49 protein-coding genes (2 of these 49 only partly in view) are annotated in these 57,671 nt (G+C 70.9%); 27 read left to right on the top strand and 22 right to left on the bottom strand.

Annotated features, from left to right (window positions below):
* Positions 1–483, top strand: the 3' portion of a protein-coding gene (locus tag AB0G28_RS08445) for an acyl-CoA desaturase (protein WP_361084730.1). The gene continues 450 nt to the left of window position 1, outside the view; 483 of the gene's 933 nt are visible here — the last part of the coding sequence; its start codon lies off the left edge, out of view; its stop codon occupies positions 481–483.
* Positions 484–549: 66 nt separating this feature from the next.
* Here the strand turns inward: AB0G28_RS08445 and AB0G28_RS08440 are convergent, their stop codons facing one another.
* A complete protein-coding gene (locus AB0G28_RS08440) occupies positions 550–1,533 on the bottom strand; it encodes an endo-1,4-beta-xylanase (protein ID WP_361084727.1) in 984 nt (327 codons plus the stop codon).
* A 112-nt stretch (positions 1,534–1,645) separates the two neighbouring features.
* Between AB0G28_RS08440 and AB0G28_RS08435 the strand changes: the two genes are divergently transcribed.
* Entirely contained in the window at positions 1,646–2,707 is a 1,062-nt protein-coding gene (locus AB0G28_RS08435; protein ID WP_361084724.1) for a LacI family DNA-binding transcriptional regulator, read from the top strand.
* 149 nt (positions 2,708–2,856) lie between these two features.
* Here AB0G28_RS08435 and AB0G28_RS08430 read toward each other — a convergent pair whose 3' ends face one another.
* From AB0G28_RS08430 to AB0G28_RS08415, 4 genes are read right to left on the bottom strand one after another with little or no spacing between them, the layout of a single operon-like run.
* Positions 2,857–5,853: a glycosyl hydrolase 115 family protein gene (locus AB0G28_RS08430; protein ID WP_361084721.1), complete on the bottom strand. Its 2,997-nt coding sequence runs from the start codon at positions 5,851–5,853 to the stop codon at positions 2,857–2,859.
* 51 nt (positions 5,854–5,904) lie between these two features.
* Positions 5,905–6,729, bottom strand: a complete 825-nt coding sequence (locus AB0G28_RS08425; protein WP_361084717.1) for a carbohydrate ABC transporter permease — start codon at positions 6,727–6,729, stop codon at positions 5,905–5,907.
* A complete protein-coding gene (locus AB0G28_RS08420) occupies positions 6,729–7,700 on the bottom strand; it encodes a sugar ABC transporter permease (RefSeq protein ID WP_361084714.1) in 972 nt (323 codons plus the stop codon). The genes AB0G28_RS08425 and AB0G28_RS08420 overlap by 1 nt, the downstream gene beginning before the upstream one ends.
* Positions 7,697–8,992 (bottom strand): extracellular solute-binding protein, encoded by a 1,296-nt coding sequence (locus tag AB0G28_RS08415; protein WP_361084711.1) that lies wholly within the window; start codon positions 8,990–8,992, stop codon positions 7,697–7,699. The genes AB0G28_RS08420 and AB0G28_RS08415 overlap by 4 nt, the downstream gene beginning before the upstream one ends.
* 134 nt (positions 8,993–9,126) lie before the next feature.
* On the opposite strand from AB0G28_RS08415, the gene AB0G28_RS08410 reads away from it, so the two are divergent.
* Genes AB0G28_RS08410 through AB0G28_RS08400 form a run of 3 tightly spaced genes read left to right on the top strand, consistent with a single transcriptional unit; the run spans position 9,127 to position 13,709 of the window.
* Positions 9,127–10,137, top strand: coding sequence for a LacI family DNA-binding transcriptional regulator (locus tag AB0G28_RS08410; protein WP_361084709.1), 1,011 nt, complete (start codon positions 9,127–9,129; stop codon positions 10,135–10,137).
* 36 nt (positions 10,138–10,173) lie between these two features.
* Positions 10,174–12,471, top strand: a complete 2,298-nt coding sequence (locus AB0G28_RS08405; protein ID WP_361084707.1) for a glycoside hydrolase family 3 N-terminal domain-containing protein — start codon at positions 10,174–10,176, stop codon at positions 12,469–12,471.
* Entirely contained in the window at positions 12,468–13,709 is a 1,242-nt protein-coding gene (locus AB0G28_RS08400) for an SGNH/GDSL hydrolase family protein (protein ID WP_361084704.1), read from the top strand. Before AB0G28_RS08405 ends, AB0G28_RS08400 begins: the two co-directional genes overlap by 4 nt.
* A gap of 56 nt (positions 13,710–13,765) precedes the next feature.
* On the opposite strand, the gene AB0G28_RS08395 is transcribed toward AB0G28_RS08400, so the two are convergent.
* Positions 13,766–16,321, bottom strand: a complete 2,556-nt coding sequence (locus tag AB0G28_RS08395; RefSeq protein ID WP_361084701.1) for a pentapeptide repeat-containing protein — start codon at positions 16,319–16,321, stop codon at positions 13,766–13,768.
* A 333-nt stretch (positions 16,322–16,654) separates the two neighbouring features.
* Between AB0G28_RS08395 and AB0G28_RS08390 the strand changes: the two genes are divergently transcribed.
* Positions 16,655–17,446, top strand: a complete 792-nt coding sequence (locus tag AB0G28_RS08390; RefSeq protein ID WP_361084699.1) for an Asp23/Gls24 family envelope stress response protein — start codon at positions 16,655–16,657, stop codon at positions 17,444–17,446.
* 639 nt (positions 17,447–18,085) lie between these two features.
* Here AB0G28_RS08390 and AB0G28_RS08385 read toward each other — a convergent pair.
* From AB0G28_RS08385 to AB0G28_RS08370, 4 genes are read right to left on the bottom strand one after another with little or no spacing between them, the layout of a single operon-like run.
* Complete coding sequence (locus AB0G28_RS08385; protein WP_361084696.1) at positions 18,086–21,154, bottom strand: DUF87 domain-containing protein; 3,069 nt, start codon at positions 21,152–21,154, stop codon at positions 18,086–18,088.
* Positions 21,154–21,819: a hypothetical protein gene (locus AB0G28_RS08380; protein WP_361084693.1), complete on the bottom strand. Its 666-nt coding sequence runs from the start codon at positions 21,817–21,819 to the stop codon at positions 21,154–21,156. Before AB0G28_RS08380 ends, AB0G28_RS08385 begins: the two co-directional genes overlap by 1 nt.
* Positions 21,816–23,447: a CATRA system-associated protein gene (locus tag AB0G28_RS08375; RefSeq protein ID WP_361084690.1), complete on the bottom strand. Its 1,632-nt coding sequence runs from the start codon at positions 23,445–23,447 to the stop codon at positions 21,816–21,818. Before AB0G28_RS08375 ends, AB0G28_RS08380 begins: the two co-directional genes overlap by 4 nt.
* The gene (locus AB0G28_RS08370) at positions 23,447–24,031 is read right to left on the bottom strand and encodes a toll/interleukin-1 receptor domain-containing protein (protein WP_361084688.1); all 585 of its coding nucleotides are present in this window, start codon (positions 24,029–24,031) and stop codon (positions 23,447–23,449) included. Before AB0G28_RS08370 ends, AB0G28_RS08375 begins: the two co-directional genes overlap by 1 nt.
* Positions 24,032–24,225: 194 nt before the next feature.
* Between AB0G28_RS08370 and AB0G28_RS08365 the strand changes: the two genes are divergently transcribed.
* Positions 24,226–25,197, top strand: a complete 972-nt coding sequence (locus tag AB0G28_RS08365) for an SEFIR domain-containing protein (protein WP_361084685.1) — start codon at positions 24,226–24,228, stop codon at positions 25,195–25,197.
* On the opposite strand, the gene ptsP is transcribed toward AB0G28_RS08365, so the two are convergent.
* Positions 25,194–26,762: a phosphoenolpyruvate--protein phosphotransferase gene (gene ptsP / locus AB0G28_RS08360; protein ID WP_361084682.1), complete on the bottom strand. Its 1,569-nt coding sequence runs from the start codon at positions 26,760–26,762 to the stop codon at positions 25,194–25,196. The genes AB0G28_RS08365 and ptsP overlap by 4 nt on opposite strands.
* Positions 26,763–26,865: 103 nt before the next feature.
* Between ptsP and AB0G28_RS08355 the strand changes: the two genes are divergently transcribed.
* The 5 genes from AB0G28_RS08355 to AB0G28_RS08335 are packed head-to-tail and all read left to right on the top strand — an operon-like array spanning position 26,866 to position 30,761.
* Complete coding sequence (locus tag AB0G28_RS08355; RefSeq protein ID WP_361084679.1) at positions 26,866–27,627, top strand: DeoR/GlpR family DNA-binding transcription regulator; 762 nt, start codon at positions 26,866–26,868, stop codon at positions 27,625–27,627.
* Positions 27,624–28,568 carry a 1-phosphofructokinase gene (gene pfkB / locus AB0G28_RS08350; RefSeq protein WP_361084676.1) on the top strand — a complete coding sequence of 315 codons (945 nt, stop codon included), beginning with the start codon at positions 27,624–27,626 and terminating at the stop codon, positions 28,566–28,568. Before AB0G28_RS08355 ends, pfkB begins: the two co-directional genes overlap by 4 nt.
* Complete coding sequence (locus tag AB0G28_RS08345; RefSeq protein WP_361084673.1) at positions 28,565–29,017, top strand: fructose PTS transporter subunit IIA; 453 nt, start codon at positions 28,565–28,567, stop codon at positions 29,015–29,017. The genes pfkB and AB0G28_RS08345 overlap by 4 nt, the downstream gene beginning before the upstream one ends.
* 2 nt (positions 29,018–29,019) lie before the next feature.
* Complete coding sequence (locus AB0G28_RS08340) at positions 29,020–30,471, top strand: fructose-specific PTS transporter subunit EIIC (RefSeq protein ID WP_361084671.1); 1,452 nt, start codon at positions 29,020–29,022, stop codon at positions 30,469–30,471.
* Between the two features lie 11 nt (positions 30,472–30,482).
* On the top strand, positions 30,483–30,761 hold the full coding sequence (locus AB0G28_RS08335) for an HPr family phosphocarrier protein (RefSeq protein ID WP_361084668.1): 279 nt from the start codon (positions 30,483–30,485) through the stop codon (positions 30,759–30,761).
* Positions 30,762–30,815: 54 nt separating this feature from the next.
* Here the strand turns inward: AB0G28_RS08335 and AB0G28_RS08330 are convergent, their stop codons facing one another.
* Together AB0G28_RS08330 and AB0G28_RS08325 are read right to left on the bottom strand one after the other, a co-directional pair.
* Entirely contained in the window at positions 30,816–33,614 is a 2,799-nt protein-coding gene (locus tag AB0G28_RS08330) for a tetratricopeptide repeat protein (protein WP_361084665.1), read from the bottom strand.
* 72 nt (positions 33,615–33,686) lie between these two features.
* Positions 33,687–34,274: a helix-turn-helix domain-containing protein gene (locus tag AB0G28_RS08325; RefSeq protein ID WP_361084662.1), complete on the bottom strand. Its 588-nt coding sequence runs from the start codon at positions 34,272–34,274 to the stop codon at positions 33,687–33,689.
* 83 nt (positions 34,275–34,357) lie between these two features.
* On the opposite strand from AB0G28_RS08325, the gene AB0G28_RS08320 reads away from it, so the two are divergent.
* From AB0G28_RS08320 to AB0G28_RS08295, 6 genes are all read left to right on the top strand, one after another.
* Entirely contained in the window at positions 34,358–35,650 is a 1,293-nt protein-coding gene (locus tag AB0G28_RS08320) for a cytochrome P450 (RefSeq protein WP_361084659.1), read from the top strand.
* On the top strand, positions 35,647–36,537 hold the full coding sequence (locus tag AB0G28_RS08315) for an alpha/beta hydrolase (RefSeq protein WP_361084656.1): 891 nt from the start codon (positions 35,647–35,649) through the stop codon (positions 36,535–36,537). Before AB0G28_RS08320 ends, AB0G28_RS08315 begins: the two co-directional genes overlap by 4 nt.
* Positions 36,538–36,604: 67 nt before the next feature.
* Positions 36,605–37,462, top strand: coding sequence for an SDR family oxidoreductase (locus AB0G28_RS08310; protein WP_361084654.1), 858 nt, complete (start codon positions 36,605–36,607; stop codon positions 37,460–37,462).
* 1 nt (position 37,463) lies between these two features.
* Positions 37,464–38,939, top strand: a complete 1,476-nt coding sequence (locus tag AB0G28_RS08305; RefSeq protein WP_361084651.1) for an NAD(P)/FAD-dependent oxidoreductase — start codon at positions 37,464–37,466, stop codon at positions 38,937–38,939.
* A gap of 33 nt (positions 38,940–38,972) precedes the next feature.
* Positions 38,973–39,839, top strand: coding sequence for an NAD(+)/NADH kinase (locus tag AB0G28_RS08300; RefSeq protein ID WP_361084648.1), 867 nt, complete (start codon positions 38,973–38,975; stop codon positions 39,837–39,839).
* Positions 39,840–39,963: 124 nt separating this feature from the next.
* A complete protein-coding gene (locus AB0G28_RS08295; RefSeq protein ID WP_361084645.1) occupies positions 39,964–40,644 on the top strand; it encodes a DUF998 domain-containing protein in 681 nt (226 codons plus the stop codon).
* 9 nt (positions 40,645–40,653) lie between these two features.
* Here the strand turns inward: AB0G28_RS08295 and AB0G28_RS08290 are convergent, their stop codons facing one another.
* A complete protein-coding gene (locus tag AB0G28_RS08290) occupies positions 40,654–41,004 on the bottom strand; it encodes a DNA polymerase ligase N-terminal domain-containing protein (protein WP_361084642.1) in 351 nt (116 codons plus the stop codon).
* Between the two features lies 1 nt (position 41,005).
* Positions 41,006–41,434: a MerR family transcriptional regulator gene (locus AB0G28_RS08285; RefSeq protein WP_361084640.1), complete on the bottom strand. Its 429-nt coding sequence runs from the start codon at positions 41,432–41,434 to the stop codon at positions 41,006–41,008.
* Positions 41,435–41,470: 36 nt separating this feature from the next.
* Here AB0G28_RS08285 and AB0G28_RS08280 point away from each other — a divergent pair, with 36 nt between their 5' ends.
* Both AB0G28_RS08280 and AB0G28_RS08275 read left to right on the top strand, forming a co-directional pair.
* Positions 41,471–42,115 carry a methyltransferase domain-containing protein gene (locus AB0G28_RS08280; RefSeq protein WP_361084637.1) on the top strand — a complete coding sequence of 215 codons (645 nt, stop codon included), beginning with the start codon at positions 41,471–41,473 and terminating at the stop codon, positions 42,113–42,115.
* Positions 42,116–42,136: 21 nt separating this feature from the next.
* The gene (locus AB0G28_RS08275; protein ID WP_361084635.1) at positions 42,137–43,126 is read left to right on the top strand and encodes a YdcF family protein; all 990 of its coding nucleotides are present in this window, start codon (positions 42,137–42,139) and stop codon (positions 43,124–43,126) included.
* Between the two features lie 28 nt (positions 43,127–43,154).
* Here AB0G28_RS08275 and AB0G28_RS08270 read toward each other — a convergent pair whose 3' ends face one another.
* The gene (locus AB0G28_RS08270; protein WP_361084632.1) at positions 43,155–43,553 is read right to left on the bottom strand and encodes an SRPBCC family protein; all 399 of its coding nucleotides are present in this window, start codon (positions 43,551–43,553) and stop codon (positions 43,155–43,157) included.
* Positions 43,554–43,658: 105 nt separating this feature from the next.
* Here AB0G28_RS08270 and AB0G28_RS08265 point away from each other — a divergent pair, with 105 nt between their 5' ends.
* Positions 43,659–44,096: a DUF4383 domain-containing protein gene (locus AB0G28_RS08265; protein WP_361084629.1), complete on the top strand. Its 438-nt coding sequence runs from the start codon at positions 43,659–43,661 to the stop codon at positions 44,094–44,096.
* On the opposite strand, the gene AB0G28_RS08260 is transcribed toward AB0G28_RS08265, so the two are convergent.
* Positions 44,047–45,297, bottom strand: coding sequence for a glycosyltransferase 87 family protein (locus AB0G28_RS08260; RefSeq protein WP_361084626.1), 1,251 nt, complete (start codon positions 45,295–45,297; stop codon positions 44,047–44,049). The two genes, AB0G28_RS08265 and AB0G28_RS08260, sit on opposite strands and share 50 nt — an antisense overlap.
* A 97-nt stretch (positions 45,298–45,394) precedes the next feature.
* Here AB0G28_RS08260 and AB0G28_RS08255 point away from each other — a divergent pair, with 97 nt between their 5' ends.
* From AB0G28_RS08255 to AB0G28_RS08245, 3 genes are read left to right on the top strand one after another with little or no spacing between them, the layout of a single operon-like run.
* The gene (locus tag AB0G28_RS08255) at positions 45,395–45,622 is read left to right on the top strand and encodes a hypothetical protein (RefSeq protein ID WP_361084623.1); all 228 of its coding nucleotides are present in this window, start codon (positions 45,395–45,397) and stop codon (positions 45,620–45,622) included.
* 55 nt (positions 45,623–45,677) lie between these two features.
* Complete coding sequence (locus AB0G28_RS08250; protein ID WP_361084620.1) at positions 45,678–46,811, top strand: acyltransferase; 1,134 nt, start codon at positions 45,678–45,680, stop codon at positions 46,809–46,811.
* Positions 46,812–46,825: 14 nt separating this feature from the next.
* Positions 46,826–48,013 (top strand): cysteine desulfurase-like protein, encoded by a 1,188-nt coding sequence (locus tag AB0G28_RS08245; RefSeq protein ID WP_361084618.1) that lies wholly within the window; start codon positions 46,826–46,828, stop codon positions 48,011–48,013.
* Positions 48,014–48,128: 115 nt separating this feature from the next.
* Here AB0G28_RS08245 and fusA read toward each other — a convergent pair whose 3' ends face one another.
* Positions 48,129–50,066, bottom strand: a complete 1,938-nt coding sequence (fusA, locus tag AB0G28_RS08240) for an elongation factor G (protein WP_361084615.1) — start codon at positions 50,064–50,066, stop codon at positions 48,129–48,131.
* A 421-nt stretch (positions 50,067–50,487) separates the two neighbouring features.
* Positions 50,488–51,360: a MerR family transcriptional regulator gene (locus AB0G28_RS08235; RefSeq protein WP_361084612.1), complete on the bottom strand. Its 873-nt coding sequence runs from the start codon at positions 51,358–51,360 to the stop codon at positions 50,488–50,490.
* Between the two features lie 411 nt (positions 51,361–51,771).
* Here AB0G28_RS08235 and glgA point away from each other — a divergent pair, with 411 nt between their 5' ends.
* Positions 51,772–52,926 (top strand): glycogen synthase, encoded by a 1,155-nt coding sequence (gene glgA / locus AB0G28_RS08230; RefSeq protein WP_361084609.1) that lies wholly within the window; start codon positions 51,772–51,774, stop codon positions 52,924–52,926.
* Complete coding sequence (gene glgC / locus AB0G28_RS08225) at positions 52,923–54,140, top strand: glucose-1-phosphate adenylyltransferase (RefSeq protein ID WP_361084606.1); 1,218 nt, start codon at positions 52,923–52,925, stop codon at positions 54,138–54,140. The genes glgA and glgC overlap by 4 nt, the downstream gene beginning before the upstream one ends.
* A gap of 7 nt (positions 54,141–54,147) precedes the next feature.
* Here the strand turns inward: glgC and AB0G28_RS08220 are convergent, their stop codons facing one another.
* Positions 54,148–54,276, bottom strand: coding sequence for a hypothetical protein (locus tag AB0G28_RS08220; RefSeq protein ID WP_361084603.1), 129 nt, complete (start codon positions 54,274–54,276; stop codon positions 54,148–54,150).
* 161 nt (positions 54,277–54,437) lie between these two features.
* Positions 54,438–54,581 (bottom strand): hypothetical protein, encoded by a 144-nt coding sequence (locus AB0G28_RS08215; RefSeq protein WP_361084600.1) that lies wholly within the window; start codon positions 54,579–54,581, stop codon positions 54,438–54,440.
* 180 nt (positions 54,582–54,761) lie between these two features.
* Between AB0G28_RS08215 and AB0G28_RS08210 the strand changes: the two genes are divergently transcribed.
* A complete protein-coding gene (locus AB0G28_RS08210) occupies positions 54,762–55,799 on the top strand; it encodes an NADPH:quinone reductase (protein WP_361084597.1) in 1,038 nt (345 codons plus the stop codon).
* 49 nt (positions 55,800–55,848) lie between these two features.
* Here AB0G28_RS08210 and AB0G28_RS08205 read toward each other — a convergent pair whose 3' ends face one another.
* On the bottom strand, positions 55,849–57,671 hold the 3' portion of the coding sequence (locus tag AB0G28_RS08205; protein ID WP_361084594.1) for a BTAD domain-containing putative transcriptional regulator. The gene runs 916 nt beyond the window's last position; the window shows 1,823 of its 2,739 coding nt (coding positions 917–2,739); its start codon lies beyond the right edge, outside the window; its stop codon occupies positions 55,849–55,851.

Genomic DNA, 57,671 nt, shown 5'->3' with positions numbered 1-57,671 from the left:
TTCGGCCGCGACAAGACCAACGTCGACCGGTTCGCCCCCGACCTGGCCGCCGACCGCGACCTGCGCGTCGTCGACCGGCTCTTCCCGCTGTGGGTGGTCGTGAGCCTGCTGCTCCCGCCGCTGCTCGGCGGGCTGATCACCCTTTCGTGGTGGGGCGCGCTGACCGCGTTCCTGTGGGCCGGTCTGGCCCGGATCTCCTTCCAGCACCACGTGACGTGGTCGGTGAACTCGATCTGCCACATGATCGGCGAGCGCCCGTTCACCAGCCGGGACCGCTCGGCGAACTTCTGGCCGCTGGCCATCCTGTCGATGGGCGAGTCCTGGCACAACACCCACCACGCGGACCCGACGTCGGCCCGCCACGGCGTGCTGCGCGGCCAGCTCGACGTCTCCGCCCGGGTCATCTGGGTCTTCGAGAAGCTGGGCTGGGCGTGGAACGTGCGCTGGCCGACGGCGAAGCGGCTGGCCGCGCTCGCCCGCTGATGTCCGTGAAGGCCTCCTTCCCGGCTCTTATGGCCGGGAAGGAGGCCTTCACGGACATCGCGCAGGTCAGGGGTTGAGCCGGTAGTAGGCCGGCTTGGGGTGCAGGTTCTCGTCGAAGAGGCAGGCCGCGCCTTCGCCGGGGAACACGTCCGGCACCCACGAATGCCGGTCCGTGAAGCCCCACGTCGTGAACTCGACGCAGCGGGACACCGCGTGGCAGCCGTCCCAGAGCTGGCCGAAGTAGCTCGCCTGGGTGGCGAGCTTCGCCGCGTCGGGCGGCAGCGGAATCCGGACGTCCGCCTCCGTGACCGCCGTTTCCACGCCGATCCTGGCGAAGCGCGCCAGGTTCTCGCGGTACTGCCCCGGGAAGCCGTACTGGATCGACAGGTGTCCCTGGATGCCGACGCCGTCGATCGGCACGCCCTGCCGCCGCAGCGTCTTCACCAGGTCGTACACCGCGTCGCTCTTCGGGTTGATCCCTTCGATGTTGTAGTCGTTGATGTACAGCTTCGCCCGCGGGTCGGCCGCGTGCGCCCAGCGGAAGACGTCGGCGACGAAGCCGTCGCCGAGCTTCTGCCGGAACACCGTGTCACGCCGGGTGCCGTCCTCGTTGAAGATCTCGTTGACGACGTCCCAGGCCCGGATCTTCCCCTTGTACCGCTTCACTTCGGTGGTGATGTGGTCGCGCAGGACGCTCCGCAGCTCGTCGGCGGGCAGCGCGGCCACCCAGTCCGGCAGCTGGGAGTGCCAGACGAGCGTGTGGCCGCGGACCGTCTTGTGGGTCCGCTGGGCGTACTGGACGATCGCGTCCGCACCCGACCAGTCGTACTGGCCCCGGACGGCTTCGACCGTGCCCCACTTCATCTCGTTCTCGGGGGTCACGTTGTCGAATTCCCGGGTGAGCACGGCCCGGTAATCGCTTTCCGAAGCCAGGTAGGTCGCGGCCACCGCACTGCCGACGTAACGGTTGGTAGTGTATTTCAGCGGCACCGACGCCGAAGCCGCCGGTGCCTGCCACACGGCAATACCCAAAGTGACGGCAACCGCCATCAGAGCACGTTTCTTCGGAATTCTTCCGAGCATCTTCACCCTCCGCAGGACAATGGGGAATCGAAAGTTTCGAGCGTTTCAAATCAGGTTTCGATGTTCTAGAATCTCCTTCATGACAACGAGGTCTGACAATCTCGAACCGACCGCGTCCCGGGTGACCATCGCCCGGATCGCCGCCGAGACCGGCGTTTCCGTGCCGACCGTGTCGAAAGTGTTGAACGGCCGCCCCGACGTCGCCGAAACCACCCGCGCCCGCGTCGAGGCGGTCATCGGGAAATACGGCTACCGGCGCCGGGCCGACGAACGTTCCCGCCGTTCTCGCCTGCTGGAACTGATGTTCCACGAACTCGAAAGCACGTGGGCGCTGGAAATCATCCGCGGGGTCGAGTGCGTCGCCCGGGAAAACGGAATGGCGGTCGTCCTCGCGGAATCGTCGGGGCGGCACACGCCCGGCCAGACCTGGCTGGAAAGCGTCCTCGCCCGGCGTCCGGTCGGCATCGTTTCGGTGTGTTCGGACTTCACCGGCGGGCAGCTGGCGAAGCTGCGGGCCCGGGACATCCCCCTGGTCGTCGTCGACCCGGCGGGCGCGCCCGGGCCGGAGACGCCCTCGATCGGGGCGACGAACTGGCAGGGCGGCCTGACCGCCACCCGGCACCTCGTGGAGCTGGGCCACCGGCGGATCGCGATGATCGGCGGGCCGGAAGGGGTGTTGTGCAGCCGGGCCCGGATCGACGGCTACCGCACGGCGCTGGAGACGGCCGGGCTGGCGTTCGACCCGGCACTGGTGCGCCGGGGCGACTTCCACGTCCGGTCCGGCTACCGGGAGCTGGCCTCACTGCTCACCCTCCCCGACCGCCCGACGGCGGTGTTCGCCGGCAGCGACCTGCAGGCACTCGGCGTGTACGAGGCCGCGCGCGACGCGGGTCTGCGCATCCCGGACGACCTTTCGGTGGTGGGTTTCGACGACCTGCCGATAGCCCGCTGGCTGACCCCGGAGCTGACCACGATCCGCCAGCCCCTGCAGGAGATGGCGGCCGCCGGCGCGCGGCTGGCGATCTCGCTGGCCCGCGGCGTGGACCCGGAGAGCCACCGGCTGGAGCTGGCGACCAGCCTGGTGATCAGGCACAGCACCGCGGCCCCGGCCCACCTGGGTTACCGGGCGCTGACGGGCTGAGCGAGGTGGTCCGGCGGCTCTATCCTGGCCGGACGCAAAGCGCCCCAATGTGGCGTTGGGTGCATCCAACGCACCGAACGCCACATTGGGTGCGTCCAACGCAACCAACGCCACATTGGGGCGTTCGGGCCCGGCCGCAAGCCCGTCGCTCACCACGGCCATCGCAGGCTCTCCGGCGGTCCCAGGTAACTCGGCCTCAGCCCACCCGTGTCGACCACCAGCTTCTGCACGATCACCGCCGGGTCGACCATCCAGAACTTCAGCACGTGCGGGCCCGCCGCGGTGATCACGTGCCGCGTCGAGGTCAGGTTGACGTTGTCCGATGTGGTCCGCTCCCACTGGCGGTTCATCGAAGTGTCGTCCGCGCCCGTCGCCTTCGTGATGTTCACGACCTGCGGCTCCGCGTCGTCGAACGAGACCGCGTACCGCAGCCCGTCGCCCTGGAGCACGTTGCTGCGCGGGGACAAGTACGCCCACACCGTCACCGGCCCGGTCGTGAACAGCGTCATCCGGTACTCCAGGCGCGGCCCCGTTCCCGGTGTGCGGCTCGCCGCCGTCACCGGGAACGGGGTCATCCCCGCGCCGGTTCGTCCGATGTCCGGGATACGCCGCCAGCCGACGTCCGCCGTGCCGACGTCGGCGCTGCAGTGCTCGGCCTCCACCGACACGTACCCGCCCGCCTCGACGAACCCGCGAGCCGGCAGCGCCGGATTGCGCACGACGGCGTCCACCACGACCGAGCTCCCCGCGCCCGACACCGTGATCGGCACGGTCGTGGTGCCCTTCGGAGCCCGGGTCCAGTCGATCCGGACGGTCATCCGCAGCTCCTCGGTCACCCGGCCGCCGCGCGGCTCGACCAGCACCCACGGTGCCCCGGTGGAAACCGTGCAGCGGAACGGTTCCCGGCCGCGGTTGAAGACGTCGATGTACTGCGGCGGCGCGCTCTGGTACGGGCTGAACTCCGGCAGCGCCGGCCGTCCCGCGGCGCCGGGCCACGCGTCCGAGGAGCCGTCGACCGCGACCCCCAGCGACGCCGCCGCGGGCAGGTCGAGGCGCCGGACCGCCGGGAAGATCACGTCCGGCAGCGCGACGTTGTCCTTCTCCGGCTGCTGCCACGGCGCGTTCGGGCCGTAGCGGGCGACGTCGCCGTAGTCGATGTGCGGCTGGGTCTGGAACCCCTTCCACTTGCCGCCCGCGATGCCGGTGTTGTACTTCTCCGCCAAGGCCAGGTCGTCGGCGAAACGGGCTTCCGTGACGGCGGCCAGTGCGTTCGCCGACGCCCGGCCCTGGGCCGCGTAGAGCAGGTTCGTGAACTCGGCCCGCCGCAGCGCGTACAGGTTCGCCGTCGCCTGGACCTCGTAGCCCACCAGCTCGTAGAAGGCGTCTTGGAACGCCTTCGGCAGGCGCGCGCCGATCTTCGACGCCCGCGCCGCGAGGTCGTGCCACTCGTCGGTGACCCGGTCCAGCTCGCGGTAGTTGACCAGGCTGAACGGCGTCATCTGGTCGTCGTAGACGATGGTGCCGTCCGCCTGCAGGGTGATCCGCCGGTTGAGCAGCTCCGGCTTGCGCCGGGACTGCAGCCGGCCGTAGTCGTGCAGCACTCCGGCGATGTCGGAAGCCAGGGTCGCGCCGAAGTTCTCCGAGGCGAACTGACGCTCCCAGGTGGACAGTCGCTCGACCGGCAGGCCCGCCGGATCCCAGGCGTAGTCCAGGAAGAACTGCAGTGGCAGCTCGTTGCCCTTCATGTCGCCGACGTTGGCCACCCACAGCCGGTCGTTGCCGTAGGCGAACGCCTGGTGCAGCTGCTCCCACGTGTTCGCCAGCAGCGCGGTGTCGACCCACTTGTAGTTGCGGCCGCCGCCGACGTAGTCGAAGTGGTAGTAGAGCCCGTACCCGCCCGGGTGCGGCGGCAGCGACAGGTCGGGCATCTTGCGGATGTTGCCCCAGTTGTCGTCGGTGAACACCACGATGACGTCGTCCGGCGGGCGCAGGCCCTTCGCCCAGTACCGCTGGACCTCCTTGTACAGCGTCCAGACCTGTGGCACCGTCGCGAGGTCGCGGCCGGTCTCGCGGGCGAGGATGTCCCGTTCGGTGGCGATGATCTCGCGCATCAGCTCGATGCCGTCGCCGTCGGGCAGGCCGACGTCGCCGTTGCCGCGCATGCCGAGCGTGACGACGCCTTCGAAGTCCTCGCGGACCATCCGGCGGATCCCGTCGGCCCAGTAGGCCTTGATCGCCTCGCCGTTGCGGCGGAAGCTCCACTCCCCCGTGCCCCCGTACGGGTCGTGGCCCGGCGTCGTGATGTTGCCGGCCGCGTCGCGGACCGCGGGCACCGCGTGCCGGTTCCACTCCTCGATGCCGCGCATCATCGGCGCCTCGTGCGAGGTGCCCATGACGATGCCGTACTCCTTGGCCGTGGCGTGGTTGAGCGGGTCGTCCTCGGCGAACGCGCGCCCCCACACCGCCGGCCACAGGTAGTTGGCCCGCAGCCGCAGCATGGTCTCGAAGACCTTCGCGAAGAACAGGTGGTTGAAGCCGTTGGGGAAGCCCGGTGCCTTGCCGGGCCCGAAGTAGGCCGGGGCCCAGGTGCCGAGCGCCGGGTTCTCGTCGTTGATGAAGAAGCCGCGGTACTTCACGTGCGGGGTGCCGAGGCTGAACCGCTCGCGTGGCAGGTGCAGTTCCGCCTGCCGCCGCGGCGGGACGTCCGCCCACCAGTACCACGGCGAAACGCCGATCCGCCGCGAAACCTCGTAGACGCCGTAGATCACGCCGCGCTGGTCACTGCCGGTGAGCACGAGCCGCCCGTCGACGACCTGGCTCAGCGACGTCTCCCATTTTCCGGCGATCCCGGTGACGTCCAGGCGCCCGGCGCGGACCAGGTCGTCGACCAGCGGGCTGCGGCCCAGGGTGCCGACCAGCACCACCGGGCCTTCGGCCGGGACGACGTCGAACGACACCGCGGGCCGCACCCCGGTGACGCGTTCGACGTCGGCGGCCAGGTCGCCCACCACTCGCCGCACGCCGGGGAAGTCACCCGAACCGACGACGATCGTCGCGGCCTTTCCCCGCGACACCAACGGGAATCCGGAGCCGGCTTCGGCGAGGCCCGGAAGGGCCACGGACCCCGCGCCGGCCAGCGCGAGCAACTGAAGGAAGGTACGGCGGTGTACCTCGGACGGCACGGCAGACCTCCTGAGTCAGCCCTTCACGGATCCGGTCAGCCCGCCGACGATGCGCCGTTCGGCGAGCACGAAGAAACCGAGCGCCGGGATCATCGACAGCGCGGTGAACGCGAGCACCCGGGCGGTGTCCTGGGAGTACGCGGACTGGAACAGCGCGACGCCGAGCGGGAGCGTGAAGTGCCCGGAGTCGTTGAACACCAGCAGCGGCAGCAGGTAGGCGTTCCAGCTGGTGACGAAGGCGAGCACCGCGACCGTGGTCAGCGCCGGCGTCGACAGCGGCAGCAGGATCCGCCAGAAGAAGCCGAGCCTGCTCGCGCCGTCGAGCACGGCGGCGTCCTCGATCTCGCCCGGGATCGCGTGCATGAACGGGCGGAGGATCACGATCGTCACCGGCAGCGAGAACGCCGCCTCGGGGATCGCGACACCCCAGAAGCTCTCCAGCATGCCGAGCTGACGCAGCCACAGGTACAGCGGAAGCGTCGCCACGCCGAGCGGGAACAGCAGGCCGAGGGTGAACAGCGTGTAGAACGCCTCCCGCCCCTTGAACTGATACCGCGAGAGGGCGTACCCGGCCATCGAGCCGAGCCCGACGGCGAGCGCCGTGGCGATCACCGCGATCAGCGCGCTGTTGCCGAGGAACGTCCAGAACGCGCTCGAGCCGAGGACCGACGCGTAGTTGTCCGTCACCCACGGGCCGGGCAGCCCGGCCGGGTCGGAGTTGATCTGCGCGTTGGTGCGGAACCCGCCGAGCACGACGAAAAGCAACGGCACCACCGTCACGCCGATCACGACGATCGCCGCGAGGTAGCCCATCGACAGGCCGAACTTGCGCGAGCGCATCAGCCCACCATCCTCGTCAGGGCGCCCTGGGTGTCACGGCGGAGCGCGAACCGCTGGTACAGCAGGGCGAACACGAAGCAGATGACGAAGAGGATCACCGCCACCGCGGAGCCGAACCCGAACTCGTAGCGCTTGAAGCCGTGGTCGATCAGGTAGGTCGCCATCGTCGTCGACGCGTTCGCCGGGCCGCCTTGGGTCATGATCCAGACGACGTCGAACAGCTGGAGCGAGCCGATCACCGACAGGAAGATCCAGATCCGGATGGTCGGCCCGAGCAGCGGCAACACCACGTGCCGGGTGGTCTGCCACGCCGAAGCACCGTCGAGCGCCGCGGCTTCGCGCAGTTCGGCCGGCACGCCCTGCAGGCCGGCGAGCAGCAGGATGATGCCGAAGCCGATGTACTTCCAGGTGATCACCGCGAACACGGTGTAGAGCACGATGCCCGGGTCGGCCAGCCAGTTGTGGACCAGCCCGCCGAGCCCGGCGCCTTTCAGCACCCGGTCGGCGAAGCCGCCCGGCTGCAGCATGAGCGACCAGATGACCGCGGTGATCGCCTCGGACAGCACGTACGGGGCGAACACCATGGCCCGCAGCACCGCGCGCCCCCGCAGCTTCCGGTTGAGCAGCATCGCCAGGCCGATCGACAGCGGGAGCTGCACAACGATCGACAGCCCGGCGATGATCAGGTTGTGCACGATGGCGCTCTGGAACACCTTGCCGCTGAAGGCGTCGGAGTAGTTCTTGAACCCGACGAAGTCGTCGATCGGGCCGAACCCGTTCCAGTTGAAGACGCTGTAGAACGCCGCGATCCCGATCGGCACCAGGACGAACCCGCAGAACAGCAGCAGCGCCGGCCCGAGCAGCAGCGTCAGCTCGAGCCGGGTCCGCAGCCGGGACCGCTTCGCCCGGGGCTTGACCGCCGGTGCGGGCGGCTGTGCCGCCGCCCGCACCGGGGTCGTCGCCGTGGTCACTTGTTGCCCGCCGCGGCCTGGTTGACGGCCGTCACGATGCCTTCGGGGGTGCCCTGGCCGGCGAACATGTTGGCCACCGCGTCGTTCAGCGCGGCGCCGACCGCCGTCGGGAACGCCCGGTCGAAGTACATCTGCAGGTAGGTCGCCTTCGTGCCGTAGTCGAAGACCTGCCGGAGCGTGTCGGTCTTGAGCGACTTCGCCGCCACGTTGTTCACGGGCAGGCCGGCCCCCTGCGCGGCGAGCTGCGTCTGCACCGGCTCGCTGCCGAGGTACTGCAGGAAGTCCGCGCACGCCTTCGACGCGCGGGTGGTGCAGGCGAAGCCGTCACCGCCGCCGAGCACCGCGTTCGGGTCACCCTGGCCACCCGCGACGGAGGGGAACGGGAACCAGCCGACCTTCGAGTCGAGCTGCTTGTCGTCGGTCAGCGACGACATCGTGCCGGGTTCCCAGTCGCCCTGCAGTTCCATCGCGGCCTTGCCGTTGGCGACCAGGCCGGCCGAGCTGCCCGCGCCTTGCTGGGCCGGCGTGCCGGCGAACCCGGTCTGGAACGGCTGGGTGGCGAGGAAGTTCTTGAGGTCCTGCCCGGCCTTCGTCCAGCACGGGTCCTCGAGCTTGACCGCCTTGACCGACTGCTTGAGCACGTCGACGGAGCACTCGCGGATGGCGAAGTAGTTGTAGTAGAAGGCATCCGGCCAGCGGTCCTTGCCGCCGACGGAGATCGGCGCGATGTTCTTGGCCTTCAGCTGCGCGACGGCGGTGTTCAGCTCGTCCATGGTCTTCGGCGGGGTGGTGATCCCCGCCTGCTGGAAGAGGTCCTTGCGGTACCAGAAGCCGACGAAGTGCTGCTCGAACGGCACGCCGTACTGCTTGCCGTCGACCTGCCAGTTCTCGCCGAACTTGCCGGTGGTCTGGGTGATCCACGACTTCGTGAAGTCGGTGATGTCGGCGACCTTCCCCGAGGTGATCTGCGAGGCCAGGTCACCGGCGCCCCAGGACTGGTAGATGTCCGGCGGCTCGGCCGACTGCAGGGCGAGCGGGACCTTGGTGCCGAAGTCCTCGTTCTGCAGCGGCTGGGCCTTGATCGTGACGTCGGGGTGCGCCTGGTGGTAGTCCGCGACGACCTTCTCCCAGATCGTCTTGATCGGGTCGGTTGTGCCGTTGTGCCACCAGGTCAGGGTGACCGGGCCGCTCGGCTGCGCGGGTGTGTCGTTCCCTCCGCTGCACGCGGAAAGGGCGAGCGGGGCGATGGCCGCCAGGGCGGCGAGAACGGTGATCCGGCGTTTCACAAACATCGTGGGTCCACTCCTGACGACTTCGGCCGAGTTGGACGGGACGACACAGCGCCCGGGTTGGCGAAGAGTCTGCTCCGGGGGCAATTGGGATGTCAATCGTTGTCGATAACGTTTTCCATGGTTAGTCTGAGCCGATGCAGCCCCGCTCGAGGGTGACCATCCGTGACGTCGCGGCCCGGGCCGGCGTCTCGGTGGCCACGGTTTCCAAGGTGATCAACGATCGTTACGGCGTCTCCGCCGCGACGCTCGCGCGAGTCCGTGCGGTGATCGACGAACTCGGCTACGAGGCCAGCCTCGTGGCGCAGAGCCTGAGAAACCATCGGACGAACGTCATCGGGATCCTGGTCGCCGACCTCGAACCGTTCTCGACCGAGCTGCTCAAGGGGGCCGCGGACGCCATCCGCGGCAGCGGGTTCGAACTCGTCGTCTACTCCGCCGGTGGCCGCACCGGCGACCCGGCGGGCTGGGAGAAGCGCTACCTGTCCCGGCTGAGCGGGACCCTCGTCGACGGCGCCGTGCTGGTCACGCCGACCGTCTCGCTGGAGGCCGTGCCCGGCACGCCGGTCGTCGCGGTCGACCCGCACACCGGGCCGTCGCACCTGCCGACGATCGATTCCGACAACCTGCGCGGGGCCCAGCTGGCGACCGAGCACCTGCTCGAACGGGGCCACCGGCGGATCGCGTTCCTCGCCGGCCGCCCCGACCTGGAGTCCGCCGAACTGCGGAAAACGGGGTACCTGCGGGCTTTGACGGCCGCGGGCATCGCCCCGGACGAGGACCTGATCCGGATCGGCGCCTACGACCCGGAGATCTCCGCGGCCTCGGCCCACGCCCTGCTGACCGGCCCGGACCGGCCGACCGCGGTGTTCGCCGCCAACGACATCTCGGCGATCGCGACCGTCGGCGCGGCCGCCGAGCTCGGCCTCTCGGTGCCCGACGACCTTTCCGTGGTGGGCTTCGACAACGTGCCCGAGTCCGCGCTCTGCAGCCCGCCGCTGACCACCGTGAACCAGCCGATCCGCGAAATGGGCCACCGCGCGATCGCCATGCTCATCGCGCTGATCAACGGCGACGAGGTCGAGCACACGCACGTCACCCTCGACACCGGCCTGGTCGTGCGGCGCTCGACGCGCGCCCTGACCTGACCTCACTCTGCACTCTTCGACGAAGGGCGGAAAGCCTTGACCACGCAGCCCACCACGGCTGAAGAGCCGTGGCGCGACCCCGCGGCCGACCCCGCCGAGCGAGTCCGCGCCCTGATGGCGCGGATGACCCTGCGCGAAAAGCTCGCCCAGCTCTACGGCATCTGGGTGGGCATCGACTCCGCCGGTGAGGTGGCGCCGCACCAGCACGACTTCGAAAACCCGGCGGTCGACTTCGACGACCTGGTCCGGCACGGCATCGGCCAGCTGACCCGCGTCTTCGGCACCCGGCCGGTCGACCCGGTGATCGGGGCGCGCAGCCTCGCGCGCACCCAGCGGCAGATCGTCTCCAGCGGCCGGTTCGGGATTCCCGCGGTGGTGCACGAGGAGTGCCTGACCGGGCTGGCCGCGTGGCAGGCGACGATCTACCCGGCCCCGCTGTCGTGGGGTGCGACCTTCGACCCCGACCTGGTGCGCCGGATGGCCGAGCGGATCGGGCGGACCATGCGCGGGCTGGGCGTGCACCAAGGACTCGCGCCGGTCCTCGACGTCGCCCGCGACCTGCGCTGGGGCCGGGTCGAGGAGACCATCGGCGAGGACCCGTACTTGGTCGGCACGATCGGCAGCGCCTACGTCGCCGGCCTGGAGTCGGCCGGCGTGGTCGCCACGCTCAAGCACTTCGTCGGGTACTCGGCGTCGCGCGCCGGGCGCAACCTCGCACCGGTTTCGGCCGGGCCGCGCGAAGTCGCCGACGTCCTGCTCCCGCCGTTCGAACTGGCGCTGCGCGCGGGCGCCCGGTCGGTGATGAACGCCTACACCGACACCGACGGCGTCCCGTCCGCCGCCGACGCGTCGCTGCTGACGGAGCTGCTGCGGGACACCTACGGCTTCGACGGCACGGTCGTCGCCGACTACTTCTCGGTGGCGTTCCTGCACAAGCTGCACCGCGTCGCGGCCGACCGCGGCGACGCCGCCGGGCAGGCGCTGACCGCGGGCATCGACGTGGAGCTGCCCACCATGGACTGCTACGGCGAGCCGCTGCTCGCCGCGGTGGAAGGGGGTGCGGTCGACGCCGCCGCCGTCGACCGCGCTCTCGAACGCGTGCTGCGGCAGAAGTGCGAGCTGGGGCTGCTCGACGCGGGCTGGGCACCGGAGGTCCCGGAGGAGATCGACCTCGACGACGCCGAGTCGCGGGCGCTCGCCCGTGAGGTCGCCGAACGCTCGATCGTGCTGCTGCACAACGACGGCACGCTCCCGCTCTCCCCCGGCGCCAAGCTCGCCGTGGTCGGTCCGCGCGCGGATGCGGCCGGAGCGATGCTCGGCTGCTACTCCTTCCCGCTGCACGTCGGCGTCCACCACCCCGACGTCCCGTTCGGCGTCTCCGTGCCGACCGTGGTGGAGGCGCTGCGGGAGTCGTTCGACGTGACGTACGCGCTGGGCTGCCCGGTCACCGGCGGGGACGACGACGGCATCGCCGAAGCGGTGGCCGCGTGCGCTTCCTCGTCCGTTTGCGTCGCCGTGCTCGGCGACCGGGCCGGGCTGTTCGGCGGCGGGACGTCCGGCGAAGGGTGCGACGCGCCCGACCTGCGGCTGCCGGGCCGTCAGGAGGAACTGCTGGACGCGTTGCTGGACACGGGCAAGCCGGTGGTGGTCGTTCTGCTGTCCGGGCGGCCGTACGAACTTTCCCGGCAACTGCCCCGGCTCGCCGCCGTGGTGAGCGGCTTCTACCCCGGCGAAGAAGGCGCGCCCGCGCTGGCGGCTGTCCTCAGTGGACAGCTCAACCCGGCGGGCAGGCTGCCGGTGAGCTTCCCGGCGGCCGGGGCTAGCCAGCCGTCGACGTACCTGGCGGCGCCGCTGGGGCAGCGCAGCGAAGTGAGCACGGTGGATCCCACTCCCCTGTTCCCCTTCGGGCACGGCCTGTCCTACGCGCCGGCGACGTGGCTGGACGTCAGCGCGACCGGCTCGCTCTGGCCGACGGACGGCGTCTGCCGGGTCCGGGTGACGCTGCGCAACGACCACGGGCGCGAAACCTCCGAGGTCGTCCAGGTCTACCTGCACGACCCGGTGGCCGAGGTGGCGCGCCCGGAGCGCCAGCTGATCGCGGCGCGCCGCGTTTCCCTGGCGCCGGGCGAAACTTCGGTGCTCGAGATCGCCCTGCACGCGGACCTGACGTCCTACACCGGCCGCGCCGGGAAGCGGCTGGTCGAGCCCGGCGACGTGGAGCTGCGGGTGGGGACGTCGAGCGAGCAGATCGTCACGACCCTGCACTGCACGCTGACCGGGTCGCGCCGTGAAGTCGGCTTCGACCGGGTCCTGACTCCGGAGTTCTCGTCATGAAACGTCCTCTGGTGCTCTTCTTCCTGGCCGTGCTGACCACCCTGTTCGTCGGTGCTTCCGCGCGTCCCGCGCCGTCGCACTGGGTGGCGACGTGGACGTCGATGCCGCAGCTGACCGAGCCGGGCAACATGCCGCCGGCGCCCTTCACCGGCACCGACCGGGTGCTCGACAACGCTTCCCTGCGCGAGACGGCGCAGGTGACGACCGGCGGTCCCCGGATCCGCCTGCGGTTCTCCAACGCCTTCGGCGGCGCACCGCTGCCGCTGACCGCGGTGTCGGTGGCGCGTCCGGTTTCCGGTGCCGCCGGGGTTTCGGCCGTGGTTCCGGGCAGCATCACCGGGGTGACGTTCCACGGCAAGCCGTCGACGGTGGTCCCGCAGGGCGCGCAGGTCGTCTCGGATCCGTTGGCGTTCCCGGTGCGGTCGCTGGAGAACATCACGGTGACGGCGTACCTGGCGAACGGCCAGGCGTCGACGTCGATCACCTCCCACCCGGGTTCCCGCACGACGTCGTATCTCATGGCGGGCAACCAGGTGGCTTCCCCCGAGCTGCCGGGTGCGACCCCGGTGGACCACTGGTACTTCCTCAGCGGCATCGAGGTGCTGTCCCCGGCCTCGGCGGTGGCGGTGATCGGCGACTCGATCTCCGACGGCCGCGGCTCGACGACGAACGGCAACGACCGCTGGCCGAACGTGCTGGCTTCGCGCCTGCACGGCGTGTCGGTGGTGAACCAGGCAGCGGGCGGCAACCGCGTCCTGCAGGACGGCCTGGGCCCGAACGTGCTGGCCCGCCTGGACCGCGACCTGCTGTCGACGAGCGGAGTGTCGTGGGCGATCGTGTTCGAAGGGGTCAACGACATCGGCACGGCCACCCCGGCAGCGGCGTCGGACGTGGCGGCGCAGCTGATCGACGCGTACGACCAGATCATCACCCGCGCCCACGCCCAGGACATCAAGGTCTACGGAGCGACGATCACGGCGTTCGGCGGCAACACGGGATATGACGCACCGGAGCGCGAAGCGGCGCGTCAGCAGGTGAACGCGTGGATCCGCCAGCCGGGCCACTTCGACGCCCTGCTGGACTTCGACAAGGTGACCCGCGACCCGGCGAAGCCATCCCAGCTGCTGCCGGCGTACGACGTGGGCGACCACCTGCACCTCAACCCGGATGGTTACCGGGCGATCGGGAACAGCGTCCCGGAACAGTTGTTCGACGACCACGGCGGCTGGGGGAGCTGAGCAGCTCGGCCGTGGGGCCAACCCGCTGCGTTCGGGTTGGCCCCACGGCGCTTCGGTCAATCGCTGACGGCCCCGACGAGCCGGTTCCTTTCTTCTTTGATGAACTTGTCGAAGAAAGGCTTGATCTCGTCGGCGATGCTCCCGCCTTCCGCCAGCTCGGAGATCAGCGACCTATAGTCGGGATTGACCCGGACGACCGTGTCTCCGCCGCGCCTGGCCTTCAAGATCACCACGTCCAGGACACCGCGCTTGACGAGATACTCAGTGAACTCGGTCGCCAAGGCCCGGTCACGAATCTTCGTACCACGGCTCAGGCCCTTCTTCCGGTGGGTGCCGGCCAGCCGCGCTGAAAGGCTGATCGCGACCTCCCGAGCAGCCACGTACCAAGGTCGGCCCAAGTACGGATTGAGGTCGTCGATGTTCGCCACCAGGGCTCCGGACGAGAAGAGCCATTGCAGGGCATCCTTGCCTTCGAGCACGGCCGTGGTCCCGCGGGTAAAGGTGTCGTTCACATAGATCGAGAGGATCTCCGCATCACGGAAGTCGGCGCCCTCCAGCACCGCGTTGTCGAACTGGACCCGTTCGAGGATGGCTCCCTTGAACGACGCGTCGCGCAGATCGGAGCTCCTGAAATCGCTTTCCAGCAAGAGAGCCCCATCAAATCGCCCTCGCGTCAGCTCGAGTCCCGAAAGGTCCAGCCCGGCGAGGTCGACATCCTGCAGATTCGCCGGCTTTCCCAGAAATGAAACGTGCTCCGACCTGTTGCGAATAAACCCATAAATTATCTTGAAAAGCCACTGTCGCACACTGCCCGAATCCGTCTCCTCGAAGACCTTGCGGATCCGAGCGGAGAGCTCTTCGTTGTATTCCGCGAGCCCCACGGTGAAGCCCGCAACGGCGTCGGTCACCTGTGCGGTATAGAGACCGTCGTACACACCACCGCGGACCAGATGGTCCGCGATCGCGTCCGCGACGAGGAACTCCCTCAATGAATTGTGCGAGAAACCGACCGGCGAATCGAGATCATTCTCGTCGACCGGACTGTCGATGACACCCGACGTATCCAGGAACTGCCGCTGGGTCGTCAGTCCGGAGTGACGCCGGCAAGCGCGGTAGTAGCTCTCCAGATCGGTACTGGGAGTATCGGACCTCGCCAGAATGGCACCGAACAGGCTTTGCACGAGTTCACGCACCTCTTCCGGAGGAGCGAATAACGACCGTCCTGGCTGCTGCAGCCGCACGGCGAACGAGCGCAAGAAAGTCCGCCGTTGACTGGCTCGAAGACTTCCAAACGCATTGTCCCGATTGAGCAGGTTCAAGATGACAATATCGAATATCTTCGCCTGGTTCAGCGTGCCGATGTCATCCGGAAATAGCTCTTGCTGATCCGCGGTCGCCCGCGACCTGCCGTCAGCCAGCGTCTCGGCCACAGTCGTCAGCAGTCGCGCGATGACAGCCCGCTGACTCACTCCCTCCAGAGATTCAAATCGATCATACAGTTCCTGCAGCTTCTGCCGAGCGGCCGGTTTATCCTTCAAGACCCGGTCGAACAATGTCATGCGCTGCAGCTTTGTCAGATCGTTGAGGCGTGCGTACGTCGTTGCCGAGAGGCGATTGGAGATCACCCGAGCGACCTCGGTTCGGCGTTCTTCCTCGACCCGATCGAGTTCTTCCCAGCGGAGGCCATCGTCCGTTTCGACGGCGATCAGCCGCTCCGCTCGACTCTCGAAGTAAGTAGGCCGGGAAGTCAGCACGGCTTTCGAACCGTTGGAGACTCCCACGAGCAGCGTCGCGAGGTTCTCCCGAATGATCTGCGGCCGGATGCTCTGCGCCATCTCGTCGAACGAATCGAGCAGAAATACGACACGGCCCACCGAAGCCAGGTACTCGAACGCTTTATAGTTCACAGTCGTCACGCCCGCACTCTGGAGTGTGGTCGTCACCAGCGACTCGAAATCAAAACTCTTCGTGAACCTTTGCAGTGGCACGAACAGCGGAACCGGCCGAGTGATCGGGTCTTTCTTGTAGTCGTCAATGAGTTCGTACAGCAGCCTTTTGAGCATCCACGATTTGCCGACTCCATAGTCGCCCAGAACCGTCAACCAGGACTGTTCACCGCCGAGCCACTGTTTGACGTATTTCAGCGCGGCACTCCGATCCTTTTTGTCACCATCGGTGTGTATCTGCGTGGGCTGATACTCTTCGAAGATGACCGGCCGCAGCGGGTCTGATTCAATGCTAGCCACATATCCGTCAAAGTTCATCAAGCGACCGATGAGCAGATCGAACGAAAACGCGTCGATCCGGTGCTCAAGCGCATACCCCTGGGCTTTTTGGGTGTACCCGTTGGCCGCTACATGCATAAGATGACTGGCGTGCGGATACTTCTGCTGCGCAGCCCGAAGCTTGTTCATATCGGCCTGGAGTTTGTCAACCCCCACCGGCTTTTCATAGTCCGCGCACTCGATGAAGATGTGCTTCCGAGCAATCCCGAACCGTTCGATGGCGACAACGTCGATCTCACGGTAGTTGATATCGGTGCCAGGCATGACATCGTGGTCAGCCAGCGCCATCAACTCCGAGACTCGCCGAACAAGTTCGGTCTTGTCCATTCTGACTTACTCCTCATGCCGTGGGGACCGGACGTGTCACCGCAGCATACTCTCGCGTGCCCGCATCCGGACGGAACGACGACTCCGCATGTCGCGGTGCCCGTTCTGAAGCTGCCAAAAGCTGGACAATTCCGGGACAGTTATCCCCACGAGATTCGAATCGACATCACCGATCGCCGAACCCGGCCTGACTGACGGTGATCGTCGGATATCTGTTGGGACACAAGCGAGTCTCGAAGGCAGGGGGCCCGTGACGCGGGTCACGGGCCGCCCCCTATCATGTCGCGGTCTGCTGTCCCCACAGGTAAGTCGTCGCTCCCGGAAAGGGAAACCATGTCCGACGTCATCAACAGCATCTTCGGCCGTCCCAAGAACGAAAACCCCGGCGCGGGCGGGTACGCCTACGGCAGCGTCGAGCCGGCGCCCATGGAAAGCGCTGCCCAGGCCGAGGAGGCGGCCGTCGCCGACGAGACGCCCGTCGCCGTCGAGGACGCGGAATCCGCGCCCCAAGCGGAAACCAGCGCGGAAACCGCCGAAGCCGAGGCCACCGACGACACGGACGAAGCGGCGGAGACGAGCGACGAGGAAGTCACCGGCACCGACGAGGAGGCGGTCGCCGAGGACTCCGAAGAGGACGACACCGACCCGAACGCCACCGAGGACACTGCCGAGCAGACCGCCGAAGCCGAGTCGGATGTTGAGGCCGAGCCAGCCGAGGACACTGCCGAGCCGGTTTCCGAAACAGAGGCGGAACCGGTCGCCGAAGCCGAGCCGGTCGCGGAGGAGGAGCCGGCCGCCGAGAGCGAGGCGGTCGCGGCCCGGCCCGCGGCGGGCACGCGCGGCAGCACCACGATCGCCGACGGGGTGGTCGGCAAGATCGTCGTGCGGATCGCCGCCCAGTCCGACGGCGTGCACAGCGTCGACGAGAACGGCATCACGGTCGAGCTCGCCGACGAGGTCGCCTGGATCACCATTCCGGTGGTGGCCGAGTTCGGCCACGCGATCAAGGCGCTGGGCGAGCGGATCCGCGTCGCCGTGATCGACGCCGTCGAGCAGTACCTGGGCCTCGACGTCGAGGTCGTCGACGTCCACGTCACCGACATCCACTTCCCCGACGCGAACTGACCCCGTCGCGCCCGGTCCCGGTTGCGGGACCGGGCACGACGGTCAGCGCACCCGATAGCGCAGGTGGAGCACGTCGCGGTCTTCGAGGCGCCGGACGAGTTCGAGGTCCGCCTCCGTGCCGCCGAACAGTCGCGCCCGTCACCCAGGAGCACCGGGACGAGCTCGATTTCGATCTCGTCCAGCAAGCCCGCCGCGAGCAACGCGCGGCCCCGGTGCCGTGCACCATGAGCCCGCGATCACCAGCCTCGGCGAGCGCTTCTTCGGCGGCCGCTTTGACCTCGGTGAAGAACCGCGCGTTCTGGGGCCGGGTGTCGGCGGGATCGATGTGGTGGGTGAGCACGTGGATCGGCACCCCGTCGTGGTGGTCACTGCCCCACCGCCCCGCCAGTTCGAACGTCCGGCGGCCCGAGATCACCGCACCCGCCGCCTGCGCCTCGCGGTAAACCTGCCCGCTGGGCGGTCGCCGTGCCGGTCGAACAGCCGGCCACCACCGCGGCCCCACTTCCTGCCCGGGCCGGTCGTCGCGACCGGCCACGAAGCCGTCGAGGGACATCGGCGTGTAAAGGCGGATCATCGGGAACTCCTCAGGTCGGTGCGCTTCACCGACGCGTCGGAGGAACCCGCCCGGATCGACAGCGCTCAGTGTTTTCGTGCCCGGGCGATCACCTCTTCCAGCCGCAGCGGGCTGGCCGGGTGGTGGGACAGGCACAGCGGCGTCGCCACCTGGCGAAAGCCGAAGGCCTCCCCCGCCACGTAGAACTGGGCTCGTTCGAGCCGGGAGATGTCCGCGACCGGACTGCCTTTCGCCCGGGCCAGCTCGTTCGCCGCGGCGATCTGCGCCGGGCTGTTGAGGCGGCCGAAGAACTGCGTCATCGCATTGCCGGTCACCTGGTTGTGGAGCCCCTTGGGGGCCTGCGTGGCGAACAGCAGGCCCAGACCGTACTTGCGAGCCTGGGAAGCGAGCACGATCGTGCTGCGCGTACTCGCTGTGAGACTTCCGGAGGAGGCCAGCGTCTGGGCTTCGTCCATGACGAACAGCGCGCCCAGCGGCCGATCGCCCGCCGGGTGGCGTTTGACCCAGGCGAACAGTTCCATCTGCAGCTGGTTGACGAAGTTCTGCCGCTGCTCTTCGGCGGGCAGCCCGACGAAGCTGATGACGGAGACCCGGGCCCGCCGGCCGTCGGCCGGCGTGAGCAGCGTGCCCGGGTCGACCGGCTCGCCACCGCCGGCGAAGAGCGGATCGTTGACCATCGCGGCTTTGAGGACCTCGGCCAGGTCTGCGGCGATCCGCTTGGCGTCGTTGAGGTTGCTGACGTCCTCGGGCAGGTCCGACAAGAGCTCGACGAGGTCGGGCAGGCTCCGCGACCCGGTCCGCGCGTGGTGCACGACGGCCTGCCGGAGGACGGCGAGCCCGATGTTGGCTTTCGCGGTGCTGCCGGTGAGCCGCGCTTGAGGGGCGAGCGTCGCGACGGCAACCTCGACGGCGGCGGTGAATTCGTCGGTGTCGTCCAGCACCCCGGCGAAGTCGGGCAGCGGCCGGAAGGCGAGCGGCCGCCCGGTGGCCCGCCCGGGCGTCCAGACGACGACGTCGGTTTCGGCCAGGTATTGCTTGGCGAGTTCGGCGTCGCCGTTCTTCCAGCCCTCAGGCGGGTTGGGCCAAGGGTCGCCGAGGCGCGCGAGGTCGTTGTTGGGGTCGAGGACGATCGCGGACACGCCCTGCAGCGCACACTCCTCGACGATCCGTCGGAGCAGCACGGTTTTCCCGGACCCGGACCCGGCGAAGACGGCGGCGTGCTTGCGGAGGGCGGACAGTTCGATCCGCACGGGCTCCCCGGAGCCGACGACGGTCCCGAGCGTGATCTCCCCTTCCTCGGGCGGCGGGTGGGTGACTTCGGTGGACCGCCCCGGCGGCTTCTCCGGAAGAACGGCGGACAGGAGCTCGGAGCGGCTGGCGGGCCGGCGGTCGATCAGCCATTCGTGCAGTTCGCGGCCGCCGGTGCCGAGCATTTTCTGCAACGCCGAGAAAGTCCGGAGGTCGGTGGCGGTAGGCGGAACGGTCTTGCCGCCGGCGGCCGTGAACTTCTCGACTTCCTGTTTCGTCTTGATCCCGCCCCGCCAGGCGTCCCGCAGGATGACGAGGTGCCGGTTGTCGGCCCCCTGCAGCTGGCCTGCCGCGGACCTGGCCTTCCGGAACCGGCTCAGCGCAGCCCGCGGGTCCCGGGCCGCGATCACCCGGAACGCCCAGTGCTCCTTCAAGTCCGCCTTCTCGTCGAGGGTCCGGGAGAGCCAGGCGTGCAGCTCATTCCGCCCGTTCTGGCGCTCGCACGACCATTCGAGGTCGTCGTCTCCGACTTCGGTCACCCAGCACCGCAGGGCCGCGGACAGAAGATCGGGCATCACCTTGTCCACGGTCTTCTCGGCGAGCAGCTTCTCGGGATCCGCTTCCGCCTGCAGCTTCTCGAATTCGGCGTCGAGTTCGGCGAACCGGTCTGTCTCGACCTCGGTGCGTGCAGGCGCAACCGGCACCACGGTCTTCTCGTCGAATGAAGTGAGCTCCTGTACCTGCCCGGCGCGGAGGCAGAGTTCGATGTGCCCTCCGATGCGCTTCAACAGCTGCCGCGGAGTCCACTGCTCCCAGGGTTCCTCGAACGCCACGGGCGCGACAGGCCAGGTCGGGTGCGGCGGCGTGAATCCCATCTTCTCGTAAGCCACCCCGAGCCGCTTCGCCACCAATGCCCGGCCGACCTCCGCGTCGATGATCCGGCCGAGCGTGACCGACTCGCGGAAGCGGTCGGGCACGGTCCCCGTCGCCTTCCGCTTGATCTGGTCCCAGGTGCTGGGCAGGCAGGTAAGTACGGTGAGGGTCTTGCGGGTGACTTCCCGTAGCCCCATGAGACCGTCGGCAATCCGCGCCACGAGCAGGTCTTCCTCGGCGGCATCCCCAGTCTCGCGAGTGAGCTTCGTCGACCAGGAGATGAGCTCGTCGAGCTGGTCCACCGCGATGACCACCGGTCCGGTCAAGGCGAGCAGACGGACGATCTCCCGCACGAGAACACGGGCCGGTTTCGGCTTCGAGTAAATGTTCCACTGCCGTGCTTCCGGCGTGAGCTGCTCGTCCCCGTCCAGGAAGTCGTCGCCGACGTACTTGGCCTTCGGGTCCCGAGAGGCGATGAGCACGAGGGCACGTGCGGTGTCCCCGCATTCATAGGCGACCGTCTCGTCAAGGGACGCCACTCCGTCCACGAACGCCTCGACGTCGTCAGCGGTGAGCCCACGCCCACGCCGGATCCGCTCCTCGACCCCGGCGTCCACGTGAGCGCGCAGGCACACCCGCCGCAGGAAGCTCTTCAGCTGTGGCTCGCCTGAGTCATCCGGGCACGCCAGCCCGCGGCGGAGTGCCGCGGTCGTGTTGTCCCAAAACGCCTCGGCCGCAGTGACATCGTCGAGGAAGAAGTAGCCTCGGGAGCGGTGCACTTGACGGCGGACGAGCCCCAGCAAGTGCGTCTTGCCGACCCCCTTCAACCCGCGCAGGACCAGTCCGATCGGGCTGGGCCCGTCGCTGATCGTGGCGTCGCGGATGCCCGTATCGATCGCGGCGAGGGCGTCGGCGTGCAAGCCGTCCACGTGGTACGGCGAGTCGCGCCAGATGTGGTCGGGGGTGTCCGCCCAGTCGAAACTGAGTGTCGCCAGCGCTTGCAGCTCGTCCATCACAACGCCTCGATCGAGAGCAGATGGTTGTCCTCACCGCCGATGCGGATCGCCGCCTCGTGATCGGCAGCGGTCAGCGCCTTGCGGTTGTCCTCCGGAACAAGGTGGATCTTGCCCGCCCGGCTCAGTTCCTTGAGCACGGCATCGACCTCAGCCGCAGGGGCGCCGAGCTTCGGGCGCAGGTCCACCAGGCCGACCCAGCCGCGGGGCTCCTTCACCAGCTCGCGGTAGGCAACGCGGATGCGCTCCTCGAGACTGCCGGTCACGGTCACTTCTTCGGCCGGTGCCGGCGTGGGTGCGACCTCGCCTGGCTGAAAGAGCTGGAACAGCCGCATGTTCGCGCGCTCGAGGTAATCGTTCAAGCCACCCAGCAGCACGTACAGGGCCAACCCCAGCGGGCTCTGCCCGCGTTGCGGAGGCGGGCCGCCCGCGACGAGTTCCTTTTCGCACCAGGCCCAGCCACTGTCGCTCAGCACGTGCACGTAACTCCGCCTCGGCCCGGTCCGGTCGCTGTCGACGTACCCGAGTTCATTGAGGCCGGTGCGCTCGGTACCTGTGAGGGTGAACCCCACGACCTCTTCCAGCTCCTGGTTGGGCACCTCCCGGCCCAGCACCATCAGCGTGAACATCGCCGCGGTCTGCTTGTGTCCCAAGCGGTCGGTCATCCGAGATCCTTCCGGTGGTTCGGCTTCGTGGTCTGGGCGCGGGTGTCGAGGGTGCGGCGGAGCCAGTCGATCGACCGGCGGATCCTCGGCGGGGCCGCGTAGTGACCGTCGCCGTTCGGGGAGCGGGGTTTGACCACCACCGCGAGCTCCGTCGCGAGGTCGCGGGTGCGCGCGGCGTCGCCCGCGCCGATCGCCGACTGCAGGGACGTGAGCAGTTCGTCGACGAGGTCCCAGCGGGACGGGCGCAGCCGGGATCCGCGGGCCTGGCCGAGGACCGCCACGAGGTCGAGGTCGTCGTCCGCGTCGACCAGCCGGGCGAAGCCCTTCAGCTGCCCGACCAGGTCGAGGGCCACCTCTGCCGGACCGCGTACACCGCTCAGGCGCAGGTAGCGGAGGTTGCCGACGTAGCCGGGCAGGGACGCCGCGTCGGTGCCCGGCGTGAGGATCGGGATTACCCGGCGGTCCTGGCCGAGGGTGCGGTGCAGGAACAGCTCGACCTCGGCCGCCTGCCAGCGACTCACCTTGCCGTCGACGACCAGGCACAGGTGGCGCGCGTCGTCCTCGGTCCGTGCCAGCAGCGAACGGTCACCCGACAACGACTTCGTGACGCTGACACCCCGCTTCTCCAGCTCGGCGACCAGCTCATTCGCCGTCACGACCGCCGGGCGCGGGATGCTGATGCGCACGTCGTGGGTGAACTTCTGCCGGCTCGCCCGCACCGCGGCCACATACGCGTCCCGATTTTCGGCCAGCAGATCGGTCCGATCGAGGCGGCAGGCGATCACCGCCGCGACGGTCTCGAGCGCGAACGCGATCTGGTCCGCACTCGGCGTCTTCTCCGACAGCACCGGCAGCTGCTCGCCGAAGCTCCAATACGAGACGTACGGGAGAGTCAGGTGGCGGGCCATCGTCTCCGGCTCCACCGTCTGGTCGAGCCACGTCCGGTACAGCTCGGCCGTCTCGTCGACGACGATGCGCCGCCAGGCCTCCGACCGGTCGTACTCCTCCCGGTTGTCGAAGCGCGACAACACGGGCAGAACAGTCAGCCGCGAGCGGTCGAACGGCAGGCGGTTGCGCGCCACGTCGGCCCGCTGGGCCGCGTCCACCGCGCCGAGGATGCTCTGCCGGTTCGCGGTGAACAGCAGGACGAGATGGTCCGGCAGGTGAGCAGTGCAGATTCCGCCGATATCGGAGATTCCGGTGCGGCTGTCGATGAGGACGAAGTCGTACCGCGCGGCCCACTGCTCTCGGCACTGCTCGAGGTATTCGCCGAACCCGTCGTCGTACAGGCCGGCCCAGTCGATCTCTTGCATCTGCCCGACGTAGCCGGGCTCCTCTCGGCCGGCCGCGACGAAATCGAGCACACCAGCGTCCGTCAGCCGCTGGACGTGTGCTTCCGGCGCGAACCGGCCCTGGCGGAAGTCGTCGACGAGGTCGACCACGCCGCCGGTGGGGCGTGCGGGCAGCCCCGGCCGGAAGTAGTCGGCAAGCCCGGGAGCTTCGAGGTCCCAGTCCAGGCAGAGCACACGGTGTCCCCAGCGGGCGAGCAGCACGGCGACATTGGCCAGCGTGAAGCTCCGGCCGACCCCGCCCTTGTAGGAGTAGAAGGTGAAGATCGAACCCGGCATCAGAACCTCGGCATCCGTGCCTGGCTCGGCGGTTCCGGGCCGTCCTTACGCACGGGCCAGTCACCCCGCCACTCCGGCGCCCGTTCGATGAGCTCCTCCAGCTCCGCGGCGATCTGCTTGATCTGCTGGTTGAAGTCGAGGTAGGCCGGTGCGGCTTGGAAGTGTTCGAACGGGTGGTTCCACTGCTGCAGGTCACGCGGCCGCCGCGCGTGAGCCCACGCCGGGAAGTGGCGGGAGTCGCAGAAGATCACCGGGTAGATCAGCGGCCGTCCGCGCTCCCCCGGCGCGGCGGCGGTCAGCTCCTCCCGCGCCGCCATCGAGTGCCATTCGGTGAGGCACCATTCGTCCCGGAAGTACTTCGGCGAGCAGACCGGCACCAGCACCCGCGAGCGCTGCAGCGCCGAACTCAGTTCCGCCGGCCACCTGGCTCCGACCCGGACCTGGTCGTCGAAGAAAACCCTGACGTCTTCGTAGCGGTTGTTGTCGAGCACTTCGGTCAGGCGGGGGTGAAAATGGTGGCGAATCCACGCGGATATGTCCGTCGCGGAGCGTTGATAGCTGATGAACACGTCGTACTCGTACACGTGTGTGTTCGCTCCTTCACCGCTCCCCACCAGGCGGACCCGATCCTAGATCCGTCGCGTGTCGCCGAAGAAGACGGTAAACTGGACAGATCCATGACAATAACTGGCCACCGGCGAAAACGACCGAAAAACAGTCCCTTGACAACTCATCGGGCCACCGATATACGTTTCCGAAATACCCGAGGAGCGAGCCGATGTCCGACCGCGGGGCGCCCAAGGTGTTCGTCAGCTACTCGCACGACACCGAGGAGCACAAGGCGCTGGTCCGGCGGTTCGCCACCTTCCTGCACAGCCGGATCGGCCTCGAAGTGGTTCTCGACCAGTGGCACGACAACGTCCGCATGGACTGGTCATTGTGGGCCACCCGCAACCTCAAGGCGGCCGACTTCATCATCGTCGTGGCGTCTCCGCTGTACCGCGAGCGAGCCGACGGCGACGCACCGCCGCACGAAGGACGGGGAGCCCAGTTCGAGACCGCCATCATCCGCGACAAGCTGACCAAGGACCACCGCGAAGGGACCCGGACGGTGCTGCCGGTCGTCCTGTCCGGCGGATCCATCGACGACATCCCGGCGTTCCTCGCCCCTTACTCCACCACGCGGTACGAAATCACCGAATTCACCGACCGTGGCGTCGCCGACCTGCTCGCGGCGATCACCGGGCAGGGACAGTACCCGAAGCCCCGCCGCGGGATCTGGCGCGGCGGGGCTCGGGAACCGCGGCGAGTGCTCGCCGTGGAACTGCCGTGGGCGGAGGCCAGCCGGGGGATCCGGCGTGGTCCGGCGTCGATCGACGCCATGCAGTACCAGAACAGCATCGTCCTGCGGCTGTCTACGCCGACCGGCACCGGGGTCGGGTTCGTCGAGCTGGACCTGGGCGGCCACTACGAGCGCTTCACCAGCGTGGCCGGGGTGCTCGACGACGCCCGGGATCCCTTCCAGGTCGGGCGGTTCCGGGTCCTGCTCGACGGTGCGCCGCGCGCCGAACACGACGTCTCGGCCGGGAAACCGGCCACGATCGACCTCGACGTCACTGGTGGCCGCCGGCTACGGCTGGAAATGTCGCGGCCGGGTGTCACGGCGTCGCCCTTCGGGTCCGCGGCCGTCGTCGTCACCCGGCGGGGGCAGCCGCCGGAACTGGCCCTCGGCGATCCGACGGTAACCTAACGAGCTGCCGCCTCGCGGCACGTCGCCAGGTCCACCGCACGCAACGCCGCGCCCACGCCCGCCAGCGCAACCGCGTTCATCGACAGGGACGTCACGCCCAACCCGACGAGGACCGGCGCCAGCGAGGGGTCCGCCGCCGCCTCGCCACAGACCCCCACCGGCTTTCCCGCCTCCGCGCCGGCTGATGCCACCATGCCGACCAGGCGCAGCAAGGCCGGCTGGTGCGGGTTGTTCAACGCCGCCACCGCGCCCAGCTGGCGGTCCGCCGCGAAGACGTACTGCGCCAAGTCGTTCGTGCCCAGCGAAACGAAGTCCACTTCGGCGAGAATCGAAGCGGCGCACAAGGCCGCCGCCGGGATTTCGATCATCACGCCCGCCCGGGCGATTCCCGCCGCGCGGGCGCGGGAGGCGAACCAGGCCGCCTCCTCCGCCGTCGCCACCATCGGGGCCATCACCGACAGCTCGACGCCCGTGTCCCCGGCCGCCGACGCGATCGCCGACAGCTGGCGGTCCAGCAGCTCCGGGCGGTCGAACGCGATCCGCAAGCCACGGACACCCAGCGCCGGGTTGGGTTCGGCGCCCATCGGCAGGAACTCGAGGGGCTTGTCCGAACCGGCGTCCAGCGTCCGGACCACGACCGGTTTCCCCGCGAACGGCGCGAGCACCGCCGCGTAGGCCGCCCGCTGTTCCGCTTCCGTCGGCTCGGACGACGCCGACAGGTAGCAGAACTCCGTGCGGAACAACCCGATTCCCTCCGCGCCGGCCGCTGCCGCCGCCTGGGCGTCCGCCGCCGAGCCGACGTTCGCGAGGAGCTTCACGCGGTGGCCGTCGGCGAGCCTGCCGACGCCGTCCCAGGTCGCCTTGGGCGCTCGGGCCGAGGCCCGCACCGCGCCGTCGGACGGCGAAACCGTGCCCGCGGTGCCGTCGACCGTCAGCCCGGGGCTGTTCAGGTCCAGTACTCCGGCGCACGCGACCACGGCCGGGATGCCGAGCGCCCGGGCCAGGATCGCGGTGTGGCTCGTCGGGCCGCCTTCCGCCGTCACCAGCGCGAGCACCAGGTCCGGGTCGAGCCCGGCGGTGTCGGCGGGGGCGAGATCCCGGGCCACGAGCACGCTCGGCGACGTCAGGTCCGGGACACCGGGTGGTGTCACGCCGAGCAGGGCCGCGACGATCCGGTCCCGCACGTCCGCGACGTCCCGCGCGCGTTCGGCCATGTACCCGCCGGCGGCCCGCAGCGCCGCCATGAACTCCCCCGCCGCCTCCCACACTGCTCGCGGCGCCGGGAGCGAACGCTCGAGGACGAGCTTCTCCGCGGAGGCGAGCAACGCCGGATCCGACGCCATCGCCGCCGTCGTCTCCAGGACCGATCGGGCATCACCGGACACGGAACGGGCACGATCGAACAGCGCGGCCGCGACCGAATCCGCCGCGCGCCCGATCTTGCCCGCTTCCGCCTCGAGATCCTCGGGAGCGGGCGATGAAGCGGGTTCCGGCAGGTCAGCGGCCACGACGACACGCGGGCCGTCGACCCGCCCGGGGCTGACTCCGACTCCGGACAACTGCATTGCGGGACCTCCGGGAGGAAATGATCTCGGAACTGGGGATTGACAGTACGGTAACAACGGGCACAATCAAACGGCAACGGGCAAACATCGGAGAGGAACGGGCATGTACGCCGCCGAACGGCACCAGCTCCTGGCGCAACGCGCACGACGCGACGGCCGGGTCGACGTCAACGACGTCGCCGGCGAACTCGGTGTCGCCCCCGAGACCATCCGGCGCGACCTCGGCGTCCTCGAACGCCAGGGCATCGTCCGCCGCGTCTACGGCGGGGCCGTCGCGGTCGAGCGGCTCGACTTCGAACCCGAGGTCGCCCAGCGGGACCAGACCAACGCCGCCGAAAAGGACGCCATCGCCCGGGCCGCCCTCGACCTGGTGCCCGACCGCGGCTCGATCCTGCTCGACGCCGGCACGACGACCAGCAGGCTCGCGACGCTGCTGCCCACCGACCGCGAACTGACGGTGATCACCAACTCGATCCCGGTCGCCTCGATCCTCGCCACCCGCCCGGGCATCACCCTGCACATCCTCGGCGGGCGCGTCCGCGGGACGACGCTCGCCGCCGTCGAAGCCTGGACGCTGCACGCGCTCGACGGGCTGCTCGTCGACGTCGCTTTCCTCGGCGCCAACGGCTTTTCCGCCGAGCACGGCTGCACCACGCCGGACATGGCCGAATCCGCGGTGAAGGCCGCGGTGGTCACCGCCGCCCGCAAGCGGGTGCTGCTGGCCGACCACAGCAAGTACGGCACCGACCAGCTCAGCCGGTTCGCACGGCTGGCGGAGATCGACGTGCTGATCACCGACAGCGGCATCGACGCGGGTGCGGTGGCCGAACTCGAAGAAGCGGGCCCGGAGGTGGTGCTGGCGTGATCGTCACCGTGACCCCGAACCCGAGCCTCGACCGGACCGCGCAGGTCGCCGAGCTGCGCCGCGGCGAAGTGCTGCGCGCCGCGGCCGTCCGGCTCGACCCCGGCGGCAAGGGCGTCAACGTCGCCCGCGCGCTGGCCGCCGCCGGCACCCCGACCGTCGCGCTCCTGCCCGCCGGCGGCCCGGTCGGCGAACGGCTCGCCGAGCTGCTCGCGCCCGAAGGCGTGCCGGTCGTCGCGGTGCCGATCGCCGGGTCGACCCGCAGCAACATCACGCTCGTCGAAGCCGACGGGACCACGACGAAGATCAACGAGCCCGGCCCGGAGATCTCCCCCGCCGAACTGGCGACCCTCGAACGGCGTGCCGTCGAGCTGGCCGCGCGTGGCGAATGGCTGGTGTGCTGCGGAAGCCTCCCCGCCGGCGTGCCCGACGACTTCTACGCGCGCCTGACGAAACTCGCCCGCGACGCCGGGGCGAAGGTCGCCGTGGACTCCTCGGGCGCGCCGCTGGCCGCCGCGTGCGCGGGCGGGCCGGACCTGCTCAAGCCGAACCTCGAGGAGCTGACCGAGCTCGCCGGCCGTCCGCTGCCGCTGCTCGGCGACGTCGTCGCCTTCTGCCGCGAGCTGATCTCCGGTGGCGTCGGCAGTGTGCTCGTCAGCCTGGGCGCGCGCGGCGCCGTGCTCGTCGAGGCCACCGCGACGCACCACGCGCTCGGCCCGCTGGTGGCCGTGCGCAGCACCGTCGGCGCCGGAGACGCCGCACTCGCCGGGTTCCTCCACGCGGGAGGAACCGGCCCCCGAGCCCTGCGAACCGCGGTCGCCTACGGCACCGCCGCGGTCACGCAGGAGGGCAGCCGCATGCCCACGCCTGAGGACGTGCACCCCGACCAGGTGCGCGTGCTCGACGCCGATCCGACCCTCACCCTCAGCGGAGCCGCCGCATGACCACCCCAGACCTGATCACCGCCGACCTGGTCGACCTCGGCCTCGACGCCGCCGACAAGGAGTCCGCCGTCCGCGGCCTCGCGCAGCGGCTCGTCGACGCCGGGCGGGTGACCGACCTCGACGTGTTCCTGAAAGACGTCGCCGCCCGCGAGGAGCAGATGGCCACCGGGCTCGAAGGCGGCATCGGCATCCCCCACTGCCGCTCGGCCGCGGTCACCACGCCGACCCTGGCGTTCGGCCGCAGCGACGCCGGCATCGACTTCGGCGCGCCGGACGGCCCGGCGAAGCTGATCTTCCTCATCGCCGCGCCCGAAGGCGGCGGCAGCGACCACCTGAAGGTCCTGGCCGCCCTCGCGCGCCGGCTCGTCCGGGCCGAGTTCAAGCAGCACTTGCTCGAAGCCACCGACGCCGACGCCCTCGCTTCCTACATCCGCCAGGAGGTGGCCTGACCATGAAGTTCGTCGCCATCACCGCCTGCCCCACCGGCATCGCCCACACCTACATGGCGGCCGAGTCGCTGGAGCAGACCGCCAAGGCCAACGGCGATGAAATCGTCGTCGAGACCCAGGGTTCGGCCGGGTCCGAACCGCTGTCCGCCGAGGACATCGCGAGCGCGGACGCCGTCATCTTCGCCGCCGACCTCGCCGTGCAGGGCCGGGACCGCTTCGCCGGGAAGCCGATCGTCGAAGCGCCGGTCAAGGCCGCGATCAACGACGCCGCCGGACTGTTCGAGCGGGCCAAGGTCGCGGCGCGTGAGCCCGTCACCGCCGCGCCCGCCACCCCGGAACTCACCTCGAAGGTCGGCGCGAACGACAAGACCGGCACCAAGATCCGCCAGTGGCTGATGACCGGCGTCAGCTACCTCATCCCGTTCGTGGCCGCGGGCGGCCTGCTCATCGCGTTGAGTTTCGCCCTGGGCGGCTACAAGATCGTCGACGCGCCGAAGGTCACCGAGCACTTCGACGCGGGCACGGTCGCCGGGTGGGCCGCGCTGATGTTCCAGATCGGCAGCGCGGCGTTCGACTTCCTGGTGCCGGTGCTGGCCGGGTTCATCGCGTTCGCGATGGCCGACCGCCCGGCCATCGCGCCCGGCTTCGTCGGCGGCGCGATCGCCGTCACCGTCGGCGCCGGCTTCCTCGGCGGCCTGGTCGCCGGCCTCCTGGCCGGTGGCGTCGTGATGGCGCTGAAGAAGATCCAGGTGCCGAAGGCGGTGCGGGGCATCATGCCCGTGGTCGTCTACCCGCTGCTCGGGTCCATTGTGGTCGGTGTGCTGATGTACGTGGTGGTCGGCAAGCCGATGGCCGCCGCGACGAGCGGGCTGACACACTGGCTCAACAGCCTCAGCGGCGCGAGCGCGCTGCTGCTGGGCGCGCTGCTCGGCCTGATGATGGCCTTCGACATGGGCGGCCCGGTCAACAAGGCGGCGTACGCCTTCGCGGTCGGCGGCCTGACGACCGGCGCGACGGCGTCGCTGCAGATCATGGCCGCGGTGATGGCGGCCGGGATGGTGCCGCCGCTGGCGCTCGCGCTGGCGTCGACCGTGCGCAAGAAGCTGTTCACCGAGGCCGAGCGCGAAAACGGCCGCGCGGCCTGGCTGCTCGGCGCGTCGTTCATCACCGAGGGCGCGATCCCGTTCGCCGCGGCGGACCCGTTCCGCGTGATCCCGTCGATCATGCTGGGCTCGGCGGTCACGGGCTCGCTGTCGATGGCCTTCGGCGCGACGCTGCGTGCGCCGCACGGCGGGATCTTCGTGGTCCCGCTGATCGGCAGCCCGCTGCTGTTCCTGGTGGCCCTGGTGGCCGGCACGGTGGTCGCCGCCGGTGCGGTGATCGTGCTCAAGCAAGCGCGCTTCAAGGCCACCGAACGTTCCGCCGCCGTCGCCGGCCGGCCTGTCAACGCGTGAAGGAGTCCACTGTGTACCAACGCCGCACGCTCGTCGCCAGCAGTGTCGGGCTCCACGCCCGGCCCGCGGGCCTGGTCGCTCGCACCGCGGCTGGGCAGCCCGCGAAGGTTCGCATCGCGAAGATCACCGGAGGGGTGGCGGGCGCCCCCGTCGACGCCGCGAGTGTCCTGGGCTTGATGACCCTGGGCGCCGCTTTCGGCGACGAGGTGGAGCTGTCCGCCGAAGGTGACCAGGCCCAGGCGTCGGTCGACGCCCTGGCCGAGCTCATCGCCCAGGACCTGGACGCGTAGCGAAAAGCGACTCGAGGCGGCCTCGCGTGTCCTGTACCCGGGGCCGCCTCTCCGTCACGCCGGTCGTTCCCGTTCCGCCCATCGCGACAACGCGCGGCGGTACGCAGGCTCGTACAACTCCGCATCTCGTTTCACGCACTCCTCGAGCACGGCCAGCTCCTCGCGCCGGATTTCCGCCGCATCGTCGAAGTCACCGCGGCTCTCGAGCGCGAAGGCCAAGGTCTCCAAATCGTCGGCCAGATACGGGAGGTGGCGGTCGCCGTCCATTCGCACGATCTTCTTCCGTTCGTCCACTGCCGCCCGGGCAGTGGCGATGGCGTCGAGCGGACGTCCGAGATCCACCAACGTGATGCTGAGGCTGGTGAGCGTCTCGGCGAGGAGGGGCGTGTGGCGGCTGGGCTCGGACTCCGCGAGCCGACGGCGGATCACGATCGACTCCCGGCTGGCGGTGAGCGCGTCGCCGTACCGTCCGAGTTCGCGCAGGTTGATACCGAGGGCGTGCATCGCCTCGGCGAGGTCGGGAAGGTACCGGATCGGCTCGGCTTCGGCGAGCCGGCGGCGGATGCGCGCCGTTTCCTCGATCGTCTCGAGTGCCTCGCGCGGACGACCCAACTTCGTCAAGGTGGCACCGAGACTGTGTAGCACTCGAGCGAGGTCAGGGAGATACCGGGTGGGTTCCTCCTCAGCCATGGACCGGCAGCCCGCGACCGCCTCCGTCGCGGCGTCAAGAGCCTCCTGGTACCGCTCCGTCGCCCGCAGATCGCAGTTGAGGTTGTACAGCGCCGCGACCAGGTCGAGCCGCCCGAAAGCCGCCGACTCGTTCGCCTGAACGCGGCGGATGCCGACCACTTCCTGGGAAGCGGCCAGAGCTTCACGAAGTCTGCCCGACTCACGCAGGGCGTTGCTCAGGTTTTGGATGGCCGTCGCGAGATCGGCCAAGTAGCGATCCGGATCCGCTTCAGCCAGCCGCCGACGGATGCGGACGGCTTCCTCCGCCGCGGCCAGCGCGGATTCGGGCAGAGCCAGGTCGTGGAGAGCGACGCTGAGGTTGTTGACCGTATTGGCGAGGCCGGGCAAGTAGCGTTCCGGGTTGTCATCCGCCAGCCGTCTGAACATCCCGACGGCTTCCTCACTGGCGGTGACAGCGTCGCGAAGAAGCCCGACCGCGCGCAAATCGCTGCCGAAACTGCTCAAGGCCCCGGCGATTTCGGGCCGATACCGCTCGGGGTCGCCGTTCGCCAGCTGTCGATACAGGTCCACGACTTCTCGAGACGTGCCGAGAGCTTCGCGAAGGAGTCCCAAGGCGCGTACGCCCTTGTTCAGTCTTTGCAGAGTCACAGCCAGGTCCGGCAGCCCGCGGCTCGGATCGGCCGCCGCCCGCTCCCGGCAGTGCGCGACCAAGCAGCGGTCCAATGCGACTCTCAGATGTCTTAGCCCGACCGGCGCGTCGACGGTGATCAGTTCCTGCCGCATCGACGGATCGTCCGGGTCGACGAGTTCGGCCAAGGCCACATCAAGCGCGCGGTCGACGACGCCGGTGCCGAAGATGACCGGCAGCAGCGCGGGAAGATCCCTTCTCCGGCGCGTCAGCCAGGGAACGACGACGTCGAGCGCGTCCGCGAATTCGGGCATGATCCGCAGGAGCGTGGGAATCGCCGCAGTGTCCTCGTCGCGCAGCAAGTCGGTCCGGGCGAGCGTGTCGAGGATGAGCCGCTCGCCGATCAGGTCCGGACGGACGTCGAGACGGTGGTCGGGTCCGGGCGGATAGTACCGATGTGCCCAGCGGGCCACCGCCATCCGAGACTCGTGGGCGGAGTCGGCCGAGAACTGCGGCACGCGGCGCAGGAGGTCTGCCGCCTCGTCGACGGTCCGGGCGGGCAATGCCAGCAGCACCGTGACCGCCTGTGACAGGACCTCGAGGTCGCACCCGCGGGGAAGGCGGTCGAGCTCAGCCTCCCAGCCGCGCCGCTCGAGCATCATCAGTTCGCTGATCAGTTCGGCGAACGTCCACGTCATCGCCTCCGCTCGGCCCGAAGCCGCGAGCAGGGCCCGCGCGTGCACGACGAGCGGCGTGTCGGCGTCCTGTCCCACGGGGCGCTCCGGCGGGTTCGGCGGCGGAACGCCCAGCGATTTGGCGTATTCGCGGGATGCTTCGGCGAACCACCGCTGACGGTCGCCGGGTCCGCCCAATGCCGTCAGCGGCACGACGTGCGCGACGTGTGGCAGCACCGTATCGGCCACCGGCCCCACGCCGAACCGGGTGAGCAGCAGCAGCCGCACCAAGGTGGAATGCCGGGACGCCTGCAGAACCAGCTGATCGAGATCGGCGACTCGCTCGGCGTTCTCCACGATCACCAGGGTTGGTTCCCCCGCCGCGACGATGCGCTGCACCAGGTCGTCGACGACGCCGAGGAACCAGCCCGCAGCCCAGCCGTCCGGCAGGTCTTCGGCGACCGCGAGGGCCAAGCGGCTCTTTCCGCTCCCCGCGGCGCCGGTTAGAACCCGCACGACTCCGGCCGACGGATCGCGGGCGACGCACCAGTCCAGTAGCCCGGCCCGTTCAGTGCGGCGGCCCCACAAGCGCGTTGGGCAGTACGGCGCTGTGAGCAGGTGCACCAGCCGGCTCACGGTGTCCGGCGCGTCCACCGGCCGCGCGGGCAATGCCGGCCGCAGGGGGCCAAGCAGGTCGTCCCGCGCGGCCCGCCGCTCACGGGCTTCCTGCCTGCCCAGCAGTACCGATTGAGTGACCTGGGTTGCGACGAGGGCCACGACCGCGGCCGCCAAGGCCCAGCTGAACGTGTCTGTGACGAGGTTCGTCACCACGCCCAGACCTGCCGCCACCGCGATGGACACGACGGCGTGCCACGAGCGGACCGCCCACATTCCTCTCACCGACAAGAGGATCGCAGGCGACCGCCTACCGGTTCAGGCCGGGCCGAGCAACGCGATCGAGGCTCGCACCGCCAGCTCGGTGACATCACCGGCCCGGCCGCCGTCCTCGACGGTTGTCGCGATCAGCTCGCGCAATCCACCCAGGAGCATGATCGCCAGCTGGCGCGAAGGTGGGCTGATGCCCTCCGCGCGCATCTCCGCCGTGTCCGTCAGGCGCTGCGTCATCGCGATGAACCCCTCCATCGCGTCGCGCTGCAGGTTGCGGGCCGGGGCGCCCAACGCGGGGACGTCCCTGATCCAGCTCAGCGTGATCGCCGGCTCCGACTCCGCGCACGCGATCCACGTCTCGATCGCCTGGCGTACCTGGTCTTTCCACGGCGCGCGCGGATCCACCGCCTCGGAGATCTGCCGGATCATCGAGGCGTTCGCCTCGGCCAGCAACGCGATCAGGCACTCTTCGCGGCTGGAGAAGTGCTCGTAGAACGTCCGGCGGGACGTGCGGGCCCGGCGGACGATGTCGGCGACCGTCGTGTCGCGGAAGCCGCCGGAGGTGATCGACGCGGCCAGGCCGTCCAGCAGCCGCTGCCGATGCCGGCGGGTGTCGACGTCCACGGCAGTCACGTTATACACCTCCTCTTGAAACCTGATGGTACACCGGCGTACCGTGGCGGCGGTACGCTTGCGTACCACCTCTGGGAGGGTCGATGACGACCGTGACAGTGACGCTGCCACCGGGGCCCACTGCGCCCCGCGCTGTCCAGGGCGCCTACGCGCTCACGCAACCCCTGCGCGGCATGCGGCGGCTCAAGCAAAAGTACGGCGACGCCTTCACGGTGAACGTGCCGATCTTCGGCAACGCCGTCGTGATCAGCGATCCCGCGGAGATCAAGCAGCTGTTCACCTCGGGACCCGACCTCGTCGACAACCTCGAGGTCAACCTCGGACGCGTGCTGGGGCCGCGGTCGATGTTCGCCCTCTCCGGCGAGGAACACCGAAGGCAGCGCAAGCTCCTGGTCCCGCCCTTCCACGGACGACGGCTCGCGGCCTACGAGAAGATCGTCGAAGAGGAGACCCTCCGCGAACTGGCGAGCTGGCCCGAAAACAAAGGCTTCGCGACGCTGCCGTCGATGATGCGGATCACCCTCAACGCCATCCTCCGCGCAGTCTTCGGCGCCGAAGGGGCCGAGTTCGCCGAGCTGCGCGAGCTGCTGCCGCCGTTCGTCACCCTCGGCTCCCGGCTGGCCGTCCTGCCGATAGGCAAGAAGGGCCGATTCAACCCCTGGCGCCGCTTCGAGCGGATGCGCCGTGAGTACGACGCGATCGTCGACCGGCTCATCGCCAAAGCCCGCGCCGAAGAAAGAGACGACGTCCTGTCGATGATGCTGCGGACCCGCTACGACGACGGGTCGGGACTCACCCGGGAAGAGATCGGCGACCAGCTCCTCACCCTGCTCACCGCCGGGCACGAGACCACGGCGACCACGCTGGCCTGGGCGGTCGAGCGTCTCCGCCGCCATCCCGCGCTGCTCCGAGAACTGCAGGACGACGACGGAAAACTCCTCGACGCGACGATCCTCGAGGTCCAGCGCACCCGCCCGGTCATCGACCTCACCGCCCGGCAGGTCAAGCAGGACGGCTACCGCCTCGGCCGGTGGACGCTCCCGAAGGGCTACGCGGTGCTCGTCAGCATCGCGCTGGTCCACGACGACGACACCGTCTTCCCGCACGCGGCCACCTTCGACCCGCACCGCTTCGCCGGCGCCCGCCCGGACCTCTACCAGTGGATCCCGTTCGGCGGCGGCACGCGCCGCTGCCTCGGCGCCGCCTTCGCGACGATGGAGATGACCGTCGTGCTGCGCACCCTCCTGCGGGACTTCACGCTGGTACCGACCGAAGAGCCCGGCGAACGCTGGCACTCGCGGGGTGTCGCCTATGCCCCTGCCAAGGGCGGCCGCGCGGTCGTGCGCCGCCGGAGCACCACCGGAGGAGAACAGTGACCGAAGAGATCGCCGACGTCGGCCGCGGGATTTCCCTGGCCTTCGAACGGATCGGGGACAGCGGCGCCGAACCGCTCGTCCTCGTCGCCGGGCTCGGCCAGCAGCTGCACAGCTGGCCGGACGCCTTCTGCGCGCAGCTCGCCGGGCGCGGCTACGAGGTCGTCCGGTTCGACAACCGGGACGCCGGGCGCTCGACGCACCCGCGCTTCCGGCCGCCGAGCCTCTTCGGCATGCTCGCGGGACGGTTTCCCCCGCAGCAGTACGACCTGACGGACATGGCCGCCGACACCGCGGGCCTGTTCGACGCCCTCGACCTCGAGACCGCCCACATCGCGGGCGTCTCCATGGGCGGCATGATCGCGCAGACCACCGCGGCGCTGTACCCGGACCGGATCCGCACCCTGACTTCGATCATGTCGACGACCGGGTCCCGGCTGATCGGCCGCCCGGCGCTCTCGACGTGGCGGCTGATGGGCGCGAAGCCGCCGAAGTCCCGCGAAGAGGCGGTCGAAAGCGCCGTCCGGATGTTCCGCCACATCGGCTCGCACGGCTTCCCGTTCGACGAGGCCTGGGTGCGCGAGACCGCCGGGAAGGGCTGGGACCGCGACCCGACCGCCGGCGGCGTCGGCCGCCAGCTCGCCGCGATCATGAAGTCCGGCAACCGGACGCCCCTGCTGCGGAAGATCACCGCCCCGACACTGGTGATCCACGGCGACCGCGACCGGATGGTCCACCCCACCGGCGGCGCCGCCACCGCCCGGGCGATCCCCGGCGCGCGCCACGAAACCGTCCGCGGCATGGGTCACGACCTGCCCGAAGGCGCGTGGCCCGCCGTCCTCGACCTGATCGACCAGCACGCGAGGAGCAGCGATGTCCCGGCCCCGTAGTGCCGATCCGACCGAAAGCAGGCGGAGACGATCCGCAGCCGATCTGCGCGACGCAACGGTTTCCGCCGTGACTGCCGTCGGATTGGCACGCAAGCGGCACAGCGTCACCGGCCGCCCGGTCGTGATCACCGGCGCGGCGTCCGGCATCGGCCGCGCCCTGGCCACCCGGCTGTCCCGGCTCGGCTCGCCGGTCGCCCTCGCCGACGTCGACGAGGACGGCCTGAAAGCCACCGCGGCCGCGCTCCACGGCAAGGTGCTGACCCGCGTCCTCGACGTCCGCGACGCCGAAGACCAGCTGCGGTTCGCCGCCGAGGTCCGCGAGTGGCTCCCGGCACCCCTATCCGCGGTGTTCAACAACGCCGGGGTCGCGGTGACCTCGACCGTGCTCGACGCGGTGCCCGAGGACGACGACTGGCTGCACGACATCAACTTCCGCGGCGTCGTCCACGGGACACGGGCGTTCCTGCCGATCCTCGTCGAGCAGGGCGAAGGCGCGATCGTCAACACCTCCAGCGTCTTCGGCCTGCTCGGGATGCCGTACCAGAGCGCGTACTGTGCGGCGAAGTTCGCCGTCCGCGGCTTCACCGAATCGTTGCGGCAGGAACTGAGCGGCACCGACGTCCGCGCGATCACCGTGCACCCCGGCGGCATCACGACGAACATCGCGCGCAACGCCCGGATGCGCCGTGACCCCGAAGGGCTGGGGCGCACCAAGGAACAGCTGGCCGCGCAGTTCGAGGCCATGACGATGACCTCGCCGGACAAGGCGGCGGCGATCATCCACGCCGGGGTCGACCGCGGCAAGGCCCGCATCCTGGTCGGCCCGGACGCCTACCTGTTCGACGCGCTCGCCCGCGTCACCCCCACCCACTACAACGCCGTGCTGACCCGCCTCATGCGGCGACGGCGGACGGAGGCCGTGTGACATGACCGAACACGTCGACGTGCTCATCGTCGGCGCCGGGTTGTCCGGCGTCGGCGCGGCCCACCGCCTGCGGACGGCGTTCCCGCGCAAGACGTTCACGATCCTCGAAGCCCGCGACGCGATCGGCGGCACGTGGGACCTGTTCCGGTACCCGGGTGTGCGATCCGACTCGGACATGCACACGCTCGGCTACCGGTTCCGGCCCTGGACCGACGCGAAGGCCATCGCGGACGGCCCGTCGATCCTGCGGTACGTCCGCGACACCGCGGCCGACGCCGGGATCGACCGGTTCATCCGCTTCGGGCACAAGGTCGTCCGCGCCCGATGGTCCACAGAGGACGCACTGTGGACGGTCGAGGCCGTCCACGACGGACAGCCGGTCGAGCTCACCGCGAAGTTCCTCTACGTGTGCAGCGGCTACTACGACTACGACTCCGGCCACACACCGGAGTTCCCGGGCCTGGAGCGGTTCGGCGGCACTGTCGTGCACCCGCAGCACTGGCCCGAGGACCTCGACTACACCGGCAAGAAGGTCGTCGTCATCGGCAGCGGGGCGACCGCCGTGACACTCGTCCCGGCGATGACCGACCGCGCCGCGCACGTGACCATGCTGCAGCGCTCCCCCACCTACATCCTCTCGATGCCGTCGGAGGACGCGCTGGCCAACCGGCTCCGCCGCCTGCTCGGCCCGCGGCTGGCGTACCCGGTCGCGCGCTGGAAGAACGTCGCGGTCAGCACGCTGATCTACCAGCTCAGCCGGCGCCGCCCGGGCGTGGTCAAGGCGCTGATCCGCAAGGCGGCGGCGAAGCAACTGCCGCCCGGCTACGCCGTCGACCCCCACTTCAAGCCGCGGTACCAGCCGTGGGACCAGCGCCTCTGCCTGGTGCCCGACGGCGACCTGTTCCGCGCGATCCGCCGCGGCGACGCCTCGGTCGTCACCGACCGGATCGCCTCCTTCACCGAACACGGACTCCGGCTGCAGTCCGGCGCCGAGCTGGCGGCGGACGTCGTCGTCACCGCCACCGGGCTGCGGCTGCTGGCCTTCGGCGGCATGGAGCTGTTCGTGGACGGCGACCCGGTGAAACTGCCGGAAACCATGGCGTACAAGGGAATGATGCTCAGCGGCGTGCCGAACTTCGCGTTCACGATCGGCTACACGAACGCGTCGTGGACGCTCAAGGCCGACCTCGTCGCCGAGTACGTCGTCCGGCTGCTGCGCCACCTCGACCGGACCGGCCACGACCAGTGCGTGCCGGTCAACGACGACCCGGCGGTCACCGAGCGGCCCCTGCTCGACTTCGACGCCGGATACGTCCAGCGCTCGATCGGCGACTTCCCGAAAGCGGGCTCGCGGGCGCCCTGGCAGCTGGGCATGAGCTACGCGCACGACGTCGTCAAGCTCCGGCACGGCCGCCTCGACGACGGCGCCCTGCGTTTCTCGCGGCGATCGGCGGGAGCGGGCAGACTGACCGCATGACGCTCGGTACCGCACCCGCCAGGGGCCGCTGACATGCACTCCGCGGGACTCGTGCTGCACCCCCGCCGCGACTCGGCGGCCGCCGTCGAAGCCGTCCTCGGCTGGGCGGGCAACCGGGGCATCGAGATCCTCGGCATCGCCGACGAGATCGTCCGGCTGAACTGCGCCGCGGTCGGGGTGACGCCCGAGGAGCTCGGGCGCCGCTCCGACCTGGTGGTCAGCCTGGGCGGCGACGGCACGATGCTGCGGGCCATGCGGCTGGCCGACGGCCAGCGCGCGCCGGTGCTCGGGGTGAACCTCGGCAAGCTCGGATTCCTGGCCGAGGTCGACGTCCCCGACCTGCCCGGCGCGCTCTCGGCCATCGACGAGCACGAGTTCACGGTGGAGCCGAGGCTGGCCGTCGACGCCGTCCTGGACGGACGCCGGATCACGGCGTTCAACGACATCGCGGTGGTCCGGGTGCCCGGCGACGGGAGCGCGGTGGTGGCGGTCCGCGTCGGCGGCCAGCCGTTCGTGAGCTACTCGGCCGACGCGGTGGTCGTGGCGACCCCGACCGGCTCGACGGCCTACAGCTTCTCCGCGGGCGGCCCGATCACCAGCCCGTCGGTCGAGGCGCTGCTGGTGACGCCGGCGGCACCGCACTCGGCCTACAGCCGGGGCGTGGTGCTCTCGGTGCACGACGAAGTCACACTGGAGCTGCTGCCGACCAGCGGGCGGCTGGCGGTCGAGGTCGACGGCCAAGTCGAGGGGTACGTGTCCCCGGGCGACCGCCTGGACCTGCGCGCGCGTCCCAGCGCGGCGCGGGTCGTCCGGCTCGGGATGACGACGTTCTACCAGCGGGCGCGGCGCAAGCTCCGGCTCACCGACTCGGCGGAGATCCCGCAGGACGGCGACCACTGAAGTTCTTTGCGGCGTGGTGTCCTGCGTCACATCGCGAGCGTGTCGGCCATGGTCACGGAATGGTCACGGGTAGCGTCCGCAGCTCCGCCTGAACCAGCCGAGCCGTCCCGGAGTGTTTCACCGCATGCTGTGTCCCGCACCCGTCCGTCCGTCGCTGCGCGCGCGTCTGCTCGTGCCCGGCGCACTGGCCGCCTTCGCCGGCGCCCTCGTCCTCCTCGCCGTGCTGCACCTCGACCGGCGACTCGCTCCCCTCGACCCGGTCAGCACGATGCTGAGCGACTACGCGCTGAGCCCCGGCCGCTGGATGTGGGACGGCGCCCTGCTGCTCACCAGTTCCGGCTCGGCGTTGCTGCTGGTCGCGCTCTACCGCCGTGGCCTGCTGGCGAACCCGGCGCTCGTGGCGGCGAAGGCGTTGTGGTGCGTCAGCCTGCTGGCCGTCGCGATCTTCGCGAAGGACCCGCAGGGCGGCGCGATCACCCCCACCGGCAAGATCCACCTCTACGCCTCGGCCGTGACGTGCCTGAGCCTCCCGATCGTCGGCTGGGCGCTGGGCAGGCGGCACCGCGACGACCCCCGCTGGCGGCGGTTCGCCACCTGGTCGCGCCGCCTCGCGCTGGCCGCGATCCCGTTCTACCTGCCGTTCATCGTCCCGTTCGCGGTCAACGTCGTCCTCGGCGGTCACCTCCCCACGGTGGCGACCGGCCTGGTGGAGCGTCTGATGATGATCTTGGAGATCGCCTTGCTGGCCGTCCTGGGCCACTGGGCCCACCGCGCGATGCCGACCGGCGTCCGGTTCCGGGCGTGATCCAGAGGGTCACGGCTGGTCGCGGGTTCGGTGGAGGAGCCAGTCTCGGGCCGTGCGGATCAGGGCGTAGCGGACCGGGCCCGCGCGGCCGTGCAGCGTGAACAGGATTCGCTTGGGGGTCCGGTCGTGTTCCTCCCACCAGCCCGTGTCGGCCACCTTCTTGGTCTCGTCTTCGTAGGCGAGGTGGTCGAGCGCGTGGTCCGGGACCGCGACCGCCAGCCGGTTTTCCGCGGGATCGGGCGGGAGGCCGCGGGGTACGGCCCAGGACCGGAGGACGCCGTCCTCCTCCAGCCGGAGGTCGAAGTGGTGCCGGGGGCGCCAGTGCTCGTGCAGCACGAAAGCCGGTCGCCGGTCGCTCATGTCAGTGCGCCCGCTCGTGGCTTTCCTCGAGCGAAAGGCCACCCTGCCGGGCTTCGATGATCGACCAGAACCGCGGGCAGCGCACGGGTTCGCCGGCCGGGCACTTCCGTCCGTGCTCCAGCGCGGTGCGCGCCACCTCGATGCGGTGCTGCTGCTCGGCCAGCTCGGCCAGCTTGCGCTCGATCAGGTCCTGGCGCGAAGGCCCCGCGATGAACCGCTCGATCTCGGCCAGCGAAAAGCCGATCTCACGCAGGAAGACGATCATCCCGACGTCCCGCACCGCCGACTCGGCATAACGCCGGCGTCCCGCCGCACGGGCCGACGGCCGCACCAGGCCGAGTTCGTCGTAGTACCGCAACGTGGTCGCCGGCACGCCGGTGCGCTCGGCGAGCTCGCCGATCGACAACGACGTCTGCGTGGGCTCGGACATTGACTTCGAGGCTACTCGAAGTGGTTCGCTCACCCCATGGAGATCGAAGAGAAGGTGCTGGGCCGGCTCCTGCCGTGGTGGGCCCGGCACGGGGGCCTTGCCCAGTTCCACCGGCCGACCGGCGCCGCGGGGCACCTCGCCGGCTGGATCATGGGTCACCGCGAGTCGAACCTCGCCCGGAACCGGTGGGCCGTGGAACTGCTCGACGTCCAGCCGGCCGACCGCGTCCTCGAACTCGGCTGCGGTCCGGGCGTCGCCGTCGCCGCCCTCGCCGCGCGGGCGACCCGGGGCTCGGTGGTCGGCGTCGACCATTCGCCAGTCGTGCTCCGCCAGGCGCGCCGCCGCAACCGGGCCGCCGTCCGGGCCGGGCGGGTCCGCCTGGTCTGCTCCCCCGTCGAAGGCCTGGCCCTCGACGAGGAAGCGTTCGACGCCGCGCTCGCCGTCAACACGGTCGGCATGTGGCCCGAGCCCGCCGCCCGGCTGCGCGAACTCGGCCGGCTGCTGCGCCCCGGCGGGCGTATCGCCTTGGTGTCCCAGCCCCGCATGCCCGGCGTCACCGCGGTGGCCGCCGCCGACGAGCTGACCGGCCTGCTCACCGAGGCCGGGTTCGGGGACTTCCGCGCGGAAACCCTCGACCTCGACCCGCCGGTGGTGTGCGTCCTGGCTAAGTTGGGTTCCTGACGGAGTTCGGGGGGAGGCCGGGTGAGCGTCGCCGGGGGTGTGCTGCCGGTCGCGGCCGCGGTGGCTCTCCTCGTGTTCGCCGTGCGGCTGGCGAACGAGCCCCGGCGGCTCGGCAACGCCGTGTGGCTCGGCGTCGCGCTCCTGCTCACCGCGTTGTGGCTGCTGCGGACGGCGCTGCACCTGGACTGGCTGACGCCGGTGCTGTCCGGGCTGCTCGCGGTCGTGGCGGTGGCCGTCGCGCTGGTGCTGCCGATCGCGTTGCTCTTCAACGGAGTGCGGATGTGGCGGCGGGAGGGTCACCGCGCCGGGAACCTGCTGTCGCTCGGCCTCGGCCTGGGGCTGATCGTGCTGGAGGCGTTGTTCTTCGTCCCGCTCGGCCGGTGGGGCTCGGCGCTGGTGGCCATCGCGGCGGTCCTCGCCTGTTACTTCGGGTTCCTGTTCGTCTCGCTGCTGGTGTATTCCGTGGTGTACAGCCGGATCGGCCGCCGCGGCGGGTTCGACGCGATCATCGTGCTCGGCTGCGGCCTGGACGGCGACCGCGTGCCGCCGTTGCTCGCCGGCCGGCTCGACCGCGCGATCCGGCTCCACCGACGAGAGACCACCCCGCCGCTGCTGGTCGTTTCCGGTGGACGCGGTCCCGGCGAGACGGTCACCGAGGCCGAAGCGATGCACCACTACCTGCGGGAGCACGGCGTACCGGAGGACCTGATCCGGCGGGAAGACCGGGCCCGGACGACGGAGGAGAACCTCCGGTTCTCGGCCGCGCTCCTCCCGGGCGACGCGCGGCAGGTCGTGGCGGTGACCAGCAACTACCACGTGTTCCGGACGGCGGTGGAGTGCCGCCGCCTCGGCCTGCCCTTCCACGCCACGGGCTCCCCGACGGCGCGGTACTTCCTGCCGAGCGCGCTGCTGCGCGAGTTCGCGGCACTGATCCTGCACTACCGCCGGACGACGATCGCGGCGTGCGTCCTCATCGTCGGTGCGGGTCTGCTTTTGACGATCTTCGGCTGAACAGCTCAACGCCGAGACGTATAGGTCGTTATACAGAATCGGCGGCCGCGGCGTGGGTCATCGCGGCGACCGTGCGCTCGAGGCCCTGCTGGACCTCGTCGCCGTCGGCCTCGCGGACGCTGTGCAGCGTCACGGTGATCTCCGAGGACGCCGGGCCGTTTTCGCGGATGCGCAGTTCGCCGTGGTAGTCGTCGGGGCCTTCCGCGCCCCAGGACAGCGAGCGGTCCGCCGGGTCCGTGCGCAACCACGCCTCCCCGGCGACGCGCTCGCCGTGCACCTCGGCCTCGACGTGGACGCTCTCCCCGCCCTTCGGTTCCGCGACCTTCATCTCCGGGAAGTAGCGCGGCAGGTTTTCGGGGTGGCTCAAGAAGGCGAACAGCTCGTCGGCGGGGACGTCGGCGGTCGCGGTGTGGCGGTACTCGGTCATCGTCGGCTCCTCCTCGGTGGTCCGATCGGGGCCGGTTACCCGGACCGGTCCGGCGCAACCGGGCGGAAGTGCATTAAACGGCCGTGTGCGGGGAACCCGGAAACCATGGCGCGCACCGAACCCACGGCACGGGTGCCCAAGCCGGGCCCGGCTCCCGTGCAGGGCATGGGAATGCTCATCGGCCTGCTGTTCCTCGTGCTGGGCGCGTTCGAGCTGATTCCGGGCGTCACCGTCGGCGACGGCCCCGCGCGCGCCCTGTTCGGCGTCTTCGCGGTGTCGACGGCGTGGACGCTCGCGCACCTGCTCACCGGCGCCGCCGCGGTGTTCTGCACCCGGTCGTCCGGCCTGTCGAGCCGGTTCCTCCTCGTGGCCGGTTGCTGCTACATCGTGCTGGGGATCCTGGGACTGCTGCCGCTGCCGAAGGCGTTCGACGACGTCCTGCCGATGAACACCGCCGGGGTGTGCCTGGCCCTCGGCTTCGGCACGGCGATGGTCATCCTCGGGGCGGGCTGGCTCCGGCGCCGGCCGGGACGGCGCCGCTGAGGACGTCGTCCGGCCGTGGGAAGCGGACCGCCACGGCCGTGCCCAGCACCGCGAGGCCGAACAGGACGTAACCGTTCCCGGTGAGCTGCTGGACGAAGTTCCACCGGTTCTCGACCTCGCCGCCGCGCGGCCACCACCACTGCGGCCCGGCGGCGAACAGCACCGCGCCGACGCCGGCCAGGACGGCGAAGCCACGCCGTCGCGTGCGGCGCGCGAGCTCTGCCCAGCCGAGGAGGACGACCACGGCCCAGACCCAGTGGTGCGTCCAGGAAATCGGCGACACCAGCAGCCCGCCGACGGCGTTCAGCCCGAGCGCGACGGTCGTCTCCCCCGCGGCCAGCGCGCGCCGCATGCCCAGCGCCGTCAGCAGAAGCACCACGGCCACCAGCGGCAGCCACCAAGCGGTCCGCGCGTCCGCGGGCACCCCGATCCTGGCCAGCAGCCCCAGCAGCGACTGGTCACCGGCATACGTCGGCTCGCCGACGCGGCCGGTGTCCCACAGGGCGCCGGTCCAGTACCGGACCGAGTCGGCGCCCGCGAGCAGGAATCCCACCGCCGTCGCCGCCAGGAACGTGACGGCGGCGGTCAGCGCGGCCCGGCCGTCGCGGCGGAGCAGGAAGTACAGCACGAACACCGCCGGGGTCAGCTTCACCGCGGCGGCGAGGCCGATCAGCAGGCCACGCGGCCACCGCGGGGTGTCCACGAGGACGTCCAGCACGACGAGCGCCAGCAGCAGCAGGTCGATCTGGCCCGCATACACCGTGCGCAGCACCGGCTCCAGCACCTCGGCCGCCAGCAGCAGCACGGCCACCCGCCGCCAGTCGTACCGCTTGCCGAGCGCGCGCAGCGCCGTCGCCAGGACCAGGGCCAGCACCCCGAGCGTGAGCAGGGTGAGCGTCAGGCAGGCGGCCCAGTACGGCAGCACCGCCAGCGGGGCCAGCAAGATCGCCGCGAACGGCGGGTAGGTGAAGAGCAGGGACTGGCCGTCACCGGTGGGCGGCAGCGTGCCGTAGAGCGCCTGGCCGTGCAGCAGCGCCGCCGAGCCGAGCCGGTAGACGTCGAGGTCGACGCGATAGGCCGGGAACCGCACGCGGCCGTCGTTGTACGACACGAGCAGCACCACCAGCACGAGCGCGTGGGCGCCCACCAGCACGTACTTGTTCCCCAGCCAGCGCCGCACCCCTCGTCCCCCTCCGGTCACCATGGGCATTCTGTCGGATCCCGGCTCCGGCACCATCCGGGTATCCCCCGGGTTCGACCCCGGGAAAACCGGTTGCCGCCCGTGTCACCCTGGGCGCATGGGGACTCCGGGCGGCTTCGCCTACGAAACCGACGAACGCGGCACGGTGACGATCACCCACCACGGCCGTCCGGCCGGGACGCTGCGCGGCAACGCCGCGGCCCGGTTCCTGGCCGCCGTGGCGCGGGGTGACGACCAGCAGCTGCTGATGGCCCGCGTCACCGGCAACTACAAGCACGGCAACGAACGCCGGGCGCGCGAACACCCGCGCAACCGCGGACGCTGACTTTCTCCACCGTTCGGCGCAAGCGGCAGGACCGGATGGGTTAGCATCTCGCTCCGTGCCGACCTCGCCAAAAATTCACGCCAATCCCAACATCGGTTTCGCGTGGCTGAGGATGATCGGCGCGATCACGGTCATCGTCGACCACAGCATGCCCCTGCTGCACCCGCAGCGGCTGACGATCTTCCCCGCGTCCTGGCACATGTCGCCCGGCTACATCGCGCTGATGGGCTTCTTCGCCATGAGCGGCTACCAGATCCAGGACAGCTGGGCGCGCGACCCGTCGTGGTGGCGGTTCGCCGCGCGGCGGCTGCTGCGGATCATGCCGCCGCTGGTCGTGGTGCTGCTGGTGACGGTGTTCGTCATCGGTCCGCTGGTCACGACGTGGCCGGCGCACGACTACTGGACGCACATCCAGACGTGGCGCTACCTGGTCGGCACGACCGTGCTGTTCTACATGCAGCACGACCTGCCCGGCGTGTTCAGCGGCAACCCGTACCCGTTCTCGGTGAACGGCGCGATCTGGACGCTGCCGATGGAGATGCTCGGCTACGGGCTGGTCCTCGTCGTCGGCGTGATCGTGCTGATCGGCGTGCCCCGCCTGGTCCTGTTCCTCGTCCTCGGCGGCATGGTCTACACCGACAGCGTGCTGCGGGCGACGTTCGAGTACCACGGCGCGGGCGGCTCGCTGCTGGTCGTGCCGATCGGGTCGACGGTGTCGTTCCTGGTCCCGTTCGTCATCGGGATGGTGCTGCACGCCTACCGCGACCGGATCCCGCTCAAGCCTTGGGTGGCGCTCGTGCTCTTCGCCGCTTACCTGGGGTTGAGCCAGACGCCGGCGAGCCGGTACGCGCTCGCGCTGAGCGCGGCCTACGGCGCGATCACGCTCGCGACGCACTGGCCGCGGAGGCTGGAAGCCGCCGGGCCGTACGTCTACGGCAGCTACGGCACCTACATCTGGGGTTTCCCGATCCAGCAGCTGCTCATCCTCGCCGGGGTGCGGCAGGTGTGGCTGCTGATCCTGCTGGCCGTGCCGGCCGCCTACCTCGTCGGGCAGCTGTCGTGGAACTACGTCGAAAAGCCGACGCAGCGGCTGCGCCGGCACCTGCGGCCACCGGCCCCGGTGCGGCGGCCCGTGCCCGCACCGCCGGTGGTGCCGGCCACGGCGGCCGCCCCGCTGCGGAGATCTTGAGGCATGCTGGCGCCGTGACCTACGACGTGCGGAAGATCCGCGAGCACTTCCCCGCGCTGGACGGCGGCGCCGCCCACTTCGACGGACCCGGCGGCTCGCAGGTCCCCGACGTCGTCGGCGAGGCGGTGGCCGCGACGCTGTGCGCGGCGATCGCCAACCGCGGCGTCGTCACGGCGGCCGAGCGCCGGGCCACCGCGGTGGTCGCCGAGGCCCGGCAGGCGGTCGCGGACCTGCTCGCCGCCGACCCGGCCGGTGTGGTCTTCGGCCGCAGCATGACCCAGCTGACGTACGACTTCTCCCGCACGCTGGCCCGGAGCTGGGGGCCGGACGACGAAGTCGTGGTCACCCGCCTCGACCACGACGCGAACATCCGGCCGTGGGTCCAGACCGGCGCGACCGTGCGCTGGGCCGACTTCGACCCCGCGACCGGCGAACTCGCGCCGATCGGCCCGCTGCTGTCGGACCGGACGCGGCTGGTCGCGGTGACGGCGGCGTCCAACCTGCTGGGCACCCGCCCGGACATCCCGGCGATCGCGGCAGAAGTGCACGAAGCGGGCGCGTTGCTGTACGTGGACGGCGTGCACCTGACCCCACACGCGGCGGTCTCCCTAGGGGACCTCGGGGCGGACTTCTACGCGTGCTCGCCGTACAAGTTCCTCGGGCCGCATCACGGGGTGCTCGCGGCGGCGCCGGCGTTGCTCGAGACGCTGCACCCGGACAAGCTGCTGCCCTCGACCGACGCGGTCCCGGAGCGGTTCGAGCTGGGCACGTTGCCCTATGAGCTGCTGGCGGGGACGACGGCGGCGATCGACTTCCTCGCCGGGCTGGTGCCGGGTACGGGCTCGCGGCGCTCGCGGCTGGTGGGGTCGATGGCGGCGTTGGAGGCGCACGAGAACGCGCTGCTGGCCCGCCTCGACGCCGGTCTGGCCACTCTTCCGGGCGTGACGCGGTACGGCGCGCCGGAGCGTCATCGGACCCCGACGGTGTTGTTCTCGGTCGACGGAGTTTCTTCGCAGGCGGTGTACGAACATCTCGGCTCGGTCGGGGTCAACGCCCCCGCGGGGAGCTTCTACGCGATCGAGTGTTCGCGGCACCTGGGCCTGGGCGACACGGGCGCGGTGCGCGCGGGGATCGCGCCGTACACCACGGAGGAAGACGTGGACCGCCTGCTCGCCGGACTCGAGTCCCTCCCCCGCGGCTGAGCGCGGCACCGCATGTCCTGAACGACTCGTTCAGGACACCGGACGTCCTGAACGAGTCGTTAAGGACACCGGGCGGGGTGGCGAGCCAGGACTTCTCCCGGCTCGCCACCTCACCTCACGGTGCCGGCGCGTAGCCCGACGGGCGGGCCGTGAACGTGCCGCGGCCCTGCGTGCGGCTGCGCAGGCGGTTCGCGTAGCCGAACAGCTCGGCTAGGGGGACCGTCGCCGTCACCACCGCCGTGCCCGCCCGGACGGCCGAGCCGGCCACGCGGCCCCGCCGGGCGGCGAGGTCGCCGAGCACGCCGCCGACCGCGTCGGCCGGCACGGTCACCACGACTTCGGCCACCGGCTCGAGCAGCCGCAGGACCGACGCGCGCAGCGCTTCCCGCAGGCCGAGCCGTCCCGCCGTCCGGAACGCCAGGTCCGACGAGTCCTTCGGGTGCGTCGCCCCGTCGGTCAACGTCACCCGCAGGCCCGTCACCGGGTGCCCGCCCAGCGGTCCCTCGGCCAGGGCGTCGCGGCAGCCCGCCTCGACCGCGCGGACGTATTCGCGCGGCACCCGGCCGCCGACGACCGCCGAGGTGAACTCGAACCCGTCGTCGGCCGGCGCGACGTCCAGGACCACGTGGGCGAACTGGCCCGCCCCGCCGTCCTGCTTGACGTGGCGGTACACGAACCCCGTCACGCCGCTGACGACCGTCTCGCGGTGCGCCACCGAAGGACGGCCGACCGCGACGTCCAGCTGCAGCTTCTTCACCGCCACCTCCAGGTGCAGCTCGCCCAGCCCGGACAGCACCGTCTGCCCGGTCTCCGGGTCGGTCCGCACGACCAGCGACGGGTCCTCCTCGGCCAGCCGGGCCAGCGCCGACGTCAACCGCTCGCCGTCGCCCGCCCGCCGGGCTTCGACGGCGACCGAGACCACCGGGTCCGCCGTCACCGGCGGCTCCAGCAGCACCGGATCGGCGGGCGCGCAAAGGGTGGCGCCGACGCGCGCCGCCTTCGGCCCGGCCACCGCGACGATGTCGCCGGCCACCGCACTGTCGACTTCGGAATGCCGGTCGGCCTGCACGCGCAGGACCCGGGCGATCCGTTCGGTGCGGCCGGTGCCCGCGTCCCGCACCTGATCCCCCTTCCGCAGCGTGCCCGAGTACACCCGCAGGGACGTCAGCCGTCCCGTGGCGGTCGAGACGACCTTGAACACCAGCGCGGCGAGCGGCGCGGCCGGGTCCGCGGGCCGGTCGGGCCGCACCGGCCGGACGTCCGCCGGCGACGGCAGGTACGCGACGACGGCGTCGAGCAGCGGCTCGATCCCGCGGTCGCGGTAGGCCGCCCCGCACAGCACGACGAGCCCGTCGCCGCTGAGGGTCAGCTCCCGCAGGGCCTTCTCCAGGGTCTCCGCCGAGATCGTGCCGGTGGCGCAGAACTCGTCGAGGGCCACCGGGTGCAGCTCGGCGACGGCCTCCTCCAGCGCCCGGCGACGGCGGCGGGCCTCGGCGACGAGGTCGTCCGGCACGTCCTGCGGGCGCAGCAGGTCGACGACGCCGGCGAAGCCGTCCTCGCGCCCGATCGGCAGCTGCACGACCAGCGGTGCCGGGTGCAGCCGCGCCCGGATCGAGGCGACGGCGGCGTCGAGGTCGGCGCCCGCGCGATCGAGCTTGTTGACGAAGGCGATCCGCGGGACGCCGTACCGGTCAGCTTGCCGCCACACGGTTTCGCTCTGCGGCTCGACCCCGGCCACGGCGTCGAACACGGCGACGGCGCCGTCGAGCACCCGCAGCGACCGCTCGACCTCGCCGGTGAAGTCGACGTGGCCGGGCGTGTCGATCAGGGTGAGCCGGTGGCCGTCCCACGTGCAGCTGACGGCGGCGGCGTAGATGGTGATGCCGCGGTCGCGTTCCTGCGGGTCGAAGTCGGTGACGGTGGTGCCGTCGTGGACCTCGCCCTGCTTGTGGGTGGCTCCGGCGCGGTGGAGGATCCGTTCGGTGACGGTGGTCTTGCCCGCGTCGACGTGGGCGAGGATGCCGAGGTTGCGGACGGTGGACAGGGAACGCATGATGCGGTCCTCCGTGGATCAGGAGGTGATCGGGACGGCGCGATTCCCCGCGACGCCGTGCGTCCACAGTGGAGGGAGCAGGGGGGTCACGGGTTCCGGTGCGGGCCGCGCGGCCGGCACCGGGCGTCCGGGGACACCAGGATCACCTCGGACCGCGACCGGGGAGCGACAGCGACGCGGTGACGCACGGCCGTCTCCCTTCGTTCGACGCGGTGTGGTGGTTCCGGGGCAGCGTAGCGGCGCCCGAAACGCCCGCCAACGGGTTTTCGCGGGGCATCACCCGTGTCCGAAGAGGCATCACGCGTGATTGAGCGGGCATCACGCGTGACTGGCGGGGCATCGCCGTGATGCCCCGCCAAGCACGCTTGTGTCCCTTCCGGACACGGGTGATGCCCGGTTCCGCACGGACGACCGGAGTCCGTCAGTTCCCGGCGTGCCCGGCCGCGAGCTGCACCGCCGATTCGAGGTCGTTCACGCGCGGGAAGCCGCGGTCGCCGAGGTGGTCCCAGCCCGGGCCGGCCGTGCCCACCGCGCGGCCGAGGCCGCGCACCCGGTCGGCCAGCAGGTCGTCGGCCGTCGAGGGCGTCATGGACCACAGCAGCACCAGCACCGGGTCGAGCCGGGCCGCCAGCTCCGCCAGCGTCTCGGCCGGGACCTGCCGGCCGGCGTAGGCGACCGGGACCCCGGCCTCGGCCAGGGTCGCCCGCAGTGCCTCCATCGGCAGGGAGTGCCGTTCGGCGGGGCAGCAGGCCAGCAGCACCGGGCGGGCCGGCACGGCGGCCGGGAACCGGCGGCTGAACCGCTCGAACGCCAGCGACATCTCCGCCGTCAGCGCCCACTCCGGGGCGAAACACGGGTCGCCGCGCTGCCAGCGGTCGCCCAGGCCGCGCAGCACCGGCGCCAGGACGTCGGTCCAGGCGGCGGCCGGGCCCAGGCTGCCGAGGGTCTCGTCGAGCAGCCCGGCGAGCGAGGTGTACCGGAGGTCCTCCGCGGCGTCGGCCAGCTCCCGCACCCGGTCGGCCGCCGGCACCGCGGGCTCGGCGGACGGCCGGCCGCCGAACGCCGCGGCCGCCGCTTCCCGCACGGGCATCCCCCGCGCGATCAGCCGCTGCATGTGCCGGAGGCGGTCGACGTCGGCGTCGGAGTACCGGCGGTGCCGTCCGGCGGCGGGCGGGCCGATCCCGTACCGCGCGCTCCAGCTGCGCAGGGTCACCGGCGACACGCCGAGCAGCTCGGCGACCTTGCCGGGCGCCCACGCTCCCGCGGCGGGCGGCGCGTCGTTCTCGGGTTCCACCGTGCCCTTTCGCCTCGAGGACCGCGAATCGCCGCAGTTTAGCGATACCCATGCCGGCCGATCGGCGGAGACACGCAGCCCCCGCCCCGGTGAGTCGACCACTGCGCGGGGTGAGACGGCTGTTCGCCGTCCTCGCCGCCGTGCTCACCACCGGCGCGCTCAGCGTCCCGGCCGCCCACCCGGACGTTCACGATCACCGCCATCGTCCGGCCGGAGATCGCCCACCGGTGCGGCTACGCCGGCCAGTCCCACCTCGATCGCGGCTTCCGCGCGCTCACCGGGTGCACCCCGACGGACTTCGCGCCCTGACCGGCGCGTCCGGGTCCCGGCGGCGGCCGTGACGGAAAACTCGCGAGATTCCCCTGGACGCCAGACTGCACCACGGCCCGTCGAGGCCCTAGGGTTCGCATCATGAAGGTCGGCTTGCTCACCCGCGAATACCCGCCGGAGGTCTACGGCGGCGCCGGGGTCCACGTGGAGTTCCTCGCCCGGGAGTTGCGGCCGCTGGTCGACCTCGACGTGCACTGCTGGGGCGCCGACCGCGCGGACGCCACCGGGCACACCGATCCGCACGGCTACCGCCAGCCCGCGTTCACGACCATGGACATCGCCGTGTCGATGGCGAACGCCCTCGAAGGCCACGACCTCGCGCACAGCCACACCTGGTACGCGAACCTGGCCGGGCACCTGGCGAAGATGACGCACGGCATCCCGCACGTCGTCACCGCCCACTCGCTCGAGCCGCTGCGGCCGTGGAAGGCCGAGCAGCTCGGCGGCGGCTACCGCGTCTCGTCGTGGATCGAGCGCGAGGCGTACGAGGCCGCGGACGCGATCGTCGCCGTCAGCGGCGGCATTCGCCGGGACGTCCTCGCCGCCTATCCGGCGGTGCCGCCCGAGCGCGTGCACGTGATCCACAACGGCATCGACACCACCCTCTACCGCCCCGACCCGAACACCGGCGCGCTGGCCAAGCACGGGATCGACCCGGACCGGCCGTACGTGCTGTTCGTCGGCCGGATCACCCGGCAGAAGGGCGTCCCGCACCTCGTCCGGGCCGGCGCCGCGCTGGACCCCGGTGTCCAGCTCGTGCTGTGCGCGGGCGGCGCCGACACCCCCGAGCTGGACGCCGAGTTCCGCGGGCTGGTCGCCGAGCTGGAGAAGACCCGCACCGGCGTCCGCTGGATCCCCGAGATGCTGCCGCGCGACGAGGTCGTGCAGCTGCTCACCCACGCCGCGGTGTTCGCCTGTCCGTCGGTCTACGAGCCGCTCGGCATCGTGAACCTCGAGGCGATGGCGTGCGGCACGCCCGTGGTGGCCAGCGACGTCGGCGGCATCCCCGAGGTCGTCGACGACGGGCGCACCGGGCTGCTGGTGCACTACGACGAACAGGACCCGCAGGGGTTCGAGGCGGGCCTGGCCGCCGCGCTGAACGAAGTGGTCGGCGCCGGGGACCGGGCCGCCGCGATGGGCAACGCCGGCCGCGAGCGCGCGGTCGGCGAGTTCGGCTGGAAGGCGATCGCCGAGCGGACGGTCGCCCTCTACGAGGCGTGCGGGAGGTCGTCGTGAACGGCGAATGCCATGTCCTGGGCATCGTGCTCGCGGGCGGGGAAGGCAAGCGGCTGATGCCGCTGACCGCCGACCGCGCGAAACCGGCGGTGCCCTTCGGGGGCACGCACCGGCTGATCGACTTCGTGCTCTCGAACCTCGTGCACGGCGGGATCCGCCGGCTGTGCGTGCTGACGCAGTACAAGTCGCACTCGCTCGACCGGCACATTTCCACCACGTGGCGGCTGTCGTCGCTGACCGGCGAGTACGTCACGCCGGTGCCGGCGCAGCAGCGGCTGGGCCCGCGCTGGTACCAGGGCAGCGCGGACGCCATCCACCAGAGCCTCAACCTCGTCCACGACGAGAACCCCGAGTACATCGCGGTGTTCGGCGCCGACAACATCTACCGGATGGACCCGCGGCAGATGCTCGACGCGCACATCGCGTCGGGCGCGGGCGTCACCGTCGCCGGCATCCGCGTCCCGCGGGAGGAGGCGAGCTCGTTCGGGGTCATCCGGACCACCGACGGGCTGATGATCGACGCGTTCATGGAGAAGCCGGCCGACCCGCCGGGCCTGCCGGACTCCCCCGACGAGGCGTACGTGTCGATGGGCAACTACATCTTCACCACCAAGGTGATGCTGGAGGCCCTGTACGCCGACGCCGAAAACGCCGCTTCGCACCACGACATGGGCCGCGACATCATCCCGGCGCTGGTGAAGTCGGGCGAGGCCGCGGTCTACGACTTCAACACGAACGTCGTGCCCGGCGAGACCGAGCGCGACCACGGCTACTGGCGCGACGTCGGGACGATCGACAGCTACTACGAGGCGCACACCGACCTGATCTCGACGCACCCGATCTTCAACCTCTACAACCGGAAGTGGCCGATCCTGGCCCACCCCGGTCAGCGCGCGGCGGCGAAGTTCGTCGAGGGCGGCTCGGCCAACCAGTCGATCGTCAGCAACGGCTGCATCATCTCCGGCGCGCAGGTCGTCGACTCGGTGCTCTCCCCCGACGTCATCGTCGAGCAGGGGGCGGTGGTCCAGGGCTCGGTGCTGCTCGACGGCGCCCGCGTCGGCCGCGGCGCGGTGGTGCGGCGGGCGATCCTGGACAAGAACGTCGTGGTCCCGGCGGGGGCGCACATCGGGGTCGACCTGGCCCGCGACCGCGGCCACTACCACGTCAGCGAGGGCGGGATCGTCGTCCTGGGCAAGGGGGAACGCGCGATCTGAAGACGGGCTAGCGGGCGGCGGCGGAGATGCGCTCGACCACCTGGCGCGGGTCGATGCCCCAGCGTTCGGCGAGCTCCGAGATCGACGCTCCCGCCGCGTACTCGGCGGCGATCATGCTGTTGACGACGCCTGCCACGGTTCACTCCTCGGGCCCGGGTGCACGAGCACCCGGGATGCTACATGTTCGTCGCGGACGTCGAGCAAAGTGCCACACGTCAGCGGGGCGCCACGCCGCGATGCCGCGGCCGATGGCCTCGGGCAGGAACGCCCTGGCCGAGCCACGCACGTCCGGTCCGCTCACCGCCCGGTTTTTCCCGGCTCGCGCGCCGTATTCTGGGTATTCGCCCGCGTCGCGCTGAACACGGCGTCGAAGATCGGCGTCGGCTCACCCTCGTCGCGCTCCGGCCCCTCGTCCGCCGGGGTGCGCTTTTCCTCTCCCACGCGCCCAGTTTCGGCGAAGCCGGCCGATTTCGCTCGGGCAGCACCGAAATTCGCCCACCCGGGGGATCACCCGCTCGTGCACCGTTTCCACCCGTTTCCGGAAGATCAAAAAAGATTCGGGACCGGCCATTTCCCCGTGCGCCGGGAATAAACCCCGGCACGCCGGGATTGCACCCCGGCATGAAAGCAGTGATCTTCCGCCGCCACGGCGGCCCCGAGGTGCTGTCACTGACGGAGCGGGACGTCGCGAACCCCGGCCCCGGCGAGGTCCGCGTCCGGATCGTGGTGTCCGCCGTCAATCCCACCGATTGGAAGGCGCGCAGCGGCATGCGTGCCGAGCCCGGGGCCGAGATCCCCGAGACGGTGCCCAACCAGGACGGCGCCGGGGTGGTCGACGCGGTCGGCCCGGACGTCACCGGCTTCGCGCCCGGCGACCGCGTGTGGCTGCTGCTCGCGGGCGCGTACGGGCCGTCGTCCGGCACCGCGCAGGAGTACACCGTGCTGCCGGCCGCGAAGCTGGTCCGGCTGCCCGACGGCGCCGGCTTCGACGAGGGCGCCGGCTTCGGCATCCCGGCGCTGACCGCGCACCGGGCCCTCACCGTGGCCGAGGACGGACCGGCCCGGCTGGCCCCGGGCGCGCTCGACGGCCGGACGGTGCTGGTCAGCGGCGGCGCGGGCGCGGTCGGCAACGCCGCGATCCAGCTCGGCCGCTGGGCCGGGGCGACGGTGATCGCCACGGTCAGCTCCGACGAGAAGGCCGCCCTCGCCCGCGCGGCCGGCGCCCACCACGTCGTCCGCTACCCCGACCCGGACCTCGCCGCCCGGATCCGCGAGGCCGCGCCCGGCGGTGTGGACCTGGTCGTCGAAGTCGCCATGGGGGTCAACGCGAAACTGCACACCGAGGTGCTGCGCCCCCGCGGCACGGTCGCCGTCTACGGCAACGACCGCGGCACCGGCACCGTCAGCCTGGACTTCGGGCCGAATCTGATGCTGAACACGCGTTACCAGTTCCTGGTGCTCTACACCGTGGGCGAGGACAAGCTCCGCGCCGGCGCGGAGGACGTCAACGACGCCCTGGCCGACGGCGCGCTGCGGCTGGGCGAGGACCACGGCGTGCCGATCCACCGGTTCACCCTGGAGGACACGGCGAAAGCACACGCCGCCTCGGAGGAAGGCATCACCGGCAAGGTCCTGATCGACGTCACCCCGGCCGGCTGAAATGCCGTGAAGGCCTCCTTACCGGCCATAAAAGCCGGTAAGGAGGCCTTCACGGACTTGGGACGCGGCTGAGGCCCGGCAAGCCGATCTCGTCGTGCAGGGCGCGGCCCGCGCGCCGGTGATGCTCCGCCTCCGGGTGCCGGTCCAGTGCGGCGCCGAGGCCGAGCAGGGCGCGGGCCTCCTGGGCGCGATAGCCGATCCGGCGTGCTGTCGTGAGAGCGAGGCGGTAGGCGGACGCCGCCGACGCCGGGTCGCCGAGGGCGAGAGCGGCCGCGCCGAGGCTGTTGGCCGCCATCGTCAGCAGCAGCGGGTGGTTGAGCTGCCCGAGGATGGCGCACGCGCGCTCGGCGTGCGCGTGCGCCTCCGCCGGGCAGCCGTCCGCCAGCAGCACCTCCGCCGCGTCGATGCGGCTCCACGCCTCCCCGAACGCGTAGCCCGCCTCGACCGCCGCGCACACCGCCTTCTCCGCCACCTCCCGGGCTTCCCCGAGCCGGCCGAGCCGGGCGAGCACCAGGCCGAGCTGCGCGGTCATCAGGATCGCGCCGTCGCCGTCGCCGAGTTCCTCGCGGATCGCCCGGGCCCGCGCCGCCGACGTCAGCGCGTCTTCGTACTGCCCGAGCACCTCCTGGGCGTTGCTGAGGTTGCCCCACGCCAGGCACGCGACGGCGTGGCTGCCGGTCTCCCCGGCCAGTACCAGGGCCTGCCGGTAGAGCCGGATCGCGTCCGGATAGCGGCCGAGCATTCCGTGGAGCGCGCCCATCCGGGCGAGCGACGCCGCTTCGGCCGCGCGGTCGCCGCACTCGCGGACCAGGCGCAGGCGCTTCGCGTTGGTCTCGACGGCCTCGGCGAGCCGCCCGCTCTCCCAGTGCGCGATCGTGAGGTTCGCCAGGCTCTGCTGGCGGGCCTGCGGGTCACCCAGCCGGTCCGCGGCCCGGGCTCCCGCGCGGGCCAGTGCCGTGAGCTCGTCGCGGTGCCCCCGCTCGCGCAGCGCGGCCACCGCACGGTCGGCGATGCGCCGGACGTGCTCGTCGTACCCGCCGAGCGCGGTGACGGCGACCAGGTTGGCGCGCTCGGCGGCGAAGGAGAACTCGCCGTCGCGGTAGTGGTCCAGGAGCCGGTCCAGCGCCGCCGCGGCTTCGTCCGGGTCGGCCACCTCCCGCGCGTGCTCGGCGATCAGGTCGTGGAAGCCGTAGCGTTCCGGCGCGGGCTGCCGGAGCAGGTGCGCGTCGAGCAGGTCCTCCAGCAGCCGCTCGGCCTCGGTGAGGTCCGTGCCGTACAGGGCCGCCGCCGCGGCCGCGGCGAAGTCACCGCCCGGATGGCAGCCCAGCACCCGGAACATGCGCCGCTGGGAAGCCGTCAGATCGCGGTAGGACAGCGCGAACGCCGCCGCGACGTCGCGGCCGCCCGCGCGCAGCTCCGCCAGCCGCCGCCGCTCGGAGCCCAGCCGCGCCACCAGGTCGTCGACCGTCCACAATGGACGTGACTGCAGCCGGGCGGCGGCGATCCGCAGCGCGAGCGGCAGGTACCCGCACAACCGCGCGACGCCCGCGCCGGGCCGTCCCCCGGCCGCGGCCGTGAACAGGGCCTCGGCTTCGGAGGGCGGCAGCACGTCCAGGCCGAGTTCGAGCGCGCCGTCCACCGCGGCGAGCCGGCGCCGGCCGGTCACCAGCACCCCCGCACCCCGGTCGCCGGGCAGCAGGGGCACCACCTGGTCCGCCGAGCGGGCGTTGTCCAGCACGACGAGCAGGCGGCGCCCGGCCACCCGCGACCGCCACAGCGCGGCGCGTTCGTCGAGCCCGTCCGGCTGGCGGCTCGCCGGCACGCCGATCTGCAGCAGCAGGGCGGAAAGCGCCGCCTCGGCCGGCAGCGGGT

The organism is Amycolatopsis sp. NPDC021455, from assembly GCF_040640995.1.
In the GTDB taxonomy this organism is placed as follows: Bacteria; Actinomycetota; Actinomycetes; order Mycobacteriales; family Pseudonocardiaceae; genus Amycolatopsis.
This window is presented reverse-complemented; position numbering and strand designations above follow the sequence as displayed.

Coding starts and splice junctions, on each gene's coding strand:
- AB0G28_RS08440 (WP_361084727.1), bottom strand. CDS start 1,533: ATGGCGGTTGCCGTCACTTTGGGTATTGCCGTGTGGCAGGCACCGGCG.
- AB0G28_RS08435 (WP_361084724.1), top strand. CDS start 1,646: ATGACAACGAGGTCTGACAATCTCGAACCGACCGCGTCCCGGGTGACC.
- AB0G28_RS08425 (WP_361084717.1), bottom strand. CDS start 6,729: ATGCGCTCGCGCAAGTTCGGCCTGTCGATGGGCTACCTCGCGGCGATC.
- AB0G28_RS08415 (WP_361084711.1), bottom strand. CDS start 8,992: ATGTTTGTGAAACGCCGGATCACCGTTCTCGCCGCCCTGGCGGCCATC.
- AB0G28_RS08410 (WP_361084709.1), top strand. CDS start 9,127: ATGCAGCCCCGCTCGAGGGTGACCATCCGTGACGTCGCGGCCCGGGCC.
- AB0G28_RS08400 (WP_361084704.1), top strand. CDS start 12,468: ATGAAACGTCCTCTGGTGCTCTTCTTCCTGGCCGTGCTGACCACCCTG.
- AB0G28_RS08395 (WP_361084701.1), bottom strand. CDS start 16,321: ATGGACAAGACCGAACTTGTTCGGCGAGTCTCGGAGTTGATGGCGCTG.
- AB0G28_RS08390 (WP_361084699.1), top strand. CDS start 16,655: ATGTCCGACGTCATCAACAGCATCTTCGGCCGTCCCAAGAACGAAAAC.
- AB0G28_RS08385 (WP_361084696.1), bottom strand. CDS start 21,154: ATGGACGAGCTGCAAGCGCTGGCGACACTCAGTTTCGACTGGGCGGAC.
- AB0G28_RS08380 (WP_361084693.1), bottom strand. CDS start 21,819: ATGACCGACCGCTTGGGACACAAGCAGACCGCGGCGATGTTCACGCTG.
- AB0G28_RS08375 (WP_361084690.1), bottom strand. CDS start 23,447: ATGCCGGGTTCGATCTTCACCTTCTACTCCTACAAGGGCGGGGTCGGC.
- AB0G28_RS08365 (WP_361084685.1), top strand. CDS start 24,226: ATGTCCGACCGCGGGGCGCCCAAGGTGTTCGTCAGCTACTCGCACGAC.
- ptsP (WP_361084682.1), bottom strand. CDS start 26,762: ATGCAGTTGTCCGGAGTCGGAGTCAGCCCCGGGCGGGTCGACGGCCCG.
- AB0G28_RS08355 (WP_361084679.1), top strand. CDS start 26,866: ATGTACGCCGCCGAACGGCACCAGCTCCTGGCGCAACGCGCACGACGC.
- AB0G28_RS08345 (WP_361084673.1), top strand. CDS start 28,565: ATGACCACCCCAGACCTGATCACCGCCGACCTGGTCGACCTCGGCCTC.
- AB0G28_RS08340 (WP_361084671.1), top strand. CDS start 29,020: ATGAAGTTCGTCGCCATCACCGCCTGCCCCACCGGCATCGCCCACACC.
- AB0G28_RS08320 (WP_361084659.1), top strand. CDS start 34,358: ATGACGACCGTGACAGTGACGCTGCCACCGGGGCCCACTGCGCCCCGC.
- AB0G28_RS08305 (WP_361084651.1), top strand. CDS start 37,464: ATGACCGAACACGTCGACGTGCTCATCGTCGGCGCCGGGTTGTCCGGC.
- AB0G28_RS08300 (WP_361084648.1), top strand. CDS start 38,973: ATGCACTCCGCGGGACTCGTGCTGCACCCCCGCCGCGACTCGGCGGCC.
- AB0G28_RS08295 (WP_361084645.1), top strand. CDS start 39,964: ATGCTGTGTCCCGCACCCGTCCGTCCGTCGCTGCGCGCGCGTCTGCTC.
- AB0G28_RS08290 (WP_361084642.1), bottom strand. CDS start 41,004: ATGAGCGACCGGCGACCGGCTTTCGTGCTGCACGAGCACTGGCGCCCC.
- AB0G28_RS08285 (WP_361084640.1), bottom strand. CDS start 41,434: ATGTCCGAGCCCACGCAGACGTCGTTGTCGATCGGCGAGCTCGCCGAG.
- AB0G28_RS08280 (WP_361084637.1), top strand. CDS start 41,471: ATGGAGATCGAAGAGAAGGTGCTGGGCCGGCTCCTGCCGTGGTGGGCC.
- AB0G28_RS08270 (WP_361084632.1), bottom strand. CDS start 43,553: ATGACCGAGTACCGCCACACCGCGACCGCCGACGTCCCCGCCGACGAG.
- AB0G28_RS08265 (WP_361084629.1), top strand. CDS start 43,659: ATGGCGCGCACCGAACCCACGGCACGGGTGCCCAAGCCGGGCCCGGCT.
- AB0G28_RS08255 (WP_361084623.1), top strand. CDS start 45,395: ATGGGGACTCCGGGCGGCTTCGCCTACGAAACCGACGAACGCGGCACG.
- fusA (WP_361084615.1), bottom strand. CDS start 50,066: ATGCGTTCCCTGTCCACCGTCCGCAACCTCGGCATCCTCGCCCACGTC.
- glgA (WP_361084609.1), top strand. CDS start 51,772: ATGAAGGTCGGCTTGCTCACCCGCGAATACCCGCCGGAGGTCTACGGC.
- AB0G28_RS08210 (WP_361084597.1), top strand. CDS start 54,762: ATGAAAGCAGTGATCTTCCGCCGCCACGGCGGCCCCGAGGTGCTGTCA.